Genomic DNA, 49,649 nt, shown 5'->3' with positions numbered 1-49,649 from the left:
CTGGATCAGGCCCAGCACCAGCAGCCCCACCAGCACGATGGCCGGCAGCAGCATCAGATAGGGCACGGCGCGGTTGAACCGCGCGGGCCACAAAAAGGCTGCGATTGCTTCAAGCGCGTCCATGATGCGCCAGACAACCGGATAGGCAGTGCGTGCCGCTCGCATGTTTCAATTCCTGCGTATTAAGATATCGGGCATGGGGATCGCCCTATCGGGCGACCCTTCTGTTTGTGGAGCCGGATCACCCCTGCATGATGGCCTTGAACTTCGAGAACCATTCGCTCTCGTTTTCCACCTGCACCTTTGCCGAAATGCGGATAAGGTGTTTGAAATCCTCATCCTTGGTCGGATAGGCCGGATCGTTCACCAGATCGGCAGGCGGGGTCAGGCCGGGCACGACGCCCGGCAGGCCAAGACCGTCGAGCCAGACCTGCTGCGCATCCTTGGTGAGGGCGAAGTTGATATATTCCTTGGCCCAATAAAGCTCGTTTTCCGGCAGGCCCTTTGGAATCCAAAGGCCGTCTGTGTCGAACTTCGCGCCCTCTTCCGGAACGGTCCAGTCGATCTTGACGCCGTTCTTCTGGGCTTCGCGCGCATTGGTGGAAATGGTGCAGGCCAGATCGATTTCGCCCTTCTGGAACCAGGTGGTGAAATCCGGGTCTTCGCCGAGAAGCGGCTGCTGCTGCTTCACCTTGGCGATGAAATCCCATGCGGGCTGCATATTGCCCGGAATGTCTTCCAGCTTGCCGCCACCGGCAACCTGCGCCGGGAAGTGGAAGCCGATGCCATCGTTATAAAGCGCGATGCGTCCCTTGAACTTCGGATCGAGCAGAGCGTGCCATGACTTCGGCGGGCCATCAGGGAAGGCTTCCGGACGATAGGCCAGCACATAGACATAACCGTAGGTGTTGACGATTGGATAGCCGTCAAGGCCAACCGGCTTGGCAAGATCGGTGGTGTCCTTGAGGTTGGACAGGTCCGAAAGGTCCTCCGTCACGCCGCGCAATGCCGATTTGGTCGCATTGGTGGTCGTATCCCAGTTGACGTGGATCGGCGGAACACGCTTTTGCGCGACCGCAGCCCAGAGCTTCGGCTGGATTTCGTTGTCTTCCGTCAGGTCGTGACGGATGGAAATGCCGGTCTTGGCGGTAAACGGATCGGACACGCCAGCTTTCAGCGCATCCACCCAGCTGCCGCCCCAGGCGCGCACGATCAGTTCCTTCGGCTTTGCCGGTTCTTCAGCAAATGCGCGAGAGAGGCCGAGCGATGTCGTACCGGCTGCAGCGGCAAAAGCACCTGCGCTCTGCAGGAAGCGACGGCGGTCGAGTATCAGAAAAGGTTTTTTCAGACTGCTCATTTTGTTTCTCCTCTGGAGTTTCCCCGTAACGTTTCAATTCATGTGGCAAAGACGATGAGATCGCGGGCGTTCCAGCCAAGATGCACGGTCTCGCCTTCTGCAAACTGGCTATGGCCGATAGGGTCGTGGTCGAAGACGCGCATCAACACGTCTCCCAAGGCAGGAACTCGTAATTCATAGACGATGCGTTCGCCCTCGAAGATCGCATCGATAACGATGCCTTCAAGCACGGTATCGAGTTCTGCATGCGCTGCGGCGCTGCCGCCGATACGGATCTGCTCGGCACGGATTGCACAGGAGACATTTGCGCCGACGCCAACCGGTCCGCGCCCCTCGCCTGTCATGCCAACCAGAGCCGCTCCCGCATCGACCCGCACGAGATTGCCGTCGAGCGAAGATGCCTTGCCGGAAATGAAATTGGTGACGCCGATGAAGTTCGCCACAAAGGCATTGGACGGGTTGCGATAGGTTTCGGATGGCTCAGCCATCTGCTGGATTTCACCGCCATCCATGACGATAATCTCGTCGGATACGACGAGCGCCTCGCGCTGGTCGTGGGTGACGTTGATCGTCGTGACGCCAAGTTCCCGCTGGATACGTCGGAATTCAAGCTGCATTTCCTCGCGCAGCTTGCGGTCGAGTGCCGCCAGAGGTTCATCGAGCAGAAGCAGGTCCGGTTCAAAAACGAGGGCGCGCGCAATGGCGACGCGCTGCTGCTGGCCACCGGAAAGCTCGTGCACACGCCGCCCGCCGAGGCCGTTGAGGCGAACGAGGTCGAGATAGCGTTCCACCCGCTCAGGAATAGAACGCGCATCGAAGCGGCGCATTTTCAACGGAAAGGCAACGTTTTCAGCAGCCGTCATATGCGGGAAAAGCGCGAGTTTCTGAAAAACCATGCCGATGGAGCGCTTGTGCGGCGGCACGGCGCTGACAGCTTCGCCATTGATGAATATTTCGCCGATGCTGGGTTTCTGGAAACCGGCGATGAGGCGAAGAAGCGTCGTCTTGCCGGAACCGGACGGCCCGAGAATGGTCAGAAAACGGCCCTTGGCGAGATCGAAGGATGCCGCACGCACGGCATGGAAGCCGTTATAGATCATGCTGACACTGTTGACCGATACGGCAGCCGGTCCGTTGGAGACTTTACGGCCAGTTCCGGTTTCGGTTGTATTCATCGCTGTTTCCCATTTCAGTCAAAGCACCGGAAGGTGCTTTATGATGTTATTTCAGTCCTATTTCGCGACTTGCTGATATTCCACTTCAGGAAAATCAGATCGAAGCGAGATAGCCTCCGTCAATCGGGATTACCTGCCCCGTGACATAGGACGATGCGGCGCTTGCCAGAAACACCACCGCGCCCGCTACATCTTCCATCGCGCCGAAACGCCCTTGTGGAATTTTGGCCAGCATCGCCTTCTGCCAGTCGTCATTCTCGTAAAACACATCGGTCATGGCGGTGCGGAAATAGCCCGGTGCAATGCCGTTGACGCGGATGTCGGAGGGCGCCCATTCCGTCGCCAGGGCATGGGTCATGCCCATCAGGCCGGATTTGGAAGAGCCGTAGGGAGCGGCGGTCGGCACACCGACATAGGAGGTCAGCGAACATAGATTGATGATCGCTCCACCCTTCCCGCTCTCGGTCATGTGGCGGGCAGCAGCCTGTGCGCAGAAGAATGCGCCTTTGAGATTGGTCGCCACGATGCGGTCCCAGAGCGCTTCGTCCACATCAAGCGAGGGACGGATTTCTTCATAACCTGCATTGTTGACGAGAATATCGAGACCGCCGAGAGCTTCTGCTGCTTGTGCAACAGCGGCTCCGCAGGCAGCCACATCACGCACATCGAGCGAAAGGGGCACACAGGTGCGGCCTAGGCCGGCGATACGGGATGCCGTTTCGGAGAGGTCGTCGGGCTTGCGCGCTGTAATGGCAACGTCGGCACCAGCCGAGGCGAGTGCTTCGGCAATAGCCTGTCCCAGTCCCCGGCTGGCACCGGTCACCAGCGCTTTGCATCCGCTAAGGTCGAAAAGCGATAAAACCGTCATCATGTTCCCCTGCGGACCCAGCTTAAAGCAATAACATTGCCGGAACTTCTAACTGTTTCGGAGCGAATGCTTTAGCAATTTTTTGCGGTCTCCATGGCATAGGACCATCTTTTTTATAAGTTGTCTATACATATATATACAAAATTGGATTTTAGCCTTAGAACTTCTCTCCTAACGATGCGTATCTAGTGATGCGGGGCTCACGAGACGATCTTCCGACGCGCCGGAAAAACGCGGCTATCCGGCGTGATTCGGTTCAGGTTTTGACCGGTGCGGAGCTGGCTTGAGTTTGAAAGCAGGTTTCGGGAGGCAGTCTTCAGAACTCGTGCTAGAAAGGCTGCATGAGAGACCTTTTCGACCAGCTTGAGCCGCGTGAAATTCTGGCGCCTGGAGCCATGCTTCTGCGCGGCTCTGCGCTTCCGAGCGAAGATGCTGTACTCCAGGCCGTGGCCGATGTTTCCGCTGTCGCGCCTTTTCGGCACATGACGACACCCGGCGGGTATCGCATGTCAGTTGCGATGACGAACTGCGGTGAGTTCGGCTGGGTCACCGACCGGACCGGTTATCGTTACAGTACCGACGATCCAGAAACCGGCCTGTCCTGGCCAGCGATGCCGGATACTTTTCGCGCGCTTGCCCAAAGTGCTGCCAGCGAAGCCGGTTATCCCGATTTTGTGCCGGATGCCTGTCTCATCAATCGCTATGAACCGGGTGCGAAACTTTCATTGCATCAGGACAAGGATGAACAGGATTTCAGCAATCCTATCGTTTCGGTGTCGCTCGGCCTGCCCGCGACTTTCCAGTTCGGTGGATTGAAGCGAACCGACCCGATTGCGAAATATATCCTGCATCATGGTGACGTGGTTGTGTGGGGTGGACCATCTCGTCTCTTCTATCATGGCATACTCGCCCTGAAGCGAGGCGAACATGAAAAACTGGGGCAATTTCGCCTTAATTTAACGTTCCGAAAATCGCGCTGACAGTCACCAAACGCGATTTTCGGAACGGAGAATCTACAGAAACCGCCTTTTAATTGTGGCGAACGACCGTTCTTTTTGCGGCAATTTTGTGGCAAGCGGAATTTTAGTTGAACGCCCCGCCATCGCTTTTGCTCTCCGGACGCTCCTTCGCAACCTTGTCGCGGTAGCCGCTGGCTCTGTAGGCAGCAATCGGTTCGATGGCCCCGCCGGTGCGGCGGCGTGCTTCCGCAAGGATCGGTTCGACATCGGTTCGATAAGCGCGTTTCAGCGTATCGGATGCCATCAACGCATCGTTTTCCTGCTGGTAGGTCTCCAGTGCCTCTCGATCCACCAGCAGCGCCTGCGCATAGGCACGGCGGATTTCGTTGGCGGATGAGATCAGGCTTTCCAGCGGATCGGTCACATTATGCGATTGATCGATCATATGCGCGGGGTGGAAGTCTGCCACGCCGCGATATTCAGCGTCCACCAACTCATTGAAAACAAGGAACAATCGATAGGGATCGATAGACCCTGCGTCGAGATCGTCATCACCATATTTGCTGTCGTTGAAATGGAATCCGCCGAGCTTGCCGAACTGGATCAGTCGCGCGACGATCATTTCGATATTCGTATTTGGTGCATGATGACCAAGATCGACCAGACATTGCGCCTTCGGGCCAAGCGTCGAGGCGATCAGATAGTTTGTGCCCCAATCCTGAACCACCGTCGAATAGAAGGCCGGTTCATACATTTTGTGTTCGGAGAACAGCCGCCAGTCATCGGGCAGCGCTTTATAAATTTCGCCCATCGAAGCCAGATAGCGCTCGAAGGCGCGGGTGAAATTCTGTTGGCCCGGAAAGTTGGAACCGTCGCTCAGCCATACGGTCAAGGCTTTGGAACCTATGGCTTTTCCGATCTCGATACATTCGATATTGTGCTCGACGGCCTGCGCCCGCACTGCCGGATCGACATGGGTGAGCGAACCGAATTTGTAGGAAAGCTTCTGATCGGCTGCATCGGCAAAGGTATTGGAATTCATGGCGTCGAAACCAAGTCCAAGTGCTTGCGCATGGGCTTTAAGCTTCTTTGGATCTGCCTTATCCCACGGAATATGCAGCGAAACATTCGGCGTTGCGCGCGAAAGCTCGTTGATGACGGCGCAATCGTCCAGCTTGTCGAAAATGCCGCGCGGCTCGCCGCCGCCCGGAAAGCGCCCGAAACGGGTGCCGCCTGTGCCCGTACCCCATGAAGGCACGGCAACGAAATAGCTTGCGACCTTGTTGGTAATCTTGTCGATCTCGATGCCCCGGCGCAAAAGCTGTTCGCCCAGCGCCTGATAATCGCTTTTCAGCGCATTTTCGAAACCGGAATTATGTTCGGCTATAAAATCAGCCGAAATACGTTGATCGGACATGGTTCCTCCCAGAACATTCCAGATTATAATATCAGCGCGGAAAACTCTGCTGGTTCCCGGCATCGACATTGATAATGTTGCCGGTGGATTTTGCCGAAGCGTCGCTGGCGAGGAAATAGATCGCCTCGGCGATATCTTCCGGCAGGACGTTGAGCTTCAGCAGCGACCGCTTGCGATAATGTTCCTCAAGCTCGGAAACATCGATCTTGGACGATGCCGCGCGCTGCTCGCGCCACTCACCATCCCATATCTTGGAGCCGCGCAACACCGCGTCCGGGTTGACCACATTGACGCGGATACCGGCATCTGCACCTTCCAGCGCCAAACAACGCGCCAGATGGATTTCCGCAGCCTTGGCCGTGCAATAAGCGGACGCATTGGGCGACGCAGCCAGACCGTTCTTGGAAGCGACGAACACCACATTGCCGCCGATCTTCTGGCGGCGGAACAGACGGAACGCCTCCCGCGACACGAGGAAATAGCCGGTCGCCAGAATGTCGATATTGCGGTTCCACATCGACAATTCGGTCGCTTCGACCGGAGCCGATGACGCGATGCCTGCATTGGAGACCAGAATGTCGATGCCGCCCAGCTCGACGCTGGCTTCGACAAAAGCGTTTGCGACGCCCTTTTCATCGGTCACGTTCAGCGCGACGCTGCGGACCTGATCGGCGCCAAAACGCTTTGACAGATTGGCGTGAGCGGATTTGAGCGATTCTGCGTCAATATCCGCCAGAACCACGCAAGCGCCCTCGCCCGCCAGCCGCTCGGCGGTGGCATAACCGATGCCGCCAGCGCCGCCGGTGATAAGCGCGATGCGCCCCGCGAGGCTCTTCGACTTTGGCATGCGTTGCAATTTGGCTTCTTCAAGCAGCCAATATTCAATGTCGAAGGCTTCCTGTTCAGGCAGGCCCTGATATTCGGACACAGCGGATGCGCCGCGCATGACGTTGATCGCGTTGACATAGAATTCGCCAGCGATGCGCGCCGTCGCCTTGTCGCGGGCAAAAGACAACATGCCGACGCCGGGGATCAGAAAAATCACCGGATTGGGATCGCGCATCTTCGGCGAATTGTCGTGCTTGCAAGCCTCATAATAGCGCTTGTAATCGGCGCGATAGGCTTCCAGCGCATCCTCAAGCCCGGCAACGATAGCGTCCACATCCGGCTTGGCCGGATCGAAATCGACCACCAGCGGGCGGATTTTGGTGCGCAGGAAATGATCCGGGCAGGACGTGCCCAAAGCGGCCAGCGGACGCAGTTCCTTGGAGTTCACGAATTCCAGCACCGCATCCTGATCGTCGAAATGGCCGAGCTTGCGCTCTTCCTTACCGATTAGCCCGCGAATTTCCGGCATCAGCCGCGCGGCAATGGCCCGACGCTCGGAAACTGGGAGGCTCTGCGCGACAGCACCGCCAAAAGCGGGTTTGCCTGCCGTCTTCCGGTCCAGCCATTCAATGGCCTTGTTGATGATGGCGAGCGTGGTTTCGTAACAAGTTTTCGCATCATTGGCCCAGGTGAAAAGCCCATGACTTTCAAGGACAACACCCTTAGCGTTAGGATTTGACTTCACGAAGACTTCAAGGTCGAGACCGAGCTGGAAGCCCGGACGACGCCATGGCAGCCAGCCGATTTCGTCACCGAAAATCTCGGCTGTCAGTTCGCGGGAATTTTTGGAAGCGGCAATCGCGATGATTGCGTCGGGATGCATGTGATCGACATGGCTGAAAGCGACGAAACCGTGCAGCGGCGTATCGATGGATGCGGCGCGCGGATTGAGGTTGAAGGTGCAGTGCGGCAGGAAGCCGACCATGCGGTCCTCATCCTCAACGCCCTTATAGATGCCCTTCAGCGCATCGAGCTTGTGCTGATAAAGCGTGGCAAAACCATCAAGCTTGATGGTGCCGACATCGCCGCCCGAACCCTTGACCCAGAGAACCTGAACCTTTTCGCCGGTCAGCGGATCGATTTCCTCCACCTTCGCAGAGGTGTTGCCGCCGCCGTAATTGGTGATGCGCTTGTCTGACCCGAGCAGATTGGAGCGGTAAAGCAGCTTTCCCGGCTCATCCAGCGTTGCCGCCTTGGCGTCGTCCCAGCGATTATCGAGCAGCCGATTGCTGACCACCATGTCATCCTCCCAAGTCAGTTATGCCAGATTATGGCCAATCGCGACACGCATATCCTTCCCATGCGCGAGCGATCATGCTGGCTGCAGATATGACGCATGAAACGAAATACTGTCAATCATAAACAATCATAACCGATCAAATATTTCACATATATGCGAATTAATGATTGTTTATGATTGACATGCGGCAGCAATATGAGAATAGATGGGAACAGGAGGAGCCATGCACGAAAGAGAGCGCCACCGCATCATCCTGAGCGCTGTTCAGGAAAAGCCGGTGATCACCATTCAGGATCTGGTGGAGTTGACGGAGGCGTCGGAAGCGACCCTTCGGCGCGATATCGCATCACTGCATATGCAGGGCCGCATCAAGCGCGTGCGGGGTGGCGCTGAAGCTATCCACCCGCCGCAGTTCGGCAGTCTGGCCGGGCGTCCGTTCAAGGTTTCGGAATCCGAAAACGGTGATCGCAAGCGCGCCATCGCCCGCGAAGCTGTGGCGCTTTGCGATGAAGGCGACAGCATCATCATCAATGGCGGGTCCACGACTTTCCAGATGGTGCATTATCTTGCTCCGCGCCGCCTTCAGGTGCTGACTAATTCGTTTGCCATTGCCGAACATCTTCTGCGCCAGTCGAAAAGCACGGTGATCGTGCCCGGCGGCGCGATCTATCGCGACCAGAGCCTGATCCTTTCGCCTTTCGACAATGACGTCATCCGTAATTTTTACGGTCGGCGCATGTTCATGGGCTGTCAGGGTGTCAGCCCGCTCGGCGTGATGGAATCCGACGCGCTGATCATCCAGAGCGAACAGAAATTGATGGGCCAGGCGGACGAGCTCGTCCTGATGGTCGATTCATCGAAATTCACCCGCCGTTCCAGCCTCATCCTTTGCCCGCTCGACCGTGTCAGCACGCTGATCACCGATGACGGCATCTCCGATGAGGCGCGGCGGATGGTGGAAAATGCGGGTATCCGGCTGATTGTAGCGCAGGTTTCCGCAAATGCCGGCAAGGGTGGCGAACAGGGGGATTCCGCCGAGGTCGCCTGAGCCAGCTCTATGATCATCCCGGCCAATGCCGGGATCATTGTCAAAATATGTCTTTATACTGGGAGGAATGAGACATGAAGCTTTTCAAGAAACTCGCACTCGGTACAGCGCTGGCTGTCGCCTTCATGGCAAGTCAGGCACAGGCAGCCGACATGAAGATCGCGCTCGTCGCGAAGTCGCTCGGCAACGGCTTCTTTGAAGCCGCCAACAAGGGCGCGCAGGAAGCTGCCAAGGAGTTGGGCGGCGTCGAGGTCATCTATACCGGCCCGACCACCACCACCGCCGAAGGCCAGATCGAAGTCATCAATTCCCTGATCGCACAAGGCGTGGATGCCATCGCCATTTCCGCTAATGACCCGGATGCGGTCGTCCCTGCCCTGAAGAAAGCTGCCCAGCGCGGCATCAAGGTGATTTCGTGGGATTCAGGCGTTGCCCCGGCCGGCCGTATCGTACACCTGAACCCGTCGTCCAATGAACTGATCGGCAAGATGTGCCTGAAACTGGCGGCTGATCACCTGCCGGACGGCAAGGGCGATTTCGCGATCCTGTCTGCCACCACCACCTCGACCAACCAGAATATCTGGATCGGTGAGATGAAGAAGCAGCTCAAGGACTTCCCCGGCCTCAATCTGGTGACGACCGTCTATGGTGACGATCTGGCCGACAAAAGCTACCGTGAAGCACAGGGCCTCCTGAAGTCGAACCCGAATGTGAAGGTCATCGTGGCGCCGACCACCGTGGGCGTTCTGGCCGCTTCGCAGGCCGTGAAGGATGCAGGCAAGATCGGCGATGTCTATGTGACGGGCCTCGGCCTGCCGTCTGAAATGGCTGGCGCTATCAAGTCCGGCGCGACCAAGGAATTCGCCATCTGGAACCCGATCGATCTTGGCTATTCGGCAACCCAGATTGCCTATCACCTCGTCAAGGGTGATGCCGATGGCAAGCCGGGCTCGGAAATCGAAGCCGGACGCATGGGCAAGATCAAGATTGGCGAAAACGGCGAAGCCGCAATGAGCGATCCTTTCGTCTATGACGCGTCGAATATCGACGAGTTCTCCAAGGTCTTCTGATCGGAAAAGCGCATCCCGAAAAGGTGCGTATTCATGAAAAGAGGCGACATTCGCTGAACGCATGTCGCCTCCCGTTTCCCAGAATTGATTTCAGGTATCTGCGATGAATGCAGCCTTTCAATCAGGCGGAGAGCCGAGGCTTGCCACTACGGATCAGCCCATTCTGGAAATGCGCGGCATTGCCAAGACATTTCCCGGTGTGCGTGCGCTCGATGATGTCAATATCGCGCTCTATCCCGGCAAGGTGACAGCACTGATCGGCGAGAATGGCGCGGGCAAGTCCACGCTCGTGAAAATCCTCACCGGCATTTACCAGCCCGATGAAGGCGAAATCCTGATCGACGGCAAGCCGGTTCATCTGGCGACCGCACAGAATGCGACCGATCACGGCGTCACGGCCATTCATCAGGAAACCGTGCTCTTCGACGAATTGTCGGTGGGTGAAAACATCTATCTCGGCCATGCGCCGCGCACGAGATTGGGCTTCGTCAACTGGAAGGCCGTCTATGCCCGTTCGCAGGCGCTACTTTCCTCGCTGGAAACGACGGTCGATGCCCGCATCAAGCTGAAGGAACTTTCCATCGCCCAGCGCCATCTGGTCGCCATTGCCCGCGCGCTGTCGGTGGATTCGCGCATCGTCATCATGGACGAGCCGACCGCAGCCCTGTCGCGCAAGGAAGTGGACGACCTGTTCCGCATCGTGGCGCGCCTGAAAGCACAGGGCAAAGCCATCCTGTTTATCAGCCACAAATTCGATGAAGTCTATGAAATTGCCGATAATTATGCGGTTTTCCGCGACGGGCACGCCGTCGGCCACGGCACGCTTGCCGATACGCGGCAAAACGACATCGTGCGCATGATGGTCGGACGATCCGTCGATCAGGCTTTCCCCAAGCAGGATGTGGCCATCGGCAAGCCCGTGCTGAAGGTCGAGAACTATTCGCACCCGACCGAGTTTCGCGACATTTCCTTTGAGCTGCGCAAAGGGGAAATACTCGGCGTTTACGGCCTTGTCGGCGCTGGACGTTCGGAATTCGCACAATCGCTGTTCGGCATCACCAAGCCATCCCGTGGCCGCGTGACGCTTGAAGATCGCGAGATCAACATTCGTCGCCCTGGCGACGCGGTGGCGCACGGCATCGTCTATGTGCCGGAAGAGCGCGGACGCCATGGCGCCGTGCTGCAACTGCCGATCTTCCAGAATGTGTCACTGCCGTCTCTCGCCCGCACCTCGCGCAATGGTTTTCTGCGCATGGCGGAAGAACTGGCGCTGGCGCGCAAATATGCCGAGCGCTTCGACCTACGCGCCGCCGCCCTCTCCGTCCCGGTCGGGACGCTATCCGGCGGCAATCAGCAGAAAGTCGTCATCGGCAAGTGGCTCGCCACCAATCCGAAGGTCATCATTCTCGACGAACCGACCAAGGGCATCGATATCGGCTCCAAGGCTGCGGTTCACGCCTTCATCAGCGAACTCGCCGCCGAGGGGCTGAGCATCATCATGATCTCATCGGAACTGCCGGAAATCATCGGCATGTCGGACCGTGTGATGGTCATGCGCGAGGGCCTCATGGAAGGCGTCTTCGAACGCGCAAGCCTCGATGCGGAAGTGCTGGTGCGCGCCGCTACCGGAAACACGGAGTAGACGATGAAACAATTGCTCAAGCAGCGGGAACTCCTGCTCCTCGTCATCATCGCGCTTCTGGTGGGCCTGTTCGCCAGCCGCGCGCCGGGCTTTGCCAGCGTCGGCAATCTGGCGGGCATCTTCAACGACACGTCCATCCTGATCATCATCGCGCTCGGACAGATGGCGGTGATCCTGACCAAATCCATCGACCTGTCGGTCGCCGCCAATCTCGCCTTTACCGGCATGGCTGTGGCGATGCTCAACGCGACCTATCCGGGCCTGCCTCTGGTGCTGCTGATCGTGCTTGCCATCGGCATCGGTGCGGTTCTGGGCGCAATCAACGGTATTCTGGTCTGGAAGCTCAACATTCCGGCGATTGTCGTCACGCTCGGCACGCTCACCATCTATCGCGGCATGGCCTTCGTACTCTCCGGTGGCGCATGGGTGAATGCACATCAGATGACAGCGCCCTTCCTCAACACGCCGCGCACGCCTTTTCTCGGCCTGCCGCTCCTTGGCTGGACGGCGATCCTGATCGTGGCGCTCGTCTATGTGCTCTTGACACGGACATTCTTCGGCCGTGCCCTTTATGCCTCCGGCGGCAATCCGACCGCCGCCGTCTATACCGGCATTGATGTTGGCCGCACGCGCTTCTTCGCCTTTGTGCTTTCGGGCGCGCTGGCCGGACTTTGCGGTTATCTCTGGGTGTCGCGCTATGCCGTCGCCTATGTGGATGTGGCCGCCGGGTTCGAACTCGACAGTGTTGCGGCCTGCGTCATCGGCGGCATTTCGATACTTGGCGGAATCGGCACGGTGGCCGGTGCGGTTCTGGGCGCGCTGTTTCTTGGCGTCATCAAAAACGCTCTGCCGGTCATCGACATATCACCCTTCTGGCAAATGGCGATTTCCGGTTCAGTGATTATTCTTGCCGTCATCTTCAATGCGCGACAGGAAAAGCGGCGCGGACGCATCATCCTGCGCGACAAGGCTGCGAAGACTTATGAGGAGGTTGCGGCATGAATGATGAACAGCGCCGTCATATTCCCGACCGCCTCGGAACGCCTTTTTCGCGCATCTTCGCAAGTTGGGAAATGCTGCTGCTTGGCGTCGCGATTGCGATCTTCATCGCCAATTCCTTCGCTTCGCCCTACTTCCTCAATGCGTGGAACCTGTCGGATGCCACGTTTAATTTCACCGAAAAGGCTTTGATCGCTTTTGCGATGACGCTTCTGATCATTTCCGGTGAAATCGACCTCTCGGTCGCCGCCATCATTGCGCTTTCCTCGACCGCGATGGGTGCGGCTGCGCAGGCTGGCGTCGGCACGCCGGGTCTGGTCTGCATCGGCATCGGCACAGGCCTTGTCTGCGGCGCAATCAATGGTGGACTGGTGGCCGGGCTGAAACTGCCATCCATTGTCGTGACCATCGGCACGATGAGCCTTTTCCGCGGTATTTCCTATATCGTTCTTGGCGATCAGGCATTTGGCGGCTATCCGGAAAGCTTCGCCTATTTCGGACAGGGCTATGTGTTCTGGGTGATCTCGTTTGAGTTTGCGCTGTTCGTTCTGTTCGCCGTGTTGTTCGGCGTGCTGTTGCATTGGACCAGCTTCGGACGCCGCGTCTATGCCATCGGCAATAATGAGTTCGCGGCGCGCTTTTCCGGCATTCCGGTCGAGAAAACCAAATTCGTCCTCTTCCTGTTGACCGGCGTGATGAGCGGCATCGCCGCCGTCTGCCTGACCTCGCGTCTTGGCTCCACGCGCCCATCCATCGCGCAAGGCTGGGAACTTGAAATCGTCACCATGGTCGTGCTGGGCGGCGTGTCGATCCTCGGCGGCTCGGGCACAATCGTCGGCGTGGTGATTGCCGCTTTCGTGATGGGTCTCGTGACGTTCGGGCTTGGCCTTCTCAATGTGCCGGGCATCGTCATGTCGATCTTCATCGGCCTCCTGCTGATTATCACCATTTCACTGCCGATCCTGATCAGACAGTTCAAGGGGAGGCGCGCGGCATGACCAGTGAACGCTACGCATTTCGCATGAAACTTAATCCGGGCATGGAGGCGGAATATCGCCGCCGTCATGATGAGATATGGCCCGAACTGGTGGACCTTCTGCACGCGGCGGGCGTGTCGGATTACGCGATCTATCTCGATGAAGAGACCAACAGTCTATTCGGCGTGCTGACGCGCAGCGCCGGTCACGGCATGGCGGCCCTGCCCGACCATCCCGTCATGAAGAAATGGTGGGCGCATATGGCCGACATCATGGCGACGAACCCCGATAATTCGCCGGTTTCTGTCGATCTCAAGCCAGTGTTTCACATGTCATGAAGCGCATTGCCATTCTCGATATCGGCAAGACCAATGCCAAGGTCGTGGTGCTCGACGCGGCAGGCGGCGAGGAAATTGCCGCGCGCCGCATGCCGAACACGGTGCTTCGCGACGGCCCCTACCCCCATTATGACATTGAGGCGCTGTGGCGTTTCTTTCTGACAAGTCTCGCGGAATTTGCGCGGGAGCCGGGTTTCGATGCCATTTCCATCACCACGCATGGCGCGTCGGCCGCCCTTGTCGCTGAAGACGGCACGCTGGCCATGCCGGTTCTCGACTATGAACTTGAATATCCAGCCGAAATCCGTGCCGCCTATGCGGCCATAAAGCCGGATTTTCGCGATACGTTTTCGCCGCCGCTGTCGCTCGGCCTCAATCTCGGTGCGCAGCTTCACTATCTGAAGACGGTCTTTCCTGCCGATTTTGCGCGCACGCATTTCATATTTACCTATCCGCAATATTGGGCCTGGCGCCTGACCGGCATTGCCGCATCGGAAGTGACGTCGCTTGGCTGCCACACCGATCTTTGGCTGCCGAAGGACGCCGCCTTCTCGCCCCTCGTTGACCGGCTGGATATTCGCAAAAAATTCCCGCCGCTTCGCTCCGCCTTCGATGCGCTCGGCAATGTGCTTCCTGAAATCGCAGAGGAAATCGGCCTCAGTAAAGCCTTACCGGTTCATTGCGGCATTCATGATTCCAATGCATCGCTGCTGGCACATCTGATGGATCGGGAAGGCTCGTTTTCGGTCGTTTCGACCGGAACATGGGTGGTGAGTTTTGCCGTTGGCGGCAATCTCGACGGGCTGGACTCACAACGCGATACGCTTGCCAATGTCGATGCCTATGGACGTGCCGTTCCATCCGCCCGTTACATGGGCGGGCGTGAATTCGATATGATGAGCGAAGGACTGAGCGTTCCCCCGGTCATTGACCAGTCCGGTATCGTTGCAAAAGTTCTGGCGCAGCACATTATGGCGCTACCTTCAGCGGTGCCCGGTTGTGGTCCCTATCCGAATTCAAACCTTCGCTGGGTCAATGCAGATATGGCCAGCGATGATGAGCGCTATGTTGCCGCCTGTGTCTATGCGGCGCTGATGACGGAAACCTGCCTCCACCTGCTGGGTGCCGATGGACCGATTATCGTCGAAGGGCCGTTTGCCGGAAATCCGGTCTATCTTGAAGCGCTGTCGAATTTTGCAGGACGTGAGGTCGAAGCTGTATCAGGATCGACGGGCACTTCGTTCGGTGCCGGATTGCTCGCAGGTGCAACAGTTCCGGAAAAACACGGCCGCATTTTCAGGCCGGGCAACGAAGCCTATGCCACCTACCGAAAGCAATGGATAAGCAATACCGCATAAATCGCTGAAAAAAGCCCGAAAATCGAGTTGATTTCCGGGCATGATTGCTCAATCCAAAGCCTTCTGCCTTGTCTCGACATCGATGAAGAAGGCGATGATTCCGGCCAGCGCCAGAAGCCCGGCAAACAATGCCACTGCAACATAGAAGCTCTGGCTGATGATGAGCGCCAGCGCGGATGGCGCAAGCAAGCCGCCAAGGCGAGCCATGGCACCCGCCGCTCCCATTCCGCTTGCGCGCAATCCCGTCGGATAAAGCTCCGGCGTGAAAGCGTAGAGCGCGCCCCATGTGCCAAGCAGGGCAAAGCTCATGATGAGAATGGATGCACCGACAACCGCCGAACTGTTGGCGACAGTAAAGAGGGCACAGGCGGCGGCGCTGATGAACAGGAAGGCGATCAGCGTTTTCTTGCGTCCCCACGCCTCCACTCCATAGGCCGCGAGCGCGTAGCCGGGCAATTGGGCCAGCGCAACCACGACAAGGAAGCCGTAGCCGCGGACGAAGCCGAAACCGTCGCCAGCGAGCTTCGCCGGTATCCAGGTGAAAATGCCGTAATAGGATACCGAAACGAGAAACCAGATTGCCAGCGTCGTCAGCGTGCGCTGGCGAAGATTTGGCGAAAGAAGCTTTTCGCCCGTCACCATTAGGGGCGCTTCAAGCCGGGCCTTCGGCGGCAGTTCCGGCTTGCCATTGCGGCGAAGCACGCGGTTCATCACTGATTTTGCTTCTTCCGAGCGTCCCGACTTCAAGAGATGCATCGGGGATTCCGGCACCCAGAGGCGCAGCCAGATGCCGATAAGAGCCGGTGCTGCGGTGACGATGAAGATATAGCGCCACGCATCCTCGACGCCTGCAAGGCTGGTGGCCCAGGCGGCAAGGGCGATGATGACTGTGCCGACTGCCCAGAACCCCTCCAGCATGACAAGCCAGCGGCCGCGATTTTTGGCGGGGAGGAATTCGGCCATCATCGCATAGTCGACCGGTAATGTTCCGCCGACTGCCACACCCGTCATGAAGCGCAGGAAGAGCAAAATGCCGAAACTGGGCGCAAAGGCCGAAAGCAGTCCGAAGACCGCATCGCAGGCGACAGTGATGAGAAGCACACGGCGGCGGCCATATTTATCGGCAAGCCGCCCGAAAACGGCTGCGCCGATCAGCATGCCGAGGAAGAAAAGCGTGCCTGTCTGCAATGCCTGTGGAACGGTCAGTCCGAAAGTCTTTGCAATGGTCGCACCGGTGAAGCCGACGGCAAGCACCTGCATGGCATCGGCGGCCCAGACAAGACCGAACACCCCCAGAAGACCACGTTGGAATGCGCCCGTACCCGCCTGATCGAGCGTTTGTTCGATGGTAACGTTCATGCCGCGACGTAATCCCCTGCTGCCGGCTGAATATATGCAGTTGCTGTTACAGCGCCGACGACGTACCGCTGTCAATCGTCCTTTTCGGAAATTGCCCGATCTTTTGCCTGCAAATATTCCCAGAAGCTCTCGGCATGGCCTGGAAGCGTTGCAACATGACGGTAAATGCGGATATCGACCTTGAAATCCCAATATGGATCAGTTGAGGCAGGGACAAGTTCGCCGCGTTGCAGTTCATCGTAGATGAGACTTTCGGGCAGCCAGGCCATGCCCCAGCCTGCGAGCGCCATGGCCTTGAGGCCGATCGACATGGTGTTTTCGTGAACCACGTTACGCTTGAACGCAGTGCCGGATGCAAATTTCTGCGACAGGGCAGCGCCGAAGAAGGAAAAGTCTCCATAGCTCAGATATGGCAGCGGCTCGCCGCTGGTGACCGCGTGATCGAGGATTGGGCCTGTTTGTGATGGGCGCGAGACCGGCATCAGCCGTTCGGTACCGAGCACGATATACGGAAACTGCGTGCGGTCGATCAGGATCGGCACGGAATTATGTGCATAGGTCAGGAAGAAGTGTACCTCGCCTTCCGTCAGCGTCGCAATGTTATCCTCGAAGCCGCCGCGATCCGGACTGAGCAGGGAGCGGATGCCGCCGACATCGTCATCGATCTGTTTCAGCCAGTGCGGAAAGAATGTCACCGTCAGCGTGTGCAGGGCCGAAAATGTGAGAACGGGGTTTTGCACCTCGCGGCTTGGCTGCAGCGCCTTGCGCGTATTGTAGAACTGCCGAACGGTATCCTGCGCGACCGGCAGGAAGGTTCGTCCCTCGCGGGTAAGCTCCGCAGGAAAAGTTGCGCGGTTGACGAGCGTGGCCCCCAGCCAGAGTTCAAGCTGCTTGATGCGGCGGGAAAATGCGGATTGTGTCACATGACGGGCATCTGCCGCGCGTGAGAAACTGGACGTTGCCGCCAGCGCGATGAAGTCTTCCAGCCATTTCAGTTCCATTGGGTCGGGGCCTTCTCTAGGGGAGTAGGGGAATAAGGGAATAGGTGAGTAGGGCATCAGAGGCAATTCGCGACCCCACATACTCCCTTACTCACCTATTCCCCTACTCCCTCACCCCTTATGCAATTTCTGCATAGTGATTGCAAAACATAGCATTGGCCGCTCCCAAGCTTTTTCCATACCGTCCGGCAAAACTGTTAAACGCGCATCTGTTCCGAAAGCCGCTTCATGCTTTTCTGGATGCGCACAATCAATCACATTGATGTCCGAGGACGTGTTTTGGCCAGGGTAATTTATTTGAACGGCGCTTTCGTCGCAGAAAACGAAGCGAAAGTGTCGGTGTTCGATCGCGGTTTTCTTTTTGGTGACGGGATTTACGAAGTCAGTGCTGTCATCGATGGCCGTCTTGTCGATAACGAGCTTCACCTTGCCCGTCTGGAGCGTTCCGTCAAGGAGATCGGAATTCCTTTGCCTGCTTCGCTGGACGCCATTCGCGCGGCACAGATCGAGCTGATGAAGCGCAATGAACTGCGCGAAGGCGTCGTCTATATGCAGGTGACGCGCGGCGAAGCTGAACGCGATTTCGTTTATGCCGACGACGTCAAGCCGAATTTCGTCATGTTCACGCAGGCCAAGAACCTCACCAATTCGCCATCGATCCAGAACGGCGTGCGTGTGGATGTCGCACCCGATACGCGCTGGGCGCGCCGTGACATCAAGACCGTCATGCTTCTGGCGCAGGTGCTGGCGAAGAAGCAGGCAAAGAGCAAGGGCTATCATGAAGTCTGGCTGGTCGAAGACGGCTTCGTCACCGAGGGCGGTTCATCGACGGCATTCATCATCACCAATGACAATGTGCTGGTAACGCGGCCGAACTCACACGCCATCCTGCCCGGCTGCACACGCCGCGCTGTCATCAAGATCGCGGAAGAACAGAACCTTCGCATCGAGGAACGCCTGTTCACGGTCGATGAGGCGAAGGCCGCCAAGGAAGCATTTCTCACGAGTGCATCAAGCTTCGTGACGCCGATCATCGGCATTGAGGATCATAGCGTATCCGATGGTAAGCCTGGCCCGATAACGCGCCGTTTGCAGGAGATTTATATGGATATGGCACGCACGGGGGCGGAACGGGTACTTTAACCCGGTGGCCTGTTGCCAATCGCGCAAGAGAAGATATTCATAAGCACGAGCAAAGCCTGCCTTCTGCAAGGGCAGGTTCCATCAAGAAGCATATCGGGCTCGGTCAAGCTGTGGCGACCTTTCCCCTTCTGACAGAACAGTGACCATGACAGGCAAGGCACGCGACTACGGCATCATCTGCGGCATCATGCAGCCGGGCGAACAAAACGCCATCACCGATGTGCCGGGCGTGCGCGTCGGCCACCGCACTTTGCGCGACGGCGACATCAATACCGGTGTAACGGCGATTATTCCGCATGACGGTAATCTGTACCGCCGCAAGGTGCTGGCCGCCTGCGATGTTATCAACGGTTTCGGCAAAAGCACCGGCCTCGTGCAGATCAAGGAACTGGGCACACTGGAAACGCCGATCCTGCTCACCAATACATTTGGCGTCGGAACCTGTGCCAATGCACTGATCCGCGAAGCTATCGCGGCCAATCCCGATATCGGGCGCACCACCGCCACCGTCAATCCTGTCGTTCTGGAATGCAATGATGGTCCGCTCAACGATATTCAGGCAATGGCTGTTACCGAAGCCGACGCGCGTGAAGCCTTGAAGATTGCCGGAACGGATGTCGGCGAAGGTAATGTCGGTGCAGGAACAGGGATGAGCTGTTTCGGCTTCAAAGGCGGCATCGGTACGTCTTCACGCCGGTTCGAACTTGATGGCAAAATCCATCATCTTGGCGTTCTGGCGTTGACCAATTTCGGTCGTGCCGGCGATCTCGTTCTTCCCGATGGACGCAGGCCTTCGCCGAAAGCAGACGATCAGCCCGAAAAAGGTTCGGTTATTCTGGTGCTGGCAACCGACGTTCCGATGGAACATCGGCAGCTCAAGCGCGTGACCCGACGCTGTGGTGCAGGACTGGCACGGCTTGGTGCATTCTGGGGACATGGCAGCGGCGACATTGCCGTCGGCTTTTCAACGGCGGTAACGTTCGACCATGACGAAGCGCGTGACGTGCTGGAGATCGCCATATTGAACGAAAACCGTATCGATATATTATTTCGCGCAGTGGTTGAGTCCACGCAGGAAGCCGTGCTCAACTCCATGTGCATGGCTGAACCAATGCGCGGGCGCGCCGCAAATCGTCGCTCGCTTGCAGACTGGCTGGAGAGCCAACGGGCGTAGACGCCCTGAACGCCGATAGTTTCCACACAAAACTCCGATATTTTCTGTGCATTGTCATATTTGACCGCGATCATTCGCTGATGATCGGGAATGAAAGATGGCATCATCTTCACAAACCGCGACTCGGCGCGACCCATGGCAAGCTCCCACTACCTTGGACTGCCTAGGCACAACCGTTGCAGGTATAAGGGCGCTTCGTTTTCGGAGCAGTCATATGCTGAATCGATGACAGCTCGGAAATTTCAGGACCAATTTTTTGACGATATCACTTGTTCGCCTGACTGTATTAGGAAGTATCCTGCCGTTGCTGGCGGCATGCGTTACCGTTGGTCCCGACTATCAGAAACCGAATGTGCTGACGCCTGCCGGTTGGAACAGCAAGGCTGACAAGCGCGCGCCGCGACTTGGCGACTGGTGGAAAAATCTGAAAGATCCGGTTCTGGATCAGCTGATAGCTGACGGAATTGCCAGCAGCCCGGACGTGGCAACCGCGAAGGCGAAGGTGCGGCAGGCGCGTGCCAATTATACTTCGGCGGGCGGCACGCTTTATCCGCAACTCAATGGTGACGGAAGCTACAAGCGGTCCGACGGTCCCAATGTGACGGCTTCAAACCAGTCAAGCATGGGCTTTAACACGACATGGGAACTCGATCTTTTCGGCGGCAACAAGCGCGGTGTGGAAGCAGCCTATTACAATGTTGAATCCGCAAATGAGCAATTGCGGGCAGCGCTTGTCACGCTGATCGGTGACATCGCCACCAATTATGCCAATTTACGCGGCGCCCAGGCCAGTATAGCCATCGCGCAACGCAATGCTGCATCCCAGCGACAGACCGTGGCGCTGACGCGCAACCAGCTGGAAGCTGGACAGATTTCTCAGGTCGATCTTTTAAATGCGGAGACACAGGCCGCGACGACAGAATCGCAGGTGCCGGGACTGCGGATCAATTACGCCCAATATCTCAATCAATTATCGGTACTGACAGGTCGCTCCTCGTCGGCTCTGGCGGGCGTTCTGGACAAGTCGCGTCCGATACCGGCAATCCCGCGCAGGGTTTCCGCCGGTTTGCCCGCCGACCTGTTGCTCAGCCGCCCGGATGTTCGTGCTGCAGAACGTGATTTTGCAAGCTCCAATGCCAGTGTCGGCCAGAAGCAGGCCCTGCTCTATCCGAGTGTCTCACTCACTGGAAACATCAACACTGGCGGGGCTAATTTCGGCGATCTTGGCAAGCTGTCGACGATTAGCTGGGTTTTCGGTCCTAGTCTGACAGTCCCGATCTTTCAGGGCGGAAAGTTGAATGCCGATGTAGATGCTGCGAAAGCAGTGCGCGACCAATCGTTCATCGCCTACCGGAAGTCCATTCTGACAGCGCTCAGCGAAGTTGAAAACGCCAGCGTATCGCTTAACCAGAACCGTCTGCGCATTGGTCAGTTACAGAAAATCGTCAGTAACAGCCGCAAGATCAACGAGCTGACGCTGGAGCAATACAGGGCAGGCACGAAGAGTTTCGTGGATGTGCTGACCGCGCAGCGCGATCTTCTCAGTGCAGAAACCAATCTCAGTCAGGCTCGAACCGATCTTGTCCTGAATTATGTTGCCCTGCAGAAAGCGCTGGGCGGCGGCTGGAACGGCCTTATTGATGTTGCGAAGCCTGAAGTCGTTGACGGCTATACAGGTCCGCGCATCGTCAAAACAGCGCCCCTTCCTCCGCTGACAACCGATAAGAGACCACTATGAAACCCAAGTCGAAACGCCGTTTTCGCTGGCGCTTATGGCTGGCTGTCCTCATCGCATTGCTGATTGCGGGTTATTTCGTCGTCCGTTCCCTGACCAAAGAAGAACCTTTACCCGCTACGACCGTGATCAAGCGGGGCGATATTGAAAGTTCGGTTCTTGCCACGGGCACGCTGCGACCGAAAAACCTGGTCGCTATCGGCGCGCAGGCAACCGGTCGTATTCTCTCCCTGAAGGTGAAACCAGGTCAGCAGATCAAGGCTGGCGAGGTCGTTGCCCTGATCGACTCGACCAACCAGCAGAATGAACTGAACAAGGCCCAGGCCTCGCTGCGCCAGAACGAGGCCACCCGGGCCCAGAATCTGGCCGATCTCGAACTTGCCAGACAGGATCTGGCTCGAAACCAGATGATGATCGGCAAGAATGCCGTCGCACGTGCGGATTACGACAAGGCGGTCAGCACAGTGAAGTCGAGGGAAGCGCAGGTTGCAAATAGCGAAGCAGCAATTGCAGCCGCAAAAGTCGATGTTCAGATCGCGGAAACCAACCTCGCCTACACCCGCATCACCGCGCCTATCGACGGCACTATTCTCGCAACCGTTGTTCAGGAAGGCCAAACCGTCAACGCACAGCAAAGCGCGCCGACCATTGCAATTCTCGGTCAGCTTGGCACTATGATTGTGGAAGCGGATATTTCAGAAGCGGACATCACTCAGGTCCGGGAGGGAATGCCGCTTTATTTCACCATAGCCGGACAGAACCTGAAGCGTTACGATGCGAAGCTTGAAAAAATCGAGCCTGCTCCGGATTCCATCGTCAACGACAAAAGCTTTACGACAACGGCTGTGAGTTCTTCCAGCGCAACCTCGGCGTCGGCCATTTACTACAAAGGTATCTTCAGCGTTCCCAATCCGGATGGGCTGCTCAGAACCTATATGACAACCGAGGTTCACATTCTGCTTGCGAAGGCAAATAACGCGTTGATCGTGCCTGTGACCGCCCTCAAGGATACGAACGACCCCGGCAAATACACGGTTCGCGTGGTAACTGCTGGCAACAAGATCGAAGAACGAACGGTCGAAACCGGCATTACTGACAAGATCAACAGCGAAGTCCGTTCGGGGCTGAACGAGGGGGATAAGGTTGTGACCGACAATCAGGTCGCCACGCCTGCCCCAGCCGGTATCTGACATGAGTGGCGCGCCGCTGCTCTCACTCAAGGGTATTTCACGACATTATCCGTCGGGTGACGACTTCACGACTGTCCTGAACCATGTGAATCTGACCATCGAGCGCGGCGAGATGGTAGCGATCATCGGCGCGTCCGGTTCGGGCAAGTCCACGTTGATGAATATTCTTGGCTGCCTGGATCGTCCGTCGGAAGGCGAATATCTGATTTCCGGTCGCGCGACTTCGGATCTTGAAGCCGATGAACTGGCTCAGCTGCGGCGCGAGCATTTCGGGTTTATTTTTCAGCGTTATCATCTGCTTGGCGAACTCGACGCTGTGGGTAATGTCGAGATTCCGGCTATCTACGCAGGTCAGAACAAGGAGGAACGGCGCAAGAAGGCTGAAATGATCCTTCGGCGGCTTGGTATGGGCGAACGGACCCATCATAGGCCCAGCCAGCTGTCCGGCGGCCAGCAGCAGCGCGTTTCCATCGCCCGTGCGCTCATTAACGATGCGGATGTCATTCTGGCAGATGAACCGACTGGTGCGCTCGACAGCCATAGCGGCGAAGAAGTCCTCGGCATTCTTCAGGAGCTGAACCGCGAAGGTCGCACCATCGTCATTGTCACGCATGACCGACAGGTCGCCGCGCGGGCGCAGCGCATCATCGAAATCCGTGACGGAGAAATCATTTCCGACACGAGGAGTGGTGAAGCCGCGAGACCGGTGACCGCAGTGCCCGTTGAAAATGAGAGGCATATCAAGCCAGGTTTTTTCGCCGGGATACGCGATCGCTTCAGTGAGGCATTTGCGATGGCGCTCCGCTCGATGAATGCACATCGGCTTCGCACATTTCTGACGATGCTCGGCATTATTATCGGGACGGCATCAGTCGTTTGTGTTGTGGCACTCGGGCAAGGCTCACAACAGCAGATTCTCGAGCGGATCAGCGATCTTGGCACCAATACGCTCTATATCAGTCCCGGCAGAGGATTTGGCGATCTGAGAGCAGCCCAGATCACGACACTCAATCTGAGTGACGCCAATGAAATTGCAAAATTGCCTTATGTTGTGGCAGCCACGCCGTCCGACTCGACAAGCTCCACCATTCGCGTCGGCGACAAGGAAGTCAGCGTTTCGGCCAACGGTGTCGGCGCGGAATATTTCGCTACCCGAAACAGCAAGCTGCTCGAAGGCCGTTTCTTCGATCAGCGTAATGTCGATGATCTGGCGCAGGTCGCGGTTGTTGATGAAACTGCCAAAACGACCCTTTTTCCTCATGAGGTCGGCTCCGTGATTGGCAAAATCATCCTTCTAAAGCAGGTGCCGGTGCGCATTGTCGGCGTCGTCAAAGCTGAGGATCAGGGACCGGGCTCGGCACAGACACTGGAAGTCTACCTTCCCTATTCTACCATGCAGACACGTATGACTGGCTCGCGATCATTGCAGATGATCGTGGTCCGTGTCGCCGATACGATGGACCCGTCAGAAGCCGAAAAGATGATAACGGCGTTTCTGACAAAGAGGCACGGCGAAAAGGATTTCTCGGTTTTCAACACGGATAGCCTGCAGAAGACCATTCAGGCCACAACTGCGACGCTTGCCCTTCTCGTATCCAGTATTGCAGGCATATCGCTTTTCGTCGGCGGCATCGGCGTTATGAACATCATGCTCGTGGCTGTTTCGGAAAGAATCAACGAGATCGGTGTCCGCATGGCAATCGGCGCGCGCCAGAGCGATATATTGCAACAGTTCCTGATCGAAGCAGTTCTTGTCTGTCTCATCGGCGGTGTGCTTGGCGTTCTTATCGCAGCCGGATTCGGCGTATTGTTCGCGCAGTTCAGTTCGATGTTCCAGCTCATTTATTCGCCTGCCTCCATCGTGATTGCGCTCGTCTGCTCCAGCCTGATCGGCATCGGATTCGGTTTCATTCCCGCCCGCAATGCCTCCAAACTCGACCCGGTTGTGGCACTCGCCCGGGACTGATCATTGAGTCTGCCGACCTGAGTCCTTTCTGTAATCAGGTCACGCATACTGGCCGCTCAATTAACAGTTCCCCTAAACTACCCTTGATTGTTTCTTGCGTATAAATCAATATAAGAAATCAGTTTATCATATTGATAATATTGACTTTATATGCACAACCAATGGTAATTGGACCTCAGTTCCCTTTATTATGAGGGGGTATATGCCGCAAGAAATTTCTACCTTTTGGGTCGTTTCAGAAGGGGGTTGTTAACCTTCATTTTTTATTACTTGGGTTCATTCAGGCGACAGTATCTATGGTTCAGGTATCATGCGTAATTTGAGAGAGAATTTCCCCCAATCGACAGGAAATCGTGCAGAGAGCGCCCAGGATCAGAAGCTGCCTCGCGGCCAGTCGGGTAGCCACAATTCGGGAAGTCACAATCCGGCCAGTGATGATGCCTGGAAAGTCCATTTTTCGCTGGGAGCGAACGTTCGCTTTACCCGTACGCCGGAAGTCGAGCTTCTGCGTCGTCGTGGCGAGGAACTCCCGAGCATCAACGAGCGCCCGCAGGCAAGCACAACCGAAACTACGCCTTCGGCCAGTGTCGAGAAGCTCGCAGAAGCACAGCCAATGGCTGTAGCTGAGCTCCAGCGGAACGTGTCGCAGGGAATGGTTCGGTCGCCGGTTGCACCAGTGCCTCCTGCAATGCCTCCAGTTCCCGTGGCTGCTGTCGTCACTGCTCCGACAGAACCTGTTCTGGAAGCGGCTCCGGTCGGGGTTCAGGCTGTCAATCCGGCTCAGCCATCGGCTTTCACCTATCTTTCCGACTTCGCTTTCTGGGAAGGCTGCGGCATCGATACGGCATTTATGCCAGCTGAGCCTCTCGTTTCTGCAGCACCGGCAGAGCCGCGCAAACCTTTGCCTACCGTTGAATCCATTCTGGCACAGTTTCGCATTCGCGAATGGAACAAGCAGCCGGAGCCGGTTACCGCCCCCCCGATTCAGCCAGTCGTAGAGACGCCGGCTGCATCTGCGTCGGTTGAAGTGGAGGCGCCGGAACCTGTCGCCGTCGTTCAGGTCGAAACGCCCGCTCCGCAGCCGGTTGTGACGGCGTCCGAGATTGCTCCGGAAGTTGCCGGCGAATCCACCGAAGACGAAGTCATGCTGACCGTCGCGGAAGCGGAAGAGCACGTCGTCGAGGAAGTGGCGGCTCCTGAGCCGATCATAGAAAAGCCTGCCCCGGTCAAGGCTGCGCCTTCTATTGCATTGTACCAGCCGCAGCCCCTCCCCCGCGCGGAAGCGCCGGTTATTCATGGCAGTTATGAATTCCCGCCGCGTGATCTTTTGCAGATGCCGCCAGAGCAGGACGGAAATGTCATCACGCAGGAAATGCTGGAGCGCAGCGCCGGACTTCTCGAAAGCGTGCTGGAGGATTTCGGCGTGCGCGGCGAGATCATCCATGTTCGGCCCGGTCCTGTCGTTACACTTTATGAGTTTGAGCCGGCCCCCGGTGTGAAATCCTCCCGCGTCATCGGCCTCGCCGACGATATTGCTCGCTCCATGTCAGCACTTTCCGCCCGCGTGGCGGTCGTTCCGGGCCGCAATGTCATCGGCATTGAGCTGCCGAATGCCAATCGCGAAACCGTATATCTACGCGAAATGATCGATAGCCGCACTTTCGAGGCGTCGAACTACCGCCTGCCGCTTTGCCTCGGCAAGGGCATCGGTGGTGAACCGATCATCGCAGAGCTGGCCAAGATGCCTCACCTGCTCGTGGCTGGCACTACCGGTTCGGGCAAATCGGTTGCAATCAACACGATGATCCTCTCTCTGCTCTACCGCTTCAAACCGGAAGAATGCCGTCTGATCATGGTCGACCCGAAGATGCTGGAACTGTCCATCTATGATGGTATTCCGCACCTGCTGACACCAGTTGTTACCGATCCGAAGAAGGCCGTTGTCGCCCTGAAATGGGCCGTGCGCGAGATGGAAGAGCGTTATCGCAAGATGGCCCGTCTCGGCGTCCGCAACATCGAAGGCTTCAATGCCCGTGCAGCTTCGGCCAAGGGCAAGGGTGAAACCGTGATGTGCACGGTGCAGTCCGGCTTCGACAAGGAAACCGGCGAGCCGACCTATATCCAGGAAGAGCTCGACCTGACGCCGATGCCTTACATCGTGGTCATCATCGACGAGATGGCCGACCTGATGATGGTTGCAGGCAAGGACATCGAAGGCGCTGTTCAGCGTCTTGCCCAGATGGCCCGCGCCGCCGGTATCCACCTGATCATGGCAACGCAGCGACCATCAGTCGATGTCATTACCGGCACGATCAAGGCCAACTTCCCGACCCGTATTTCCTTCCAGGTTACCTCGAAGATCGACAGCCGCACGATCCTTGGCGAAATGGGTGCCGAACAGCTTCTCGGTCAGGGCGATATGCTGCATATGGCAGGTGGTGGCCGGATCGTCCGCGTCCACGGCCCGTTCGTTTCCGACGAGGAAGTGGAAAAAGTAGTCAATCATCTGAAGGAACAGGGACGTCCGGATTATCTGGCGACTGTTACGGAAGACGAGGAAGAAGAAGACGCAGCGCAGGAAGCGGCGGTTTTCGATGCAACCTCGATGGGTTCCGAAGATGGCGATGATGTGTATGAACAGGCCATCAAGGTTGTGATGCGCGACAAGAAGTGCTCCACCTCCTACATCCAGCGCCGTCTCGGCATTGGCTATAACCGTGCAGCCTCGCTGGTTGAGCGCATGGAAAAGGAAGGTTTGGTCGGACCTGCCAATCATGTCGGGAAGCGTGAGATCCTGACGGGAAATCGCGACTGACCATTCTCAAAGATGAGCGAAAAAAGCCGGATCGCACGCGCAATTCGGCTTTTTGCCATGGCTTCTCAACGGGTTGAAAACTGTTGCACCAATGCGCTTGTCAAGATGTAAAATTTGGTTAATACTTAGTTCATTCGTACATTCTTGATAATCGGTCGGGACAGCTCCGCAAGCCGTCTCGGGCCAAGAAAACAGGGAGAATGATCGATGAAAAGCATTATTATTGGTCCTGCTGCTACCGATAGGGATCGTACAGTTACACAGCAGATTTTACTGCGCATCCATGAACAGATGCCAAAGCCTTCGGAAGACAAGACTCAGGTTTGCAACGTGTTGCGCCTGTCGAAGGGCGGCTACTCTCACCGCAGACGCAGAATTCATAAACTTGCCTGATAACGAAGCGATATAACAGAAAAGCTGCTCAGCGCCACGCATTCAAAGCGAATGCGGCAGGCGCTGTAATTTTATCGTCACAAGATAGTCAGTGTTGAAGATCAAGTGCACGATAAAGCTCGGTATCCTTTGCTTCCCCGCCCATACGTTCAGCGAGAAGCCGCCCGGTCGTAGGACCAAGCGTAAAGCCTTGGTGGCCGTGGCCGAAATCAAGCCACAACCCCTTGTGTCGCGGGGCTTCCGCAACGACGGGCAGCATTCGCGGCATACAGGGACGGCTACCGAACCATGATGTCTGCTCCACGGGAGAGCCTATGTCGAAAAGCGCGCTTATAGCCTCGATAGACCTGTTAAGCTGCTGATGGCGAGCCACGCTGTTCAAAGGTGTCAGTTCGGCCCCGGTCAGGATGCGCAAGCCCGCATCCATCGGTGTTGCGACCGTTGAATTGTTTACGTCGACGATTGGAATCTTCGGTCCGGCGCCGGAATAGTGCTGATGATATCCCCGTTTGAGAACCATCGGAATTCTATAACCGAAACCGCGAAGGACTTCCGGACTCCATGGACCGAGCGCAAGCACAACCTGACGCGCGCGGTGCGGTCCTTCCCTCGTGTCAACCCGCCAGCCAGCACCATCCTGCTGCAAGCTGCGCGCATCGCCATGCAGAAAGATGCCGCCGCGTTTTACGAACAGGTTGACATAGGCCTGGGCAAGCGCACCCGGATCGGAACAGGACCAGGGATCGGTCCAGTGGATGGCTCCTGCCAGACCTGTCTTCAAGGATGGCTCGGCAACGCTGACAGCCTTGCTGTCCTCAATGATGCTGGCAACGCCAAATTCCTGTTTCTTTCGCTCCGCATCACGCGCGGAAATTTCAAACGAACGGGAAGAACGATGTAGCTCGCGCAAGCCCGTCCGCCTTATCAGGTTCTCAGCTCCCGACGCTTTGATTAAAGGCGCGTGATCGTCAGTCGCACGGCGGATCATACGCGCATAGAACTGTGAAACTGTCCGATGCCGTTTCGTTTCCGAATGATGCCAGTAGCGCAACAATGGGCCGATCTGCCCCGGCATATCCCCAAGCCGCCATGCGACCTGATTATTGGCGCCGAATGCAGCCTTCAAAAGTTCCAAAGGGGCACGCGGCAAGGCATAGGGACTGACGGCTTCTGTTTGGATTATTCCGGCATTGCCGTAGCTCGTTTCGCTTCCCGGATTGTTTCGGTCGACAAGAAGAACGGACCAGCCCCGCTCCTGCAAGGCGAGCGCGGCTCCGACACCCACCATACCGGCACCCAGAACGATACAATCCGTCATATCCAGCTACTTCTCAGAAATAGTGCGATTCTCTTTCTGCCAGTATGTGAAATCCGGCCTGCGACTGACAAGTTCAGCGATCACGTTCTTTTGTGGTGCAACCCTTTCTTGCCATTGAATTTTTGTTATAGAAGGCCACTTTCTGCATCAGGCTCTGTTGGCTGCCGTGATTGAAGGACAAGATGATGCCCTCCCCCGAAAACGACCAAACGGTTCAGAAGACCTCCTCCCGATTCCTCCTTGGTTTAATGTCCGTATTGGGGGCGGCTTTCTTCATTCTTTTCATGGGGCTCGGCATTTGGCAGGTCGAGCGCCTGCAATGGAAGCTCGATCTTATTGCAAGAGTTGATGCCCGGGTCCACGCCGAGCCGGTCGCCGCACCGGGAAAGGATGACTGGGCCAATGTCAACCGGAAGGAGGACGAGTACCGTCATGTCAGGCTGACCGGCACCTATCTGAATGACAAGGAAGTTCTGGTCCATGCGCTGACCGAGCGCGGCGCGGGATATTGGGTGCTTACGCCGATGCGCTCGCCCGACGGAGCGTTGACCTTCATCAATCGCGGCTTTGTTCCCGGCGACAGGCGCGACCCGTCATCGCGGCAGGAAACGCAGATCGCCGGAGAGACGACCGTAACAGGCTTGTTGCGCATGCCGGAACCGGATGGATTTTTCCTGCGCCCGAACGATCCCGCGCGCAATGACTGGAATTCGCGCGATGTCGCGGCCTTCGCGCAAAAGGAAAACCTGGGACCGGTCGCGCCCTATTTCATCGATGCGGATGCAAAATCCGGTTCCGGGACGCTTCCTATCGGCGGGCTGACGGTGGTGAAATTCCGCAACAGCCATCTTTCCTATGCAATCACATGGTTTGCGCTTGCCGCCATGGTTGCCGGTGCGGCCATTTTTCTCTGGCGGCACGAGCGTAAGTCCAAGAACTAGATGTGTAAGGCGTGACCGAGCGCTTTCATGCTGGCTTCGGCAAAGCCTTCGCTCAATGTCGGATGCGCGTGGATCGTCGCGGCGATGTCTTCCAGCCTTGCGCCCATCTCCACCGCCTGCGCGAAGGATGATGAAAGCTCGGATATGCCGACGCCGATAGCCTGAATGCCGAGGATGAGGTGATTGTCCGCACGCGCAACGACACGGAACATGCCGTCTTCGCGCTCGATGGTCATTGCCCGGCCATTAGCCTGAAACGGGAAAATGCCGACCTGAATTTCATGACCAGCCTTGCGGGCCTCCTCGGGCGAAAGCCCTACAGTGACGATTTCCGGATCGGTGAAGCAGACGGCGGGGATGCAGCGTTTGTCCCAAACCTGATTGCCGCCTGCGATTATTTCCGCCACCATTTCGCCCTGTGCCATGGCACGATGCGCAAGCATCGGTTCACCGGTCACGTCACCGATGGCATAGACGCCACGCATGGACGTGCGGCAGCGATCATCGATGCGGATGAAGCGGCCATCCATATCCAGCCGGATTTCGCTCAGGCCCCAGCCATCGGTCTGCGGTTTGCGCCCGACGGTTACGAGGATCTTGTCGGCCTTGATGGTTTTCGTGGTTCCACCGGCTGTCAGGACTTCCAGCCCTGCTTCATCCTTCGATAGCCCCTTCGCTGAAGTGCTGGTCAGGACTTCGACGCCGAGCGCTTTCAGGCGCGCCATGACCGGACGCGTCAGTTCCGCATCATATTGCGGCAGGATGCGGTCGGTAGCCTCCACCACGGTGACCTTTGCACCGAGCTTGGCAAAGGCGGTGCCGATTTCCAGCCCGATATAGCCGCCGCCGACGATGGCGAGCCTTTCCGGAATTTTTTCCAGCGACAGCGCTTCGGTAGATGAAATGACTTTTCCGCCAAATGGCAGTGCTTGAATTTCAACCGGAACCGAACCGGTTGCAATCACGATGTTTTCGGCGTGGATCGTCTGGCGGCCCGTGTCCGTTTCAACAAGAACGGTCTTTCCGTCGAGAAAGCGAGCCTGTCCGTGGAACATGCGCACACGCGACCGTTTCAGGAGACCGGCCACACCGCCATTCAGACGGCTCACGATGCCGTCTTTCCACTCAAGCGTTCTGGCAAAATCGATGACCGGGTTTTGCGCCGTGATGCCGAGAGCGCCCTTCGATGCAAAGACGGAAAGGTGATGGAACTCGTCAGCTGCATGGATCAGCGCCTTGGATGGAATGCAACCCACATTGAGGCAGGTGCCCCCAAGTCGCGTCTTTTCCACCAGCACCGTATCGATGCCAAGCTGGCCTGCCCGGATGCCGCATACATAGCCGCCGGGGCCGCCGCCGATGATCAGGAGTTTGCAGGAAATCTCACTCATTCGATCAGCCTTCTACAAAAATCATGGCAGGCGTCTCCAGGAGGCTTTTCAGCTTCTGCACGAAGACCGCCGCATCCCAGCCATCGATCACGCGGTGATCGAAACTGCATGAAAGATTCATCATTTTACGCGGCACGAATTGCGCACCGTCCCACATCGGACGAACGGCCATCTTGTTGATGCCGACGATCGCGACTTCCGGGCGATTGATGATTGGTGTTGTGGCGATTGCACCGAGCGGTCCAAGCGATGTGATGGTAATGGTGGAACCGGTCAGTTCCTCCCGCTTCGCCGTGCTGTTGCGCGCTGCGTCGGTAACCCGCGACAATTCCGAAGCCGCCGCGAACACGCTCATGCTTTCCGCATGGCGCACAACGGGGACGATGAGGCCGTTCGGCGTCTGCGTGGCGATGCCGACATGCACGCCGCCGAACTGGCGAATGATATCCGCCTCATCGTCAAAATGCGCATTGAGGCCCGGCTGTTCCTTCACCGCCTTCACGATGGAGCGGATGACAAAAGGTAGAAGCGTGAGGCGTGGACGCCCCTCCTTCTTTTCATTGTTGAGGCTGCTGCGCAGCTCTTCAAGCTGGGTGACGTCCACCTCCTCGACAATGGTGATGTGCGGAATATGGCGCTTGGCTTCCGCCATGCGCTCGGCGATCTTGCGGCGAAGGCCGATGACCTTGATTTCATTGACCGATGTATCAGCCGTATAGCCCGACAAAACCGGGGCAGCGCCGCTTTCCATCTGGAAAAAGGCGTCAAGGTCTTCATGCGTGATGCGTCCGGCCGGACCTGTTCCGCGAACACGACGCAGATCGACCCCTGCATCGCGGGCCCGCAACCTGACAGACGGTGTGGCCAGCGGCCTTTCGCCTTCGTTGCGTATTGGCCCCGCTCCGGAGAAAGCGCGGCTCGCGGCTTCAGGCTTCGGTGCCGCAGCTTTCGGAGGAACCGGTGTCTGCAACAGAACAGGTGCTTCAGGAGCAGGCGCCGGTTGCGGTTTGACCGTTTCTACTGCCGCCGGAGCCGGATTTTCCTCGGCTTCTTCGACAGGCTTTTCTTCCCCCGCGCCGCCTTCGATTTCAAGGCGCACGAGTTCGGAGCCAACAGCGATCTTCTCGCCCACTTCGCCATTGATGGCGACCACCTTGCCCGCGCGTGAGGAGGGAATTTCCACCGTTGCCTTGTCGGTCATGACGGCGGCGAGAAGATCGTCCTCGCGGATGATGTCGCCCACTTTCACATGCCATTCGACAAGTTCGGCCTCGGCAACGCCTTCGCCGACATCAGGGAGCTTGATTGCGAAATGAGCCATTTAAGCCTCCATGATCGATGTGAGCGCGCGACCTACCCGGTCGGGACCGGGGAAATAGGCCCATTCCTGCGCATGCGGGTAAGGCGTGTCCCAGCCGGTGACGCGCAGGATCGGCGCTTCCAGATGATAGAAGCAGTCACGCTGAACGAGTGCGGCAAGCTCCGCGCCGTAGCCGCAGGTGAGCGTCGCCTCATGCACGATGACGCAGCGCCCGGTCTTCTTCACCGAGGCCATGATCGTCTCGGTGTCGAGCGGCAGAAGCGTGCGCAGATCAATCACCTCCGCATCGACGCCGGTTTCCTCGGCTGCGGCGAGCGCCACATGAACCATGGTGCCATAGGCCAGCACCGTCACATCGTTGCCTTCGCGGCGGATCGCGGCCTTGCCAAGCGGCACGGTATAATAGCCGTCCGGCACCTCGCCCAGATCATGCTTCTTCCATGACGTGACCGGCTTGTCGTGGTGGCCGTCGAACGGGCCGTTATAAAGGCGCTTCGGCTCGAACATGATAACCGGATCGGGATCCTCGATGGCCGCGAGCAGCAGGCCCTTGGCGTCGGCGGGCGTCGAGGGCATGACCGTCTTGAGGCCGGAAACATGGGTGAAAAGCGCTTCCGGGCTCTGGCTGTGGGTCTGCCCGCCATAGATGCCGCCGCCGGAAGGCATGCGGATCACGATGGGACAGGTGAACTCGCCTGCCGAGCGATAGCGAAGGCGCGCGGCTTCCGACACGATCTGGTCATAGGCGGGATAGACATAATCCGCGAACTGCACTTCGATGCAGGGGCGCAGGCCGTAAGCCGCCATGCCGATCGCCGTGCCGACGATGCCAAGCTCGCTGATCGGCGCATCGAAGCAGCGTTCCTTGCCGTATTTCTTCTGCAAGCCAGCGGTGCAGCGGAAAACACCGCCAAAATAACCGACATCCTCACCGAACACGACAACCTTCTTGTCACGTTCCATGGCGATATCGTGGGCGTTCTGGATCGCCTCGATCATGGTCATTTTGCTCATAGATCAGAACCCCGCTTCCTGACGCTGGCGGATAAGATGCGGCGGCGTTTCGGCATAAACATCCTCGAACATGTCGCGCATCGATGGTTTGCGGCCATCATGCAGCGTTCCGATGGCTTCCGCCTCGCGCTGCGCGCTCACCACGATATCCATCACCTCGGCTTCCGCCTGCTTGTGGCGCTCATCAGACCACAGGCCGCGCTTGATGAGGTGGTTCTTGAGCCGCAGGATCGGATCACCGAGCGGCCACGCATCGCTTTCGGCCTTGGGGCGATAGGCGGATGGATCGTCAGAGGTTGAGTGTCCGCCAGCACGATAGGTCACATATTCGATGATCGTCGGCCCGAGATTACGCCGGGCGCGTTCTACAGCCCATTTGGCAACCGCATGGACAGCCAGATAGTCATTGCCATCGACACGCAGGGCAGGAATGCCGAAACCATGACCGCGTGCAGCAAAAGTGCCGGAGCCGCCGCGTGCAATCCCCTGAAAGGTGGAAATGGCCCATTGATTGTTGACGATGTTCATCACCACAGGCGCCTTGTAGGTGGAGGCGAAGACCAGTGCGGCGTGGAAATCGCTTTCCGCCGTCGAACCGTCACCGATCCATGCGGCTGCGATCTTCGTGTCATGGCTGATGGCAGACGCCATGGCCCAGCCGACGGCCTGCGTATATTGTGTCGCGAGATTGCCGGAAATGGTGAAGAACCCGTGTTCCTGCGACGAATACATCACCGGAAGCTGGCGGCCTTTCAGCGGGTCCTGCTCGTTGGAGAAAATCTGGTTCATCATCGTGACGAGGGGATAATCATCTGCGATGAGAAGCCCCGCCTGACGATAGGTCGGGAAATTCATGTCGCCCTTGCGCAGCGCTTTACGGAAAGCACAGCTCACGGCCTCCTCGCCCAGATGCTGCATGTAGAACGAGGTCTTGCCCTGACGCTGCGCCATCATCATGCGCGCATCATAGGCGCGCAGGATCATCATATGGCGAAGCCCGTCCTTCAGTTCGTCGTCGGTGAGCGTGCCCGCCCATGGGCCGACCGCCTCGCCTTCCCGGTTCAAAACCCGGATGATGCTGAAAGCCAGATCGCGCATGGCCTCCGGCTTTTCGTCGATCTCGGGCCTGCGCACGCTGCCCGCGCGGGGAATCTTGACGTGGGAGAAATCCGGTGCATCACCCGGGCGCCATTCCGGCTCGGGAACATGCAGTGAAAGTACGACATCATCGCTCATGCGGGTAACCCTCGAAACTGGCCGCGCAACTGGCCTCGGGAACTTACAGAATGTCGAACGGGGGAATATTGGATTGGTTCCGTGCGTTTCGGAAACCCTCTTACCGGCATCGTTGGTCACATCTGCCGACCTTGCTCCTCCCATGCGACATGGCGCCGATTTCCTCCTTCGGCTCCATCCGTTTTCAGGGTGGAACGGGTTCAAAAATAAAGCAAGATTATTTTTCGATCGCTTCGACGCTCGTTTGCGAAAGCGGTTCGCTCCTGTATCGAAGGGAACCGAGATGTATCGCACGAAACAAGCTTATTTCCGTGATTTAAATGGGATTTTAAGTGGAATGTTTAACTGCCGCATGCCGCAATAATATTGCTTTTGATTGACCAAAACGTCAGTACTTATTGGTACTGTTTTAACTGTTTTGAGCGCGATGTTCGTTTCTGACAGATTCAGCATGAGGCGTTTTGTCCATATGCGCCGGCATGAATTCGAGCCAGCAGACGACACCGATTCTCCAAAAAGAAAAGCCGCACCCCCGAGTACGGCTCGTGAGCACGGCTTGGCAAGAAGCTACGAAATGACCGGTCAGCGGATCGCTTTGCCGTCCCCATCGAACCGATGCACTTTGCTGTCATCCGGCGTAATGAAGATCACATCGTCTTCATTGTAGTGGTGTTCGCCGAAGAGTCGTACCGTTATCAGGCCGGCAGCTTCTGTTTCGACGTAAAGGATCGTATCGGCGCCAAGATGTTCGGCGTGGATGACCTTGCCTTTCCATTTGCCACTGTCGCGATTGATGGAAATATGCTCGGGGCGGACGCCGACCGTCTTCGCTCCGGTGTCGTCGATGCGAGCGCCATCTACGAAATTCATCTGCGGCGAACCAATAAAGCTCGCGACAAAAAGATTGTCCGGCTTGTTATAGAGTTCCATAGGCGAGCCGACCTGCTCGATGCGACCGGCATTGAGGACAACGATGCGGTCGGCAAGGGTCATTGCCTCCACCTGATCATGCGTCACATAGATCATCGTTGCCTTGAGCTCGCGGTGCAGCTTGGCGATTTCAAGCCGGGTCTGCACGCGAAGCGCAGCGTCGAGGTTCGACAGTGGTTCATCGAACAGGAACAGTTCCGGTTCGCGCACCAGTGCACGACCGATGGCGACGCGCTGGCGTTGGCCACCCGACATTTCAGCGGGACGCCGACCCAGATAAGGGTCCAGCGCAAGCATTGCCGAAGCCTTGGAAACGCGCGTTTCGATTTCCGCCTTGGGCGTGCCTGCCTGCTTGAGGCCGAGGCCCATATTGTCCTTCACCGTCAGATGCGGATAAAGCGCATAGGACTGAAACACCATGGCGATGCCGCGCTTCGACGGCGGCGTGACGGTTACGTCCTCACCATTGATGAGCACCTGACCGGAAGAGACGTCTTCCAGACCGGCAATGGAACGCAGCAGCGTTGACTTGCCGCAACCGGAAGGTCCGACGAAGATGATGAACTCGCCGTCCTGCACTTCCAGATTGATGTCTTTCAGAACTTCCTGTGCACCGTAGCGCTTGTGTATCGATTTGAGTAGCAGCGATCCCACGTGATAAATTCCCTTAAATTCTACCGGCTTACAGTTTGACAGGCTGGCCCGAGCGCACGCTTTCATCCGCCGCGAGGCAGATGCGCAGCGATTGCAGCGCGTCATCCATATGTCGGTTGAGATCGATATCTTCGCGAATGGCCTTCAGCATGTAGGCCTGCTCGCGTTCGCACAATTCCTGATGTCCAGGCTCGTCGGCCATGGAGAGATTGGTGTCCGGGTGCAGGAACTTGCCGTCCGCGCCCCGTTCGGCGCGATGAATGCGGATATTCGCGGTTTTGGTATGCGCATCCACATCGTCGGATTTGGTCACGGCTTCGTTCATGACGATCGACACGCATCCATTCGGGGAAATCACGTCTTTCACGAAGAAGGCCGTTTCCGACATCATCGGGCCCCAGCCTGCCTCATACCAGCCGACCGTACCGTCATCGAACAGCACCTGAAGATGGCCGTAATTATACATGTCCGGCTTGATCTCATCGGAGAGCCGCAGGCCCATGCCGCGCACTTCCACCGGTTTGGCGTCGGTGATCTGGCACATGACATCCACATAATGCACGCCGCAATCCACAATGGGCGACGTCGTGTTCATCAGGTTCTTGTGCGTTTCCCAGGTTGCGCCGCTGGATTGCTGGTTGAGATTCATGCGGAAGACGTAAGGCCCACCGAGCTGGCGTGCCTCGGAGATGAGCCGCATCCACGACGGATGATGGCGCAGGATATAGCCGATGACGAGCTTGCGTCCGTTGGCGCGCGCGCAGTCGATCACCCGGCGCGCATCCTCAACCGTCGTTGCCAGCGGCTTTTCCACGAACACATGCGCGCCCTGCTCCATCGCCGCGACGGCATAATCCGCATGGCTTTCCGAATAGGTGGCGACACAAGCGAGATCCGGTTTCAGCTCCTTCAATGCATCATGGAATGACGGATGGATTTCATAACCCGCCAGTTCATCCGGCACGGCAACCTTGGTGCGATTGACGAGGCCGACGATCTCGAAACCGGGATTGCGGTGATAGGCGAGCGCATGGCTGCGGCCCATATTGCCGAGTCCGGCAGACAGAACACGGACAGGATTTTGCATTGCAGAACTCATTTTACAGCTCCCGCAGTGATGCCGCGGATCAGCTGCCGCGAGAAGATGACGTAAAGGATAAGGATCGGAAACATTGCCAGTGAAAGGGCCGAAAGAACGGCGTTCCAGTTGGTGACGAACTGACCGATGAAGAGCTGTGAACCGAGCGTCACCGTCTTGGTGGCTTCGCTTGGCGCAAGGATCAGCGGGAACCAGAGGTCGTTCCAGATGGGGATCATGGTGAAGACGGCAACCGTAGCCATGGCAGGACGGATCAGCGGCAGCACCAGCTTGAAGAAGATCGCATATTCCGACATGCCGTCTATTCGTCCGGCATTCTTCAAATCATCGGACACGGTTCGCATGAATTCCGACAGGATGAAGATCGCAAGCGGCAGGCCCTGCGCGGTATAAACGAGGATCAGCGCCGTCAATGTGTTGACCAGACCAGCAGCCACCATGCCCTGCAACAGCGCGACCGTGCCAAGCCTGATCGGGATCATGATGCCGATGGCCAGATAAAGCCCCATCAGCGTGTTACCCTTGAAGCGATATTCGGCAAGCGCAAAGGCTGCCATCGCGCCGAACAGGATCACCAGGAAAATGCTCACCACCGTGACGATGGTGCTATTCTGGAAATAGGTCAGGAACGAGCCCTGTTTCAGAACGGTTTCATAACCGATGAGGCTGAAACTTTCCGTCGTCGGAAACTGCAACGGCGTGCGGAAAATCGCGTTGCGGTCCTTGAACGAGTTGATGAGCGTCAGCGCCACCGGAAACACGGCGACCAGCATGTAGAAGATCAGGGCCGCATGAACGAGCGTGGTGCGAATGGGCGATGTGCGTGCTTTCGACATTTTTCTCGCTCCTCAGAACTGATAGCGGCGCATGCGGCGCTGGATGCCGAACAGGTAGAGCGACACACCGGCCAGAATGATGAGGAACATCACGGCGGCGATGGTGGCGCCCATGGACGGATTGCCAAGCTGCAGCTGGAAGCCGAAGAAGGTGCGGTAAAGGAACGTGCCCAGAATATCGGTCGATTTGTCCGGTCCGGCCAGCGCGCCCTGCATTGAATAGACGAGGTCGAAGGCATTGAAATTGGCAACGAAGGTCATCACCGAGATCAGGCCGATGGATGGCAGGATGAGCGGCAGCTTGATCTTGAAGAACTGGCTCCAGCCGGTAATGCCGTCACATTCGGCCGCTTCGATGATTTCATCGGGAATGTTGAGAAGGGCTGCATAGATCAGCATCATCGGAATGCCAACGAACTGCCAGACCGAGACGAGCGACACGGTGACAAGGGCGGTATCCGCCTTGCCAAGCCACGGGCCGAACGCCCATTTGAGACCGACAAGGTCCATCATCCACGGTGCTACGCCCCAGATCGGCGACAGGATCAGCTTCCAGATGAATCCGACGATGACGAAAGACAGCAGCGTCGGAAGGAAGATCGCCGTGCGGTAGAAGGCGGCAAAACGCAGCTTCGGCAAGGACAGCATGGCTGCCAGCAAAATGCCGATCGGATTTTGAACCAGCATGTGAATGCAGAAGAATATAACGTTGTTTTTCAACGCATTCCAGAAATCGCGCGACCAGTTCGGATCACCAAAAAGGGCCTGAAAATTGGCGAACCCCACAAAAGTGCGCTGTCCGTCGACGACATTGAAGAATGCCTGCCGCAATGTTTCGATCAGTGGCAGTACCATCACCGCCGTATAGATCAGGACGCAAGGCAGAAGAAATACAAGTATATGCCAACGCCTTTGGCGCTTGTGCACAATACCTGTCATGTCGGCAGATTGGCTCATATAGGCATTCGCTCTTCAAGAGCATTTCCAGCAAACGAGTGAACTTGGCGTCTGGAAATGCGTAAAACCGATGGTTAGCGTTCCCGTTCAAGAGAATGCGTGCAAACCAGAGAAAGCCAGAGCTTCCCCTCCTTGCATTTTAAACTGACACGGATTGCACCGTTTGCAAAACCGCATGTCGATGCAACAGACCAAAAGATATGGGCGGCGCGCCCCCGCGATCGCCGCCCACACCGTCCCGCGTTTTTACTTCGCAGGTTTGTACCAGCTATCCAGACCTTCCTGCAGCTTCTTCGCAGCATCTTCCGGCGTCACAGTGCCGTTGATGACATTGGCGGACTGAACCCAGGTTTCATTTTCGAGGTTCGGCGTGCCACGCGACAGGATCTGGTAGGTCGAACGAATGGTCGGCTTGCACTTTTCACGCCAGGAAACGAATTCCTGTGCCAGCGGGTCACTCATTTTTACAGCCGTCGAGTTCAGGCTGAAGAAGCCCGGCAGCGCATTGGCGTAGATTTCCGCGAATTCAGGCGAAGCGACCCAGTTCAGGAAAACCTTTGCCTGTTCCGCGTGCTTGCTCGAAGCATTGAGGCCAATACCGATATCGTTGTGATCGGAGATGTAGCAGGTGTCGCCGGCATTCTTCACCGGCGGCGGGAATGCGCCCATCTTGAACTGCGCCTGGGTATTGAACAAGCCGATCTCCCACGAACCTGCGGGGAAGATGGCGGCACGGCCCAGAGTGAACAGGTTCTGGCTGTCCGGATAGGTCTGCGCTTCAAAACCGTCGCCCAGATAGTCCTTCCACTTGGCCAGCACTGCAAACGGCTCGACCCACTGCGGATCGGTAAGCTTTTCCTTACCGGCGATCAGCGCCTTGCGGCCTTCTTCGCCCTTCCAGTAGGTCGGCCCGATATTCTGGTAGCCCATGGTTGCGGCTTCCCACATATCCTTCGTGCCCATGGCCATGGGGATGTAGTTGCCGTCAGCCTTGATCTTGTCGAGCATAGCGAAGAATTCGGCCTCGGTGGCCGGCGGCGTAATGCCGAGCTGATCGAAAGCATCCTTGTTGTAGATGAAGCCGTGAATGACCGAGGCCATCGGCACGCAGAATGTCTTCGAGCCGTCATCGGTGGTCCATGCGGACTTGGCGACGTCGGAGAAGTTCTTCATGCCTTCCAGATCGGTAAGATCGGCAAGCTTGCCCTTGTTGAACAGTTCGAGCGAGGTGTCGAACGGACGGCAGGAAATGAGGTCGCCGCCCGAGCCCGCATCGAGCTTGGCATTGAGGGCCGCGTTATATTCCGTTGGCGCACTCGGTGCGAAATTGATCTTGATGCCAGGATTCTTGGCTTCAAAAGCCGGAATAATCTTTTCCTGCCAGATCTGCAGATCGTCGTTGCGCCAGCTTTCGACCGTCAGCGTGACGTCTTCTGCAAGCGCAGCCGATCCCGACGCCAGAAGCGTGGAACCCAGCAGCATGAGTTTCAACGTATTACGAACCATTGACCTTCTCCCGTTTTATAGCGCGGATGCGCAAAAGAGGCGAAAGTACGCCAAACCGTTTCGGCACGATCGCTTCTCGCGTAACGGGAAAAGTACCGGCCCCCGCCGGTGGTCTCCATCCCAAATCCGCGTGATCCTCGCCCTCAGCGGCATTGCGCTCCCCTTCTGCTGAAATTAATGCCAAAAACGTACCAATTGTCCAGAGAAGTTTACGATTTTCGTGCAGAAAAATTCAGAACTGTTATTTTTCCCGTATTTTATCAATGAATTAATCAATTTTTTCACAGACCGACAAATCTGCTTGGTTAATGGTATTTTTTTGGTATCTTCAAGCCGGAGGTATCTTCATGACGGAATTCTTCATTGGCGTTGATGGCGGCGGCACGGGATGCCGCGCCATTGTGGCTGGTAGCAATGGCGCGATTCTGGGTTCGGGGTGCAGCGGCTCTGCCAATATTGTCACCGATCCACAGACTGCCCTCATCAATGTGATCGCAGCGATCGACAACGCTTTTGACAATGCCGGAGTGGACAGGGCGCATTACGCGACAAGCCATGCAGTTCTTGGTCTGGCGGGCGGCAATGTCGATGGTGCAGGTGTTCCGATAGAACGCGGGCTGCCCTTCGCGCACTCCGATGTGGAATTTGACGGTGTGATTGCCCTGCAGGGCGCATTGGGCGATCAGGACGGGATCGTCGCTATTCTCGGCACAGGCACGGCCTATATCACGCGCCGGAACGGTCGTATCCATTCGGTCGGCGGATGGGGGTTTCCCTTGAGCGACCTCGGCAGCGGCGCACGGCTCGGGCAAAGCCTGCTGCAGGAAAGCTTGCTTGTGCATGATGGCATTCATCCGCGCACACGCCTGACGACGGATCTCCTGAACGAGTTCGACAACAATCCGGACAATCTGGTCGAATTCGCCTGGACTGCAAAGCCCGGCGACTTCGGCAAGTATGCTCCGCGAGTTTTTCAATATGCGACCGAAGGCGATGAAACCGCGCGGATGCTATTGGAGCGCTCTGCCGGTTACGTCAGCGAAACGCTCGACGTGCTGATCAAACAAGGTGCTGAGCGCATCAGCCTGCTTGGCGGCATGGCACCGCTTTATGTGGAATGGCTGCCGCCGCATCAGCAGAAGCTTCTGGTCAAGCCGGCGGCAGATGCTTTGACAGGCGCTCTACAACTGGCCCTTAAGCGGTATGGGCCGCAAAATGGAAAGACGCGCGAATGAGCGGAAATTTCAGCGCTTTCCTGCCCAAGAACCTGCAGGGTTCTGCGCCATCCTCCGGTGGGCCGCTCTATATGCAGTTGCGTCAGTCGCTGGAGGCCGCAATCCGCGCCGGGCAGCTGGTTGACGGCGAAGCCCTTCCGCCGGAGCGCGACATCGCGGAATATGCCAATATCAGCCGTGTAACGGTGCGCAAGGCCGTGGACGACCTCGTCAAGGCCGGACTTCTCGTTCGCCGTCATGGTTCAGGCACGTTCGTCGTACGCCCGGGCGAGCGTGTGCAGCAGTCGCTCTCCATGCTGACTTCATTCACCGAGGACATGGCGCGCCGCGGCATCACCACTCAGTCCAAGTGGCTGGAGCGTGGCCTTTATTACCCATCGCCGGAAGAGATGATGAAACTCGGTGTATCTTCGGAAACCCGTGTTGCCCGCCTCGGTCGCCTACGTATGGCAAGCGATCTGCCGCTGGCCATCGAACGGGCAAGCCTTTCAAGTGAAATCCTGCCCGATCCGAACGCCGTCAGGGGCTCGCTTTATGCCGAACTGAGCCGCACAGGATTTCGTCCGGTTCGCGCTGTCCAACGCATAGCAGCCTGCAATATCAAAGACCCGGACGCGCGCATTCTGGGCGTCAAGGAGGGCGATGCGGGACTGTCCATCGAGCGGATTTCCTATCTGCCGTCCGGTCGCGTGGTTGAATTCACAAAATCACTCTATCGTGGCGATGCCTATGATTTTGTCGCGGAATTGACAATCCCTCAACCTTGAGCCGGGAGCATCAATGAAAACGGCCCGGAAACGGGCCGTTTTTTTAATGATGTTTCTTGCCTTCGCGCGCCAGATCCGCAGTCGGATCAGCTGACAGGCGCTTGCGTGCCCGGTCGTCCATCAGCTCGTACCACATGGCGTTGAGCACGGCGAAAGCGGCTGCAAGCGGCAGGCCAAGAAGCCAGGAAAAATACCACATATCGCTTTCCTTTCTCGGTTGCTTAGTAAGCGTGATTGCTTTCGTCTTCGATCATGTCCTTGTCGACCTTGCCCCACAGCACCTTATAGACCCAGGAGGTGTAGATGACGATCAGCGGCAGGAAGATGAGCGTCACAACCAGCATGATGAACAGCGTCATATGGCTGGAAGACGAATCCCAAACCGTCAGGCTTGAACGCGGATCGAGCGACGATGGCAGAATGAACGGGAACATCGACACGCCGACCGACGAAATAATGCCGAAGATCGACAGTTTTCCGAACAGCAACGGCGCCAGCTCACGGCGGTTACGCAATGCGATGAAGACTGCAAGCGCCCCCAGTATACCGAGCGCCGGAGCGATCAGCAGGACAGGATAGTTCACATAGTTGGCGAACCATGCACCGTGATCCGGTTCGACGGTCTTGCGCAGCGGATTGGATGGTCCGTCGGTGACGATAGCACTTGTGATCCGGTAGCCGGAAATCCAGAACCAGCTGATCACACCAGCCAGCACATAGAGCACGACGGTCAAAAGAGCCGCGATACTACCGTATGACCGGGCCCGTGCCTGAACATCACCGGTCGTCTTCAGCACCAGCCACGAAGCACCATGCATACTGAGCATCGTCACCGAAAGCACGCCACAAAGCAGCGCAAACGGATTGAGCAGAGCGAAGAACGAACCTTCGTAGAAAATCTGAAGGTCGTCGGCGAGGCGGAACGGGACGCCTTGCAGGACATTGCCGACGGCAACGCCGAAAATGAGGGCAGGAACGAAACCACCGATGAACAGCGCCCAGTCCCAGCCTCTCCTCCAGGCCTCACTGTCACGCTTGGAGCGATATTTGAACCCGACCGGACGCAGGATGAGCGCGAACAGGATGACAAACATCGCCAGATAGAAGCCCGAGAAGGACACGGCGTAGAGCGGTGGCCAGGCGGCGAAAATCGCACCGCCCCCGAGGATCAGCCAGACCTGGTTGCCTTCCCAGACCGGGCCGATCGTGTTGATGATGATGCGTCGCTCGACATCGGTTTTACCGATGACGGGCATGAGTATGTCGACACCAAGGTCGAACCCGTCCATCGCGGCGAAGGCGATCAGCAATACACCGAGCAGCACCCACCAGATAAGACGCAAAGTTTCATAGTCCAACAAATCGCTGAGTATCATGATCCTTACTCCGCAGGTGCGATGCTTGCCGGGGCAAGAATTGCTTCCGGTTTGCTGTCGGGTTCAGGTCCAGCCTTGATGGCACGGATCATCAGGGCCATCTCGATGATGAAGAGAACCGTATAGATGGCCACGAAACCAAGTATGGTCAGCAGTACGGTAGATGCACCCAGATTGGAGACGCCCACCGCCGTCGGCAATATGCCCTCGATCACCCAGGGCTGGCGGCCGAACTCCGCAACGATCCAGCCCATTTCGGCTGCGATCCACGGCAGCGGTATCGCAAATACGGCAATCCGCAACAGGAACGGGTAACGGTCGAGTTTACGACGCGCGGACAGCACGAAGAATGTGCCCGTCAGCAGGATCAGGAAGAAGCCTATGCCGACCATGATACGGAAGGCCCAGAACAAAGGCAGGACGCCTGGCACAGTATCGTTCGCAGCCTGTGTGATCTGTGCATCGGTTGCCTGACGCGGATCGTCGACATACCGCTTCAGCAGAAGCGCATAGCCCATCCACTGGCTGTTATCGGCAAAGACGTCCTTGACGTCCTGCGGAACGGCATTCGTATCGCCAGCCGCGCGAATTTTCTGCAAGGCGTCATAAGCGACGATGCCGTTGCGGATATGGTTTTCCGCACTTTCAACAAGATCGTTGATACCCTGGATCGGGGTCGTGAGAGACCGTGTACCGATCAGACCCATGACCCATGGAATATGCACTGCGAAATGAGTTTCTCGCGCCTCCTGATCCGGAAAGCCAAATACCGTGAACGAAGCCGGAGCAGGTTCGGTTTCCCACATGGCTTCGATAGCAGCGATTTTCATTTTCTGGTGTTCATTGGCCAGATAGCCGCTTTCGTCACCGAGGACGACGACGGACAGCGAGGCGGCCAGACCGAAGGAAGCCGCAATCGTCAGAGAGCGCTTGGCAAGCTCTACCGAACGGCCCTTGAGCAGATACCAGGCGGAAACGCCAAGCACGAAAATGGAAGCCGTGACATAACCTGCGGAAACCGTGTGCACGAACTTGGCCTGTGCGACCGGGTTCATCAGCACCGCGAAGAAATCGGTGATCTCCATGCGCATGGTTTCGGGGTTGAACGCCGATCCGACCGGATTTTGCATCCAGCCATTGGCGATCAGAATCCACAATGCGGAGAAGTTCGAACCTGCCGCGACCGCATAGGTTGCCATCAGGTGCCCGACTTTCGACAGGCGGTCCCAGCCGAAAAAGAACAAGCCCACGAAGGTTGCTTCAAGGAAGAAGGCCATGAGGCCTTCGATGGCGAGCGGTGCGCCAAAGATGTCGCCGACATAATGGCTGTAATAGCTCCAGTTCATTCCGAACTGGAATTCCATCACGATCCCCGTTGCGACGCCCATGACAAAGTTGATGCCAAAAAGCGTACCCCAAAATTTCGTCATCTGCCGCCAGATGAGTCGCCCCGTCATAACGTAAACGGTTTCCATGATGGCAAGCAGCACGGAAAGACCCAAGGTCAGAGGTACGAAGAGGAAGTGATAAAGTGCCGTGATTGCAAATTGCAATCGCGACAGGGAGACAATATCGAGTTCCATCTCTTTAAGCCGGTAACCCGGCCCTCCTGGTGTTATGAGCTACGCTTCCAGCGCGGCCCCCTTTTGAACGCAGCGGCTTCTTAGAACCCGCCTTCCGCTTCAATTTCAAATATCGGTCCAGATATGGACACGGACTTCAAATCATTCTCCATGTCCGCGCAGTTCACCTCATGGTCTCGAGGATTTCACCAAAGCGCGGCGAACTCCTACCTACGGACTCAACTAGAGCGCCTTGATTTAAAACAATGATCCGTTCGCAAATTTGCGCTTCACGGCTGATATGTGTGACGATTAGCAACGTGCGTGAGCCTGCCTTGATCTTGAGGCACTCAAGAACATCTTGTGCCGTCGCAGCATCCAGGCCTTCGGTCGGCTCATCCAGCAGCCAGAGTGGAACATCGGTCAGGAAAAGGCGTGCAAGAGCCAGACGACGCGCCTGTCCGCCTGACAGACCCAGCCCCCCCTCGCCCAGCATCGCATCCAGTCCGGCAGGCAGTTCAGCGATAAACGCGCCAAGGCCTGCGGCTTGCAATGCGTCCGTCAGTTCCTGATCACTCGCATTAGCGTTCGCCAGCCGGAGGTTATCGCGAAGACTGTCCTGAAAAAGCTCTGTCCGTTGCGTGAGAAGACGCGCCGGCAGAACTGCGACGCTACCCCGGTCTACCGGAATTTCCCCGGCGAATAGGTTGAACAGGGTCGATTTGCCTGCGCCGCTTGTACCGACAATGGCCACCCGCTCGCCCGCTGCAATATTGAGATCGATATTCTTCAGGGCATCGCGGTCGGCGCCATCGTGACGAACGGACACGTTCTTCAGATGAACAGCCGTGCCATTCTCTGGCTTTCGGGGCATCGCCCGCTCGGCATTGTTGTCGTGCAGCTGAGGTGCGACACGCTTTGCAGCGAGTATGGTGCGCCCAAGTTCCATAGCGCCGCGCCGCAGTGCCGAAAAAGGCTCCATCGCGCCAAGAATGATCAGCATCCCGAGGGCTGCAACGGGTGCACCGATACTGCCTGCCTGCGTCAGCAATCCGACGGCAACGAGGCCACCTGCAAGCAATGCAGCGTGCACGATGCCGAAACCGGCGCCAGTGATGATCTCTATGCGATTAAGCTTGCGATCCGAAGTGGCGACATAGCCGTCTGCACGCACTAAGGCCAGCTTCTGGTCTTCGAGCCGCCCCGCCATAAGAAGCTCGGTTTGACCGGCAACAAGATCGACGGTACGAGCGCGTAGCGCTTCCGTACCTTTTGCGCGCTGTCGCATGGGCTTCTCAGATCGACGCGCCGCAGCAAGCGGAAGGCCGAGACCTGCAACAAGCAGGACAAGCGCTATCAGCAGTCCGAAAAGCAGACTCATCAGGCCAAGCGCGATACCAGCCACAAGTGCGGTGGCGAGAGCAGCGCCCACAGGCACCAGCACACGCAGATAAAGAGAGTCCAGCGCATCAATATCTGCCGTCAGGCGGAACAGGAGACGCGCCGGTCGTTTCAGAAGTGTGTTTGCAGCAGTCGGGCGTGCCCAGCTGCGGAAGAGCTTTTCACGCAGTGCGGCAAGGATTGCCAGCGTTGCATCATGGGTGACAAGTCGTTCGAGATAACGCGAACCAGTACGCAGGATAGCGAGCAGACGAATACCCGCGGCGGGCGCAAACACATCGAACACAACGGCTGTCGCGATGCTCAGGCCAGCAATAGCCGTGGCCGTTATGAACCAGCCGGACAGGCCGAGAAGCGCGATGCCAGCGAGAACTGTTACGGTTGCTGTCGCAATACCGGCAAGAAGGGCGGTCCCCTTGGTCTGGAAAAAGAGCCGCAGGATCGGCTGCAATGACTGGAAACCGTTCATTCGGCCGCCCTCCTTTGCCAAACCGGATCGTTATCGACGCTGCCATCCAGACGGACGATGCGGTCCATCCTGCACGCAAGGGTTTCATCATGGGTGGCGACGATCAGTGTCTTGCCTTTGGCGAGCTTGAGAAGGCTGTCGGCGATGAGGTTTGCGGTTTCATGGTCAAGATGGGCGGTCGGCTCGTCGGCCAGAATAATGTCGGCATGCGGATTGATGGCCGCGCGGGACAGCGCCAGCCGAAGAGCCTCGCCGCCCGAAATTCCGGCGCCATTCTCGCCAATCAGGCCATTGCCGGTGACGCCCGGAACATGGCCGAGCGCCATGTCGTCGATGATGGCTTTTGTGGCTTCCACTTCGGCTTTTCGGCCAAGCGTGATGTTCCGCCTGGCGGAACCGGCAAATATATGCGGCTTCTGGCCGATCCAGCTCATCCTTGCACGAAGCGCGGTTGCAGTTTCGTCGGTGAGTTTGATGCCGCCAATGTCAATCCATCCCGCTTGCGGCGCCGTCAGTCCAGCAACAAGCGCGAGGATGGTAGATTTGCCATAACCGCTGGGCGCCAGCAGCGCCACGTGTTCGCCCGCCTCGATGTCGAGATTGAAGCCGCTGAGAACCTTGGCCCCGACCGCATAACCGAAATCGATGTCGTGCATGGCAACCGTGGGCGCATCGCCAATTGCTGTTTGACTTCCGCTTTTCCCGACAATCGGCATCGGGTGTTCGGCCAGCTTTTCCAGCGCGTCGATGGAGGCTTCGCCTGCCGCGCGGTCGTGCCAGACGGCTGAAAGATCGCGCAAGGGTTCGAAGAATGCCGGAGACAGGAGCAGGACGAAAAGCCCTTCCGCCAATGTCAGTTTATGGCCCCATGCTCCGAAGTTGAGCTGCCCCAGCAAATGGAAGCCGATATAGACCGCCACCATGGCAACCCCGATGGCAGCGAACAGCTCAAGCACGGCAGATGACAGAAATGCGATGCGCAGGACGGACATTGTCTTTGAACGCAAGGTCTCTGCGTTCTCGCGCAACCGGTTCGCGGCGGCGTCCACGGCATGAAAGGTGCGGATGGTTGCAAGGCCGCGCAGACGGTCGAGCAGAAAGCCATTCATGCCGCCAAGAGCGGTAAGCTGCTTTTCGCTGGCGGCCTTAGCGCGCCAGCCGATCAATGCCATGAAAATCGGTATCAGCGGCGCGGCCACCATCAGGACGAGCGCTGCGGCCCAGGAATACCAGAGCACGACCGCAAGTATCGCTAATGGTACCAGAATGACGCGGATACGGACTGGCACGAAACGCGACAGATAGGGAACGACCATTTCGGCCTGTTCAGCGAGAATGCTTGCCGCCTCGCCTGATGACGGGCGCGACGCATCAAGCGGAGACCGTTGCGCAAGGGCCGCAACGGCATTGACTCGTAGCCCGGAGAGCTCCTGACGGGCAGCGTCGAAAGCTTTTGCCGCGCCTGCACTGTCAAGAAGGTTGCGCAGGCAACCGAGAGCGAATATCCCTCCCGCGCTGTAATAG

39 protein-coding genes and 2 pseudogenes (1 of these 41 running past the window's edge) are annotated in these 49,649 nt (G+C 57.4%); 19 read left to right on the top strand and 22 right to left on the bottom strand.

Translation table 11 applies throughout. The features are described from left to right. Window positions 1-241: 241 nt before the first annotated feature. The 3 genes from JNC70_RS12465 to JNC70_RS12455 form a co-directional block, all read right to left on the bottom strand. A complete protein-coding gene (locus JNC70_RS12465; RefSeq protein ID WP_104754562.1) occupies window positions 242-1,357 on the bottom strand; it encodes an ABC transporter substrate-binding protein in 1,116 nt (371 codons plus the stop codon). Between the two features lie 38 nt (window positions 1,358-1,395). Then, on the bottom strand, window positions 1,396-2,532 hold the full coding sequence (locus tag JNC70_RS12460) for an ABC transporter ATP-binding protein (RefSeq protein WP_104754561.1): 1,137 nt from the start codon (window positions 2,530-2,532) through the stop codon (window positions 1,396-1,398). A 94-nt stretch (window positions 2,533-2,626) separates the two neighbouring features. Further along, a complete protein-coding gene (locus JNC70_RS12455) occupies window positions 2,627-3,400 on the bottom strand; it encodes an SDR family NAD(P)-dependent oxidoreductase (protein WP_104754560.1) in 774 nt (257 codons plus the stop codon). A gap of 341 nt (window positions 3,401-3,741) precedes the next feature. Here JNC70_RS12455 and alkB point away from each other — a divergent pair, with 341 nt between their 5' ends. Then, the gene (alkB, locus tag JNC70_RS12450) at window positions 3,742-4,380 is read left to right on the top strand and encodes a DNA oxidative demethylase AlkB (RefSeq protein ID WP_104754559.1); all 639 of its coding nucleotides are present in this window, start codon (window positions 3,742-3,744) and stop codon (window positions 4,378-4,380) included. 103 nt (window positions 4,381-4,483) lie between these two features. Here alkB and rhaI read toward each other — a convergent pair whose 3' ends face one another. Then, window positions 4,484-5,776 carry an L-rhamnose catabolism isomerase gene (gene rhaI, locus JNC70_RS12445; protein WP_104754558.1) on the bottom strand — a complete coding sequence of 431 codons (1,293 nt, stop codon included), beginning with the start codon at window positions 5,774-5,776 and terminating at the stop codon, window positions 4,484-4,486. A gap of 31 nt (window positions 5,777-5,807) precedes the next feature. After that, on the bottom strand, window positions 5,808-7,904 hold the full coding sequence (locus JNC70_RS12440; protein ID WP_104754557.1) for a bifunctional rhamnulose-1-phosphate aldolase/short-chain dehydrogenase: 2,097 nt from the start codon (window positions 7,902-7,904) through the stop codon (window positions 5,808-5,810). A 223-nt stretch (window positions 7,905-8,127) separates the two neighbouring features. Between JNC70_RS12440 and JNC70_RS12435 the strand changes: the two genes are divergently transcribed. The 7 genes from JNC70_RS12435 to JNC70_RS12405 all read left to right on the top strand — a co-directional run bounded on the left by JNC70_RS12435 (window position 8,128) and on the right by JNC70_RS12405 (window position 15,336). After that, the gene (locus JNC70_RS12435; protein ID WP_104754556.1) at window positions 8,128-8,952 is read left to right on the top strand and encodes a DeoR/GlpR family DNA-binding transcription regulator; all 825 of its coding nucleotides are present in this window, start codon (window positions 8,128-8,130) and stop codon (window positions 8,950-8,952) included. 74 nt (window positions 8,953-9,026) lie between these two features. After that, complete coding sequence (gene rhaS / locus JNC70_RS12430; protein WP_104754555.1) at window positions 9,027-10,022, top strand: rhamnose ABC transporter substrate-binding protein; 996 nt, start codon at window positions 9,027-9,029, stop codon at window positions 10,020-10,022. A gap of 103 nt (window positions 10,023-10,125) precedes the next feature. Further along, a complete protein-coding gene (locus JNC70_RS12425; RefSeq protein ID WP_104754554.1) occupies window positions 10,126-11,664 on the top strand; it encodes a sugar ABC transporter ATP-binding protein in 1,539 nt (512 codons plus the stop codon). Between the two features lie 3 nt (window positions 11,665-11,667). Next, entirely contained in the window at window positions 11,668-12,666 is a 999-nt protein-coding gene (locus JNC70_RS12420) for an ABC transporter permease (protein WP_104754553.1), read from the top strand. Beyond that, window positions 12,663-13,661, top strand: a complete 999-nt coding sequence (locus JNC70_RS12415) for an ABC transporter permease (RefSeq protein ID WP_104754552.1) — start codon at window positions 12,663-12,665, stop codon at window positions 13,659-13,661. The genes JNC70_RS12420 and JNC70_RS12415 overlap by 4 nt, the downstream gene beginning before the upstream one ends. Beyond that, a complete protein-coding gene (rhaM, locus tag JNC70_RS12410; RefSeq protein ID WP_104754551.1) occupies window positions 13,658-13,978 on the top strand; it encodes an L-rhamnose mutarotase in 321 nt (106 codons plus the stop codon). The genes JNC70_RS12415 and rhaM overlap by 4 nt, the downstream gene beginning before the upstream one ends. Further along, window positions 13,975-15,336: an FGGY-family carbohydrate kinase gene (locus JNC70_RS12405; protein ID WP_104754550.1), complete on the top strand. Its 1,362-nt coding sequence runs from the start codon at window positions 13,975-13,977 to the stop codon at window positions 15,334-15,336. The genes rhaM and JNC70_RS12405 overlap by 4 nt, the downstream gene beginning before the upstream one ends. A gap of 48 nt (window positions 15,337-15,384) precedes the next feature. Here the strand turns inward: JNC70_RS12405 and JNC70_RS12400 are convergent, their stop codons facing one another. Then, window positions 15,385-16,695, bottom strand: a complete 1,311-nt coding sequence (locus JNC70_RS12400) for an MFS transporter (protein ID WP_104754549.1) — start codon at window positions 16,693-16,695, stop codon at window positions 15,385-15,387. A gap of 71 nt (window positions 16,696-16,766) precedes the next feature. After that, window positions 16,767-17,696: a LysR family transcriptional regulator gene (locus JNC70_RS12395; protein WP_104754548.1), complete on the bottom strand. Its 930-nt coding sequence runs from the start codon at window positions 17,694-17,696 to the stop codon at window positions 16,767-16,769. 279 nt (window positions 17,697-17,975) lie between these two features. On the opposite strand from JNC70_RS12395, the gene JNC70_RS12390 reads away from it, so the two are divergent. The 8 genes and pseudogenes from JNC70_RS12390 (at window position 17,976) to JNC70_RS12355 (ending at window position 28,112) form a co-directional block, all read left to right on the top strand. Further along, entirely contained in the window at window positions 17,976-18,839 is an 864-nt protein-coding gene (locus JNC70_RS12390) for a D-amino-acid transaminase (protein ID WP_104754607.1), read from the top strand. 145 nt (window positions 18,840-18,984) lie between these two features. Beyond that, on the top strand, window positions 18,985-20,013 hold the full coding sequence (locus tag JNC70_RS12385) for a DmpA family aminopeptidase (RefSeq protein ID WP_104754547.1): 1,029 nt from the start codon (window positions 18,985-18,987) through the stop codon (window positions 20,011-20,013). A 256-nt stretch (window positions 20,014-20,269) separates the two neighbouring features. Continuing rightward, window positions 20,270-21,751: an efflux transporter outer membrane subunit gene (locus JNC70_RS12380; protein ID WP_146097093.1), complete on the top strand. Its 1,482-nt coding sequence runs from the start codon at window positions 20,270-20,272 to the stop codon at window positions 21,749-21,751. Then, entirely contained in the window at window positions 21,748-22,938 is a 1,191-nt protein-coding gene (locus JNC70_RS12375; RefSeq protein ID WP_104754545.1) for an efflux RND transporter periplasmic adaptor subunit, read from the top strand. Before JNC70_RS12380 ends, JNC70_RS12375 begins: the two co-directional genes overlap by 4 nt. A 1-nt stretch (window position 22,939) precedes the next feature. Further along, complete coding sequence (locus JNC70_RS12370) at window positions 22,940-24,904, top strand: MacB family efflux pump subunit (protein ID WP_104754544.1); 1,965 nt, start codon at window positions 22,940-22,942, stop codon at window positions 24,902-24,904. 310 nt (window positions 24,905-25,214) lie between these two features. Next, window positions 25,215-25,599, top strand: a pseudogene (locus tag JNC70_RS12365) (DNA translocase FtsK); the annotation flags it as partial. Window positions 25,600-25,688: 89 nt separating this feature from the next. Next, window positions 25,689-27,719: pseudogene (locus JNC70_RS12360) on the top strand (DNA translocase FtsK); the annotation flags it as partial. 207 nt (window positions 27,720-27,926) lie between these two features. Then, the gene (locus tag JNC70_RS12355) at window positions 27,927-28,112 is read left to right on the top strand and encodes a hypothetical protein (protein WP_104754542.1); all 186 of its coding nucleotides are present in this window, start codon (window positions 27,927-27,929) and stop codon (window positions 28,110-28,112) included. Between the two features lie 88 nt (window positions 28,113-28,200). Here JNC70_RS12355 and JNC70_RS12350 read toward each other — a convergent pair whose 3' ends face one another. Next, complete coding sequence (locus tag JNC70_RS12350; protein ID WP_104754541.1) at window positions 28,201-29,430, bottom strand: NAD(P)/FAD-dependent oxidoreductase; 1,230 nt, start codon at window positions 29,428-29,430, stop codon at window positions 28,201-28,203. A 182-nt stretch (window positions 29,431-29,612) separates the two neighbouring features. Here JNC70_RS12350 and JNC70_RS12345 point away from each other — a divergent pair, with 182 nt between their 5' ends. Continuing rightward, window positions 29,613-30,371 carry an SURF1 family protein gene (locus tag JNC70_RS12345; protein ID WP_104754540.1) on the top strand — a complete coding sequence of 253 codons (759 nt, stop codon included), beginning with the start codon at window positions 29,613-29,615 and terminating at the stop codon, window positions 30,369-30,371. Here the strand turns inward: JNC70_RS12345 and lpdA are convergent. From lpdA to JNC70_RS12300, 9 genes are all read right to left on the bottom strand, one after another. Further along, window positions 30,368-31,762, bottom strand: a complete 1,395-nt coding sequence (gene lpdA, locus JNC70_RS12340) for a dihydrolipoyl dehydrogenase (RefSeq protein WP_104754539.1) — start codon at window positions 31,760-31,762, stop codon at window positions 30,368-30,370. The two genes, JNC70_RS12345 and lpdA, sit on opposite strands and share 4 nt — an antisense overlap. A 4-nt stretch (window positions 31,763-31,766) precedes the next feature. Continuing rightward, window positions 31,767-33,083 carry a dihydrolipoamide acetyltransferase family protein gene (locus tag JNC70_RS12335; protein WP_104754538.1) on the bottom strand — a complete coding sequence of 439 codons (1,317 nt, stop codon included), beginning with the start codon at window positions 33,081-33,083 and terminating at the stop codon, window positions 31,767-31,769. Continuing rightward, complete coding sequence (locus tag JNC70_RS12330) at window positions 33,084-34,097, bottom strand: alpha-ketoacid dehydrogenase subunit beta (protein ID WP_104754537.1); 1,014 nt, start codon at window positions 34,095-34,097, stop codon at window positions 33,084-33,086. Between the two features lie 3 nt (window positions 34,098-34,100). Then, window positions 34,101-35,333 (bottom strand): 3-methyl-2-oxobutanoate dehydrogenase (2-methylpropanoyl-transferring) subunit alpha, encoded by a 1,233-nt coding sequence (locus tag JNC70_RS12325; protein WP_104754536.1) that lies wholly within the window; start codon window positions 35,331-35,333, stop codon window positions 34,101-34,103. Between the two features lie 582 nt (window positions 35,334-35,915). Then, window positions 35,916-36,917, bottom strand: a complete 1,002-nt coding sequence (locus tag JNC70_RS12320) for an ABC transporter ATP-binding protein (RefSeq protein ID WP_104754534.1) — start codon at window positions 36,915-36,917, stop codon at window positions 35,916-35,918. Between the two features lie 28 nt (window positions 36,918-36,945). After that, window positions 36,946-38,016: a Gfo/Idh/MocA family protein gene (locus JNC70_RS12315; protein ID WP_104754533.1), complete on the bottom strand. Its 1,071-nt coding sequence runs from the start codon at window positions 38,014-38,016 to the stop codon at window positions 36,946-36,948. Continuing rightward, a complete protein-coding gene (locus tag JNC70_RS12310) occupies window positions 38,013-38,852 on the bottom strand; it encodes a carbohydrate ABC transporter permease (protein ID WP_104754532.1) in 840 nt (279 codons plus the stop codon). Before JNC70_RS12310 ends, JNC70_RS12315 begins: the two co-directional genes overlap by 4 nt. 12 nt (window positions 38,853-38,864) lie before the next feature. Next, the gene (locus JNC70_RS12305; RefSeq protein ID WP_374788596.1) at window positions 38,865-39,809 is read right to left on the bottom strand and encodes a carbohydrate ABC transporter permease; all 945 of its coding nucleotides are present in this window, start codon (window positions 39,807-39,809) and stop codon (window positions 38,865-38,867) included. A gap of 246 nt (window positions 39,810-40,055) precedes the next feature. Then, window positions 40,056-41,315 (bottom strand): ABC transporter substrate-binding protein, encoded by a 1,260-nt coding sequence (locus JNC70_RS12300; protein WP_104754530.1) that lies wholly within the window; start codon window positions 41,313-41,315, stop codon window positions 40,056-40,058. Between the two features lie 347 nt (window positions 41,316-41,662). On the opposite strand from JNC70_RS12300, the gene JNC70_RS12295 reads away from it, so the two are divergent. Then, window positions 41,663-42,550 carry a glucosamine kinase nucleotide-binding domain-containing protein gene (locus tag JNC70_RS12295; RefSeq protein ID WP_104754529.1) on the top strand — a complete coding sequence of 296 codons (888 nt, stop codon included), beginning with the start codon at window positions 41,663-41,665 and terminating at the stop codon, window positions 42,548-42,550. Next, window positions 42,547-43,317 (top strand): GntR family transcriptional regulator, encoded by a 771-nt coding sequence (locus tag JNC70_RS12290; protein ID WP_104754528.1) that lies wholly within the window; start codon window positions 42,547-42,549, stop codon window positions 43,315-43,317. The genes JNC70_RS12295 and JNC70_RS12290 overlap by 4 nt, the downstream gene beginning before the upstream one ends. A 43-nt stretch (window positions 43,318-43,360) precedes the next feature. Here JNC70_RS12290 and cydX read toward each other — a convergent pair whose 3' ends face one another. The 5 genes from cydX to cydD form a co-directional block, all read right to left on the bottom strand. Then, the gene (gene cydX, locus JNC70_RS12285; RefSeq protein WP_104754527.1) at window positions 43,361-43,516 is read right to left on the bottom strand and encodes a cytochrome bd-I oxidase subunit CydX; all 156 of its coding nucleotides are present in this window, start codon (window positions 43,514-43,516) and stop codon (window positions 43,361-43,363) included. Between the two features lie 22 nt (window positions 43,517-43,538). Further along, window positions 43,539-44,693 carry a cytochrome d ubiquinol oxidase subunit II gene (cydB, locus tag JNC70_RS12280; RefSeq protein ID WP_104754526.1) on the bottom strand — a complete coding sequence of 385 codons (1,155 nt, stop codon included), beginning with the start codon at window positions 44,691-44,693 and terminating at the stop codon, window positions 43,539-43,541. A gap of 5 nt (window positions 44,694-44,698) precedes the next feature. Beyond that, window positions 44,699-46,276, bottom strand: coding sequence for a cytochrome ubiquinol oxidase subunit I (locus JNC70_RS12275; protein WP_104754525.1), 1,578 nt, complete (start codon window positions 46,274-46,276; stop codon window positions 44,699-44,701). 163 nt (window positions 46,277-46,439) lie between these two features. Further along, window positions 46,440-48,125 (bottom strand): thiol reductant ABC exporter subunit CydC, encoded by a 1,686-nt coding sequence (gene cydC / locus JNC70_RS12270; protein WP_104754524.1) that lies wholly within the window; start codon window positions 48,123-48,125, stop codon window positions 46,440-46,442. After that, window positions 48,122-49,649: the 3' portion of a thiol reductant ABC exporter subunit CydD gene (gene cydD / locus JNC70_RS12265; RefSeq protein WP_104754523.1), read on the bottom strand. 221 nt of this gene lie beyond the right edge of the window; only the last 1,528 of its 1,749 coding nucleotides appear in the window; its start codon lies beyond the right edge, outside the window; it ends in the stop codon at window positions 48,122-48,124. The genes cydC and cydD overlap by 4 nt, the downstream gene beginning before the upstream one ends.

The sequence above is a fragment of the Brucella oryzae genome (assembly GCF_041929965.1).
GTDB classification, from domain to species: Bacteria; Pseudomonadota; Alphaproteobacteria; order Rhizobiales; family Rhizobiaceae; genus Brucella; species Brucella oryzae.
The sequence above is the reverse complement of the archived record's forward strand: the minus strand, read 5'-3'. Positions and strand labels throughout refer to the sequence as shown.

Coding starts and splice junctions, on each gene's coding strand:
- JNC70_RS12300 (WP_104754530.1), bottom strand. CDS start 41,315: ATGGTTCGTAATACGTTGAAACTCATGCTGCTGGGTTCCACGCTTCTG.
- JNC70_RS12350 (WP_104754541.1), bottom strand. CDS start 29,430: ATGACGGATTGTATCGTTCTGGGTGCCGGTATGGTGGGTGTCGGAGCC.
- cydC (WP_104754524.1), bottom strand. CDS start 48,125: ATGAACGGTTTCCAGTCATTGCAGCCGATCCTGCGGCTCTTTTTCCAG.
- JNC70_RS12425 (WP_104754554.1), top strand. CDS start 10,126: ATGAATGCAGCCTTTCAATCAGGCGGAGAGCCGAGGCTTGCCACTACG.
- cydB (WP_104754526.1), bottom strand. CDS start 44,693: ATGATACTCAGCGATTTGTTGGACTATGAAACTTTGCGTCTTATCTGG.
- JNC70_RS12290 (WP_104754528.1), top strand. CDS start 42,547: ATGAGCGGAAATTTCAGCGCTTTCCTGCCCAAGAACCTGCAGGGTTCT.
- JNC70_RS12405 (WP_104754550.1), top strand. CDS start 13,975: ATGAAGCGCATTGCCATTCTCGATATCGGCAAGACCAATGCCAAGGTC.
- JNC70_RS12460 (WP_104754561.1), bottom strand. CDS start 2,532: ATGAATACAACCGAAACCGGAACTGGCCGTAAAGTCTCCAACGGACCG.
- cydX (WP_104754527.1), bottom strand. CDS start 43,516: ATGTGGTATTTTTCCTGGCTTCTTGGCCTGCCGCTTGCAGCCGCTTTC.
- JNC70_RS12295 (WP_104754529.1), top strand. CDS start 41,663: ATGACGGAATTCTTCATTGGCGTTGATGGCGGCGGCACGGGATGCCGC.
- JNC70_RS12385 (WP_104754547.1), top strand. CDS start 18,985: ATGACAGGCAAGGCACGCGACTACGGCATCATCTGCGGCATCATGCAG.
- JNC70_RS12455 (WP_104754560.1), bottom strand. CDS start 3,400: ATGACGGTTTTATCGCTTTTCGACCTTAGCGGATGCAAAGCGCTGGTG.
- lpdA (WP_104754539.1), bottom strand. CDS start 31,762: ATGAGTGAGATTTCCTGCAAACTCCTGATCATCGGCGGCGGCCCCGGC.
- JNC70_RS12400 (WP_104754549.1), bottom strand. CDS start 16,695: ATGAACGTTACCATCGAACAAACGCTCGATCAGGCGGGTACGGGCGCA.
- JNC70_RS12370 (WP_104754544.1), top strand. CDS start 22,940: ATGAGTGGCGCGCCGCTGCTCTCACTCAAGGGTATTTCACGACATTAT.
- JNC70_RS12325 (WP_104754536.1), bottom strand. CDS start 35,333: ATGAGCGATGATGTCGTACTTTCACTGCATGTTCCCGAGCCGGAATGG.
- JNC70_RS12420 (WP_104754553.1), top strand. CDS start 11,668: ATGAAACAATTGCTCAAGCAGCGGGAACTCCTGCTCCTCGTCATCATC.
- JNC70_RS12345 (WP_104754540.1), top strand. CDS start 29,613: ATGATGCCCTCCCCCGAAAACGACCAAACGGTTCAGAAGACCTCCTCC.
- JNC70_RS12440 (WP_104754557.1), bottom strand. CDS start 7,904: ATGGTGGTCAGCAATCGGCTGCTCGATAATCGCTGGGACGACGCCAAG.
- JNC70_RS12415 (WP_104754552.1), top strand. CDS start 12,663: ATGAATGATGAACAGCGCCGTCATATTCCCGACCGCCTCGGAACGCCT.
- rhaM (WP_104754551.1), top strand. CDS start 13,658: ATGACCAGTGAACGCTACGCATTTCGCATGAAACTTAATCCGGGCATG.
- JNC70_RS12435 (WP_104754556.1), top strand. CDS start 8,128: ATGCACGAAAGAGAGCGCCACCGCATCATCCTGAGCGCTGTTCAGGAA.
- JNC70_RS12315 (WP_104754533.1), bottom strand. CDS start 38,016: ATGAGTTCTGCAATGCAAAATCCTGTCCGTGTTCTGTCTGCCGGACTC.
- JNC70_RS12310 (WP_104754532.1), bottom strand. CDS start 38,852: ATGTCGAAAGCACGCACATCGCCCATTCGCACCACGCTCGTTCATGCG.
- JNC70_RS12330 (WP_104754537.1), bottom strand. CDS start 34,097: ATGAGCAAAATGACCATGATCGAGGCGATCCAGAACGCCCACGATATC.
- JNC70_RS12335 (WP_104754538.1), bottom strand. CDS start 33,083: ATGGCTCATTTCGCAATCAAGCTCCCTGATGTCGGCGAAGGCGTTGCC.
- rhaS (WP_104754555.1), top strand. CDS start 9,027: ATGAAGCTTTTCAAGAAACTCGCACTCGGTACAGCGCTGGCTGTCGCC.
- JNC70_RS12275 (WP_104754525.1), bottom strand. CDS start 46,276: ATGGAACTCGATATTGTCTCCCTGTCGCGATTGCAATTTGCAATCACG.
- JNC70_RS12375 (WP_104754545.1), top strand. CDS start 21,748: ATGAAACCCAAGTCGAAACGCCGTTTTCGCTGGCGCTTATGGCTGGCT.
- JNC70_RS12465 (WP_104754562.1), bottom strand. CDS start 1,357: ATGAGCAGTCTGAAAAAACCTTTTCTGATACTCGACCGCCGTCGCTTC.
- rhaI (WP_104754558.1), bottom strand. CDS start 5,776: ATGTCCGATCAACGTATTTCGGCTGATTTTATAGCCGAACATAATTCC.
- JNC70_RS12395 (WP_104754548.1), bottom strand. CDS start 17,696: ATGGAACTGAAATGGCTGGAAGACTTCATCGCGCTGGCGGCAACGTCC.
- JNC70_RS12355 (WP_104754542.1), top strand. CDS start 27,927: ATGAAAAGCATTATTATTGGTCCTGCTGCTACCGATAGGGATCGTACA.
- alkB (WP_104754559.1), top strand. CDS start 3,742: ATGAGAGACCTTTTCGACCAGCTTGAGCCGCGTGAAATTCTGGCGCCT.
- JNC70_RS12305 (WP_374788596.1), bottom strand. CDS start 39,809: ATGAGCCAATCTGCCGACATGACAGGTATTGTGCACAAGCGCCAAAGG.